General features: G+C 74.5%; 51 protein-coding genes and 1 pseudogene (1 of these 52 cut by a window edge). 36 read left to right on the forward strand and 16 right to left on the reverse strand.

The window, feature by feature from the left end; translation table 11 throughout:
- The 10 genes from ACIQ9P_RS25410 to ACIQ9P_RS25455 all read left to right on the forward strand — a co-directional run.
- The coding region (locus ACIQ9P_RS25410; RefSeq protein WP_402360381.1) for an SDR family NAD(P)-dependent oxidoreductase at window positions 1-4110 on the forward strand (4110 nt) is incomplete at its 5' end.
- A 68-nt stretch (window positions 4111-4178) separates the two neighbouring features.
- Window positions 4179-4949: an SDR family NAD(P)-dependent oxidoreductase gene (locus ACIQ9P_RS25415; RefSeq protein ID WP_402360384.1), complete on the forward strand. Its 771-nt coding sequence runs from the start codon at window positions 4179-4181 to the stop codon at window positions 4947-4949.
- Between the two features lie 90 nt (window positions 4950-5039).
- Window positions 5040-5459, forward strand: a complete 420-nt coding sequence (locus ACIQ9P_RS25420; RefSeq protein ID WP_391382126.1) for an ester cyclase — start codon at window positions 5040-5042, stop codon at window positions 5457-5459.
- A gap of 125 nt (window positions 5460-5584) precedes the next feature.
- Window positions 5585-5995, forward strand: coding sequence for a nuclear transport factor 2 family protein (locus ACIQ9P_RS25425; RefSeq protein WP_402360387.1), 411 nt, complete (start codon window positions 5585-5587; stop codon window positions 5993-5995).
- Window positions 5996-6278: 283 nt separating this feature from the next.
- The gene (locus ACIQ9P_RS25430) at window positions 6279-8534 is read left to right on the forward strand and encodes an Hsp70 family protein (protein ID WP_402360390.1); all 2256 of its coding nucleotides are present in this window, start codon (window positions 6279-6281) and stop codon (window positions 8532-8534) included.
- Window positions 8531-8836, forward strand: a complete 306-nt coding sequence (locus ACIQ9P_RS25435; protein WP_402360393.1) for a hypothetical protein — start codon at window positions 8531-8533, stop codon at window positions 8834-8836. The genes ACIQ9P_RS25430 and ACIQ9P_RS25435 overlap by 4 nt, the downstream gene beginning before the upstream one ends.
- Window positions 8837-8965: 129 nt before the next feature.
- The gene (locus ACIQ9P_RS25440) at window positions 8966-10618 is read left to right on the forward strand and encodes an Hsp70 family protein (protein ID WP_402360395.1); all 1653 of its coding nucleotides are present in this window, start codon (window positions 8966-8968) and stop codon (window positions 10616-10618) included.
- Window positions 10615-11055 (forward strand): hypothetical protein, encoded by a 441-nt coding sequence (locus ACIQ9P_RS25445; RefSeq protein ID WP_402360398.1) that lies wholly within the window; start codon window positions 10615-10617, stop codon window positions 11053-11055. Before ACIQ9P_RS25440 ends, ACIQ9P_RS25445 begins: the two co-directional genes overlap by 4 nt.
- On the forward strand, window positions 11052-13037 hold the full coding sequence (locus ACIQ9P_RS25450) for a dynamin family protein (protein WP_402360401.1): 1986 nt from the start codon (window positions 11052-11054) through the stop codon (window positions 13035-13037). The genes ACIQ9P_RS25445 and ACIQ9P_RS25450 overlap by 4 nt, the downstream gene beginning before the upstream one ends.
- Entirely contained in the window at window positions 13034-14851 is a 1818-nt protein-coding gene (locus ACIQ9P_RS25455; RefSeq protein WP_402360404.1) for a dynamin family protein, read from the forward strand. The genes ACIQ9P_RS25450 and ACIQ9P_RS25455 overlap by 4 nt, the downstream gene beginning before the upstream one ends.
- A 77-nt stretch (window positions 14852-14928) precedes the next feature.
- On the opposite strand, the gene ACIQ9P_RS25460 is transcribed toward ACIQ9P_RS25455, so the two are convergent.
- On the reverse strand, window positions 14929-15531 hold the full coding sequence (locus ACIQ9P_RS25460; RefSeq protein WP_402360407.1) for a hypothetical protein: 603 nt from the start codon (window positions 15529-15531) through the stop codon (window positions 14929-14931).
- Between the two features lie 314 nt (window positions 15532-15845).
- Here ACIQ9P_RS25460 and ACIQ9P_RS25465 point away from each other — a divergent pair, with 314 nt between their 5' ends.
- Genes ACIQ9P_RS25465 through ACIQ9P_RS25485 form a run of 5 tightly spaced genes read left to right on the forward strand, consistent with a single transcriptional unit; the run spans window position 15846 to window position 22103 of the window.
- Window positions 15846-17525 (forward strand): ABC transporter substrate-binding protein, encoded by a 1680-nt coding sequence (locus ACIQ9P_RS25465; protein WP_402360410.1) that lies wholly within the window; start codon window positions 15846-15848, stop codon window positions 17523-17525.
- The gene (locus tag ACIQ9P_RS25470; protein ID WP_402360413.1) at window positions 17522-18517 is read left to right on the forward strand and encodes an ABC transporter permease; all 996 of its coding nucleotides are present in this window, start codon (window positions 17522-17524) and stop codon (window positions 18515-18517) included. Before ACIQ9P_RS25465 ends, ACIQ9P_RS25470 begins: the two co-directional genes overlap by 4 nt.
- A gap of 6 nt (window positions 18518-18523) precedes the next feature.
- Complete coding sequence (locus ACIQ9P_RS25475) at window positions 18524-19417, forward strand: ABC transporter permease (RefSeq protein ID WP_402360416.1); 894 nt, start codon at window positions 18524-18526, stop codon at window positions 19415-19417.
- The gene (locus tag ACIQ9P_RS25480; RefSeq protein WP_402360419.1) at window positions 19414-21234 is read left to right on the forward strand and encodes a dipeptide ABC transporter ATP-binding protein; all 1821 of its coding nucleotides are present in this window, start codon (window positions 19414-19416) and stop codon (window positions 21232-21234) included. The genes ACIQ9P_RS25475 and ACIQ9P_RS25480 overlap by 4 nt, the downstream gene beginning before the upstream one ends.
- Window positions 21231-22103: a metallophosphoesterase family protein gene (locus tag ACIQ9P_RS25485; protein WP_402360422.1), complete on the forward strand. Its 873-nt coding sequence runs from the start codon at window positions 21231-21233 to the stop codon at window positions 22101-22103. The genes ACIQ9P_RS25480 and ACIQ9P_RS25485 overlap by 4 nt, the downstream gene beginning before the upstream one ends.
- A gap of 50 nt (window positions 22104-22153) precedes the next feature.
- Here ACIQ9P_RS25485 and ACIQ9P_RS25490 read toward each other — a convergent pair whose 3' ends face one another.
- The 5 genes from ACIQ9P_RS25490 to ACIQ9P_RS25510 all read right to left on the reverse strand — a co-directional run bounded on the left by ACIQ9P_RS25490 (window position 22154) and on the right by ACIQ9P_RS25510 (window position 24280).
- Window positions 22154-22348: a DUF397 domain-containing protein gene (locus ACIQ9P_RS25490; RefSeq protein WP_402360424.1), complete on the reverse strand. Its 195-nt coding sequence runs from the start codon at window positions 22346-22348 to the stop codon at window positions 22154-22156.
- Window positions 22349-22426: 78 nt separating this feature from the next.
- A complete protein-coding gene (locus ACIQ9P_RS25495; protein WP_402360426.1) occupies window positions 22427-22639 on the reverse strand; it encodes a DUF397 domain-containing protein in 213 nt (70 codons plus the stop codon).
- 230 nt (window positions 22640-22869) lie between these two features.
- On the reverse strand, window positions 22870-23076 hold the full coding sequence (locus tag ACIQ9P_RS25500; RefSeq protein WP_402360429.1) for a DUF397 domain-containing protein: 207 nt from the start codon (window positions 23074-23076) through the stop codon (window positions 22870-22872).
- A 168-nt stretch (window positions 23077-23244) separates the two neighbouring features.
- On the reverse strand, window positions 23245-23457 hold the full coding sequence (locus tag ACIQ9P_RS25505) for a DUF397 domain-containing protein (RefSeq protein WP_402360432.1): 213 nt from the start codon (window positions 23455-23457) through the stop codon (window positions 23245-23247).
- Between the two features lie 10 nt (window positions 23458-23467).
- The gene (locus ACIQ9P_RS25510; protein WP_402360435.1) at window positions 23468-24280 is read right to left on the reverse strand and encodes a Scr1 family TA system antitoxin-like transcriptional regulator; all 813 of its coding nucleotides are present in this window, start codon (window positions 24278-24280) and stop codon (window positions 23468-23470) included.
- Window positions 24281-24416: 136 nt separating this feature from the next.
- Here ACIQ9P_RS25510 and ACIQ9P_RS25515 point away from each other — a divergent pair, with 136 nt between their 5' ends.
- Genes ACIQ9P_RS25515 through ACIQ9P_RS25525 form a run of 3 tightly spaced genes read left to right on the forward strand, consistent with a single transcriptional unit; the run spans window position 24417 to window position 25310 of the window.
- On the forward strand, window positions 24417-24653 hold the full coding sequence (locus tag ACIQ9P_RS25515) for a hypothetical protein (protein ID WP_402360437.1): 237 nt from the start codon (window positions 24417-24419) through the stop codon (window positions 24651-24653).
- Window positions 24650-24853 carry a hypothetical protein gene (locus ACIQ9P_RS25520; RefSeq protein ID WP_402360440.1) on the forward strand — a complete coding sequence of 68 codons (204 nt, stop codon included), beginning with the start codon at window positions 24650-24652 and terminating at the stop codon, window positions 24851-24853. The genes ACIQ9P_RS25515 and ACIQ9P_RS25520 overlap by 4 nt, the downstream gene beginning before the upstream one ends.
- A gap of 19 nt (window positions 24854-24872) precedes the next feature.
- On the forward strand, window positions 24873-25310 hold the full coding sequence (locus ACIQ9P_RS25525; protein ID WP_402360443.1) for an NUDIX domain-containing protein: 438 nt from the start codon (window positions 24873-24875) through the stop codon (window positions 25308-25310).
- A gap of 614 nt (window positions 25311-25924) precedes the next feature.
- On the opposite strand, the pseudogene ACIQ9P_RS25530 reads toward ACIQ9P_RS25525, so the two are convergent.
- Window positions 25925-26136, reverse strand: a pseudogene (locus ACIQ9P_RS25530) (DUF397 domain-containing protein).
- 637 nt (window positions 26137-26773) lie between these two features.
- Between ACIQ9P_RS25530 and ACIQ9P_RS25535 the strand changes: the two are divergent.
- Complete coding sequence (locus ACIQ9P_RS25535) at window positions 26774-27577, forward strand: isocitrate lyase/phosphoenolpyruvate mutase family protein (protein WP_402360445.1); 804 nt, start codon at window positions 26774-26776, stop codon at window positions 27575-27577.
- Between the two features lie 318 nt (window positions 27578-27895).
- A complete protein-coding gene (locus ACIQ9P_RS25540; protein ID WP_402360448.1) occupies window positions 27896-28510 on the forward strand; it encodes a YdeI family protein in 615 nt (204 codons plus the stop codon).
- Between the two features lie 73 nt (window positions 28511-28583).
- Here the strand turns inward: ACIQ9P_RS25540 and ACIQ9P_RS25545 are convergent, their stop codons facing one another.
- Both ACIQ9P_RS25545 and ACIQ9P_RS25550 read right to left on the reverse strand, forming a co-directional pair.
- Window positions 28584-29201 carry a hypothetical protein gene (locus ACIQ9P_RS25545; protein ID WP_402360451.1) on the reverse strand — a complete coding sequence of 206 codons (618 nt, stop codon included), beginning with the start codon at window positions 29199-29201 and terminating at the stop codon, window positions 28584-28586.
- Between the two features lie 416 nt (window positions 29202-29617).
- Window positions 29618-30925 (reverse strand): hypothetical protein, encoded by a 1308-nt coding sequence (locus tag ACIQ9P_RS25550; protein ID WP_402360454.1) that lies wholly within the window; start codon window positions 30923-30925, stop codon window positions 29618-29620.
- 410 nt (window positions 30926-31335) lie between these two features.
- Between ACIQ9P_RS25550 and ACIQ9P_RS25555 the strand changes: the two genes are divergently transcribed.
- The 6 genes from ACIQ9P_RS25555 (at window position 31336) to ACIQ9P_RS25580 (ending at window position 36242) form a co-directional block, all read left to right on the forward strand.
- Entirely contained in the window at window positions 31336-31902 is a 567-nt protein-coding gene (locus tag ACIQ9P_RS25555) for an RNA polymerase sigma factor (protein ID WP_402360456.1), read from the forward strand.
- Window positions 31899-32720: a zf-HC2 domain-containing protein gene (locus tag ACIQ9P_RS25560; protein ID WP_402360458.1), complete on the forward strand. Its 822-nt coding sequence runs from the start codon at window positions 31899-31901 to the stop codon at window positions 32718-32720. The genes ACIQ9P_RS25555 and ACIQ9P_RS25560 overlap by 4 nt, the downstream gene beginning before the upstream one ends.
- Window positions 32721-32792: 72 nt before the next feature.
- Window positions 32793-33602, forward strand: coding sequence for an ATP-binding cassette domain-containing protein (locus tag ACIQ9P_RS25565; RefSeq protein WP_402360461.1), 810 nt, complete (start codon window positions 32793-32795; stop codon window positions 33600-33602).
- The gene (locus ACIQ9P_RS25570) at window positions 33599-35008 is read left to right on the forward strand and encodes a hypothetical protein (protein ID WP_402360464.1); all 1410 of its coding nucleotides are present in this window, start codon (window positions 33599-33601) and stop codon (window positions 35006-35008) included. The genes ACIQ9P_RS25565 and ACIQ9P_RS25570 overlap by 4 nt, the downstream gene beginning before the upstream one ends.
- Window positions 35005-35577, forward strand: coding sequence for a hypothetical protein (locus ACIQ9P_RS25575; RefSeq protein ID WP_402360466.1), 573 nt, complete (start codon window positions 35005-35007; stop codon window positions 35575-35577). The genes ACIQ9P_RS25570 and ACIQ9P_RS25575 overlap by 4 nt, the downstream gene beginning before the upstream one ends.
- A 128-nt stretch (window positions 35578-35705) precedes the next feature.
- On the forward strand, window positions 35706-36242 hold the full coding sequence (locus ACIQ9P_RS25580; RefSeq protein ID WP_402360469.1) for a GNAT family N-acetyltransferase: 537 nt from the start codon (window positions 35706-35708) through the stop codon (window positions 36240-36242).
- A gap of 105 nt (window positions 36243-36347) precedes the next feature.
- On the opposite strand, the gene cpt is transcribed toward ACIQ9P_RS25580, so the two are convergent.
- Window positions 36348-36881 carry a chloramphenicol phosphotransferase CPT gene (gene cpt, locus ACIQ9P_RS25585; RefSeq protein WP_402360472.1) on the reverse strand — a complete coding sequence of 178 codons (534 nt, stop codon included), beginning with the start codon at window positions 36879-36881 and terminating at the stop codon, window positions 36348-36350.
- A gap of 161 nt (window positions 36882-37042) precedes the next feature.
- Between cpt and ACIQ9P_RS25590 the strand changes: the two genes are divergently transcribed.
- Together ACIQ9P_RS25590 and ACIQ9P_RS25595 are read left to right on the forward strand one after the other, a co-directional pair.
- Window positions 37043-37528, forward strand: coding sequence for a hypothetical protein (locus ACIQ9P_RS25590; RefSeq protein ID WP_402360474.1), 486 nt, complete (start codon window positions 37043-37045; stop codon window positions 37526-37528).
- 346 nt (window positions 37529-37874) lie between these two features.
- Window positions 37875-38471 carry a hypothetical protein gene (locus ACIQ9P_RS25595; protein WP_402360477.1) on the forward strand — a complete coding sequence of 199 codons (597 nt, stop codon included), beginning with the start codon at window positions 37875-37877 and terminating at the stop codon, window positions 38469-38471.
- An 83-nt stretch (window positions 38472-38554) separates the two neighbouring features.
- Here ACIQ9P_RS25595 and ACIQ9P_RS25600 read toward each other — a convergent pair whose 3' ends face one another.
- The gene (locus ACIQ9P_RS25600) at window positions 38555-39178 is read right to left on the reverse strand and encodes a hypothetical protein (RefSeq protein WP_402360479.1); all 624 of its coding nucleotides are present in this window, start codon (window positions 39176-39178) and stop codon (window positions 38555-38557) included.
- A gap of 79 nt (window positions 39179-39257) precedes the next feature.
- On the opposite strand from ACIQ9P_RS25600, the gene ACIQ9P_RS25605 reads away from it, so the two are divergent.
- Entirely contained in the window at window positions 39258-39800 is a 543-nt protein-coding gene (locus tag ACIQ9P_RS25605) for an MOSC domain-containing protein (protein ID WP_402360482.1), read from the forward strand.
- A gap of 45 nt (window positions 39801-39845) precedes the next feature.
- On the opposite strand, the gene ACIQ9P_RS25610 is transcribed toward ACIQ9P_RS25605, so the two are convergent.
- Both ACIQ9P_RS25610 and ACIQ9P_RS25615 read right to left on the reverse strand, forming a co-directional pair.
- The gene (locus tag ACIQ9P_RS25610) at window positions 39846-40631 is read right to left on the reverse strand and encodes an ATP-grasp domain-containing protein (protein ID WP_402360484.1); all 786 of its coding nucleotides are present in this window, start codon (window positions 40629-40631) and stop codon (window positions 39846-39848) included.
- A 112-nt stretch (window positions 40632-40743) separates the two neighbouring features.
- Window positions 40744-41475, reverse strand: a complete 732-nt coding sequence (locus tag ACIQ9P_RS25615; RefSeq protein WP_402360487.1) for a MerR family transcriptional regulator — start codon at window positions 41473-41475, stop codon at window positions 40744-40746.
- A 414-nt stretch (window positions 41476-41889) separates the two neighbouring features.
- Here ACIQ9P_RS25615 and ACIQ9P_RS25620 point away from each other — a divergent pair, with 414 nt between their 5' ends.
- Window positions 41890-42690: a siderophore-interacting protein gene (locus ACIQ9P_RS25620; protein WP_402360489.1), complete on the forward strand. Its 801-nt coding sequence runs from the start codon at window positions 41890-41892 to the stop codon at window positions 42688-42690.
- Window positions 42691-42787: 97 nt separating this feature from the next.
- The gene (locus tag ACIQ9P_RS25625; protein WP_402360492.1) at window positions 42788-44008 is read left to right on the forward strand and encodes a PQQ-binding-like beta-propeller repeat protein; all 1221 of its coding nucleotides are present in this window, start codon (window positions 42788-42790) and stop codon (window positions 44006-44008) included.
- A gap of 172 nt (window positions 44009-44180) precedes the next feature.
- On the opposite strand, the gene ACIQ9P_RS25630 is transcribed toward ACIQ9P_RS25625, so the two are convergent.
- The 3 genes from ACIQ9P_RS25630 to ACIQ9P_RS25640 all read right to left on the reverse strand — a co-directional run bounded on the left by ACIQ9P_RS25630 (window position 44181) and on the right by ACIQ9P_RS25640 (window position 46798).
- The gene (locus tag ACIQ9P_RS25630; protein WP_402360495.1) at window positions 44181-45035 is read right to left on the reverse strand and encodes an alpha/beta fold hydrolase; all 855 of its coding nucleotides are present in this window, start codon (window positions 45033-45035) and stop codon (window positions 44181-44183) included.
- Between the two features lie 151 nt (window positions 45036-45186).
- Window positions 45187-45861 (reverse strand): RES family NAD+ phosphorylase, encoded by a 675-nt coding sequence (locus ACIQ9P_RS25635; RefSeq protein ID WP_402360498.1) that lies wholly within the window; start codon window positions 45859-45861, stop codon window positions 45187-45189.
- A 4-nt stretch (window positions 45862-45865) separates the two neighbouring features.
- The gene (locus tag ACIQ9P_RS25640; RefSeq protein ID WP_402360501.1) at window positions 45866-46798 is read right to left on the reverse strand and encodes a hypothetical protein; all 933 of its coding nucleotides are present in this window, start codon (window positions 46796-46798) and stop codon (window positions 45866-45868) included.
- 306 nt (window positions 46799-47104) lie between these two features.
- On the opposite strand from ACIQ9P_RS25640, the gene ACIQ9P_RS25645 reads away from it, so the two are divergent.
- The 5 genes in view from ACIQ9P_RS25645 to ACIQ9P_RS25665 are tightly spaced (at most 29 nt apart) and all read left to right on the forward strand, a layout consistent with a single transcriptional unit that may run on beyond the window.
- A complete protein-coding gene (locus ACIQ9P_RS25645) occupies window positions 47105-48529 on the forward strand; it encodes a hypothetical protein (protein WP_402360504.1) in 1425 nt (474 codons plus the stop codon).
- Window positions 48519-50741, forward strand: a complete 2223-nt coding sequence (locus ACIQ9P_RS25650) for an AAA family ATPase (protein WP_402360507.1) — start codon at window positions 48519-48521, stop codon at window positions 50739-50741. Before ACIQ9P_RS25645 ends, ACIQ9P_RS25650 begins: the two co-directional genes overlap by 11 nt.
- A complete protein-coding gene (locus ACIQ9P_RS25655; RefSeq protein ID WP_402360510.1) occupies window positions 50738-51499 on the forward strand; it encodes a 4Fe-4S cluster-binding domain-containing protein in 762 nt (253 codons plus the stop codon). The genes ACIQ9P_RS25650 and ACIQ9P_RS25655 overlap by 4 nt, the downstream gene beginning before the upstream one ends.
- Complete coding sequence (locus ACIQ9P_RS25660; RefSeq protein WP_402360513.1) at window positions 51487-52152, forward strand: FHA domain-containing protein; 666 nt, start codon at window positions 51487-51489, stop codon at window positions 52150-52152. Before ACIQ9P_RS25655 ends, ACIQ9P_RS25660 begins: the two co-directional genes overlap by 13 nt.
- 29 nt (window positions 52153-52181) lie before the next feature.
- On the forward strand, window positions 52182-55624 hold the 5' portion of the coding sequence (locus ACIQ9P_RS25665) for a hypothetical protein (RefSeq protein ID WP_402360516.1). Its footprint extends 67 nt past the window's final position; the window shows 3443 of its 3510 coding nt (coding positions 1-3443); its start codon is at window positions 52182-52184; the stop codon falls past the right edge of the window.

Below are 55624 nucleotides of genomic sequence, written 5' to 3' on the forward strand. Positions count from 1 at the left end.
TTGGCGGCGGCGCATGTGGCGGGGGTGCTGTCGCTGGAGGACGCGGTGGTGCTGGTGGGTGCGCGTGCGCGGTTGATGCAGGCCCTGCCGGGTGGTGGGGCGATGGTGGCGCTGGAGGCCACCGAGGCCGAGGTGCGGGCGGTTCTGGTGGACGGTGTGGATGTCGCTGCGGTCAACGGGCCGCGTGCGGTGGTGGTTTCGGGTGACGAGACGGCGGTGGAGGCGGTGCGTGAGCACTTCGCGGACCGTCGTACCCGGCGTCTGCGGGTGAGTCACGCGTTCCACTCGGCGCACATGGACGGCATGCTGGAGGAGTTCCTGGCCGTCGCGAGGACGCTGACCTTCCACCGGCCGACGGTCCCCGTGATTTCGAACGTGACCGGGAAGGTCGCGACCGCCGAGGAGATCACCGACCCGGAGTACTGGGTGCGGCAGGTCCGTGGGGCCGTGCGTTTCGCGGACGTGGTCACCACGCTGGCGGCCGAGGGCGCGACGACCTTCGTCGAACTCGGCCCCGACGGCACCCTCACCGGTCTCGTCGAAGGCGTCCTCGACACCGCCGCCGACCCGGCCCTGACCGCCACGGCCGTGCTGCGCCGGAAGCACCCCGAGCAGCGGACGGCGCTGACGGCGCTCGCCCGGATCCACGTCCAGGGCCACCGGGTCGACTGGACCGCCCTGCTGGGCGATGCCCGTCCCTCTGTCGTCCTGCCCACGTACCCGTTCCAGCGCCGCCGCTACTGGCTGGAGCCCGCCGCCCGGACCGGCGACCCCGAGGGCCTCGGCCTGACCCCCACCGGGCACCCGTTGCTCGGCGCGGTGGTCGCCCTGCCCGACGGCGAGGGCGCAGTCCTCACCGGCAGCCTCTCCCTCGCCACCCACCCCTGGCTCGCCGACCACGCCGTCCAGGGGACCGTCATCGTCCCGGGCACCGCCCTGCTGGAGTCGGTGGTCCGGGCGGGCGACGAGGTCGGCGCGAGCACCCTGGACGAGCTGGTGATCGAGGCGCCGTTCGTGCTGCCCGAGCACGGTGCGCTGCATCTGCGGGTGACCGTCGGCGCGCCGGACGCGGCCGGCGCCCGCCGGGTCGCCGTGCACTCGCGGCCTGCCGCCGGGCCGACGGCCGTCGACGACACCTGGACCCGGCACGCCAGCGGCACCCTGCTGGGCGCTCCCGCCGCCGCTCCGGTGGTGAGCCTGGAGCAGTGGCCGCCGGCCGGTGCGCGGGCGCTGGACATCGAGCACCTCTACGAGGACCTCGCCGCCGGGGGCCTCGCCTACGGACCCGCCTTCCGGGGGCTGCGGGCCGCCTGGCAGGACGGCGACACCTTCTTCGCCGAGGTGGCGCTGCCCGAGGCCCAGGCCGGGGAGGCCGCCCGGTACGGCCTGCACCCCGCGCTGCTGGACGCGGCGGTCCACCTCACCGTGCACCAGCGGCTGGTGGACAGCCCGCCCGGGGTGAGCCGGCTGCCGTTCGCCTACAGCGGGGTGCGGCTGCATGCCGCCGGGGCGAGCGCGCTGCGGGTGCGGCTCCGCTACACCGAGCCGGAGGTGCTGGCCGTCGACGTCGCGGACGCCACCGGCGCGCCGGTCGCCTCGGTGGAGGCGCTCCGGGCCCGGCTGGTCTCCGCCGAGCAGCTGGCCCCGGCGGGCGGCGCCGAGCGCGACGCGCTGTTCGCGCTGGACTGGCCGGAGGTGGCGGTCACGGCTGCCGGGGTGCCGTTGGGGGAGGTGCTGCCGATCGACGGGGACGTGACCGAGACCCTGGTCGCGCTCCAGGAGTGGCTGGCCCGGGACACCGGCGCGGGTGACCCGCTGGTCGTCCTGAGTCGCCTCGCGGTGGCGGTCGACGGGTCGGAGACGCCGGACCTGACCGCGGCGCCGGTGTGGGGCCTGGTGCGTTCGGCGCAGTCGGAGCACCCGGGCCGGATCGTGCTGGTCGACACCGACGGTTCGGCGGCCTCGCAGGCCGCCCTCGGCGCGGCGGTGGCCGGTGGCGAGCCTCAACTCGCCCTGCGTGAGGGCCGGGTGCGGGTGCCGCGGCTGGCCCGCGTCGCGGTGCCGGAGGTCGCGGTCTCGGCGCGGGACTGGGATCCGGAGGGCACGGTGCTGATCACCGGCGGCACCGGGACCCTCGGCGCCCTGCTCGCCCGGCACCTGGTGGCCGAGCGCGGGGTGCGTCACCTGCTGCTGCTGTCCCGCCGGGGCGCCGGCGCGCCGGGCGCGGCCGAGCTTCGGGACGAACTCGTCGCCCTCGGCGCGGAGGTGACGATCGAGGCCGCCGACACCGCCGACCGCGAGGCCCTCGCCGCCGCCGTCGCGGCCGTCCCGTCCGCGCACCCGCTGACCGCCGTCGTCCACACCGCCGGCGTGGTCGACGACGGCGTGCTGAGCGCGCTGACCCCCGAGCGGCTGGCCGCGGTCTGGGCCCCCAAGGCCGACGGCGCCCGGCACCTGCACGAGCTGACGCGCGGCCACGACCTGGCGGCGTTCGTGCTCTACTCCTCCGTCGCCGCCGTGCTCGGCGGCCCGGGGCAGGGCAGCTACGCGGCCGCGAACACCTACCTGGACGCCCTCGCCGCCCACCGGCGCGCCATCGGTCTGCCCGCGCAGTCCCTCGCCTGGGGGCAGTGGGCCGAGACCAGCGGCATCACCGGGCACCTGACCGAGGCGGACCTCCGCCGGGCCGCGCGCGCCGGACTCCGGCCGATCCCCACCGAGCGCGGAACGGCCCTGTTCGACGCGGCCGAACGGGTCGGCGCCGGCTTCCTGGCCGCCGTCCCGCTCGACCTGGCCGCCGTCCGGGCGCAGCGCGAGGTGCCGCCGCTGCTGCGCGGGCTGGTCCCGCCCGCCCGGCGCGCCGCGAGCGCGGCGTCCCCGGCCGCCGCGGCGCCGAGCCTGCTGCCCCGGCTGGTGGCGCTGGGCGAGGAGGAGCGGGTGGCGGCGGTCCTGAAGCTGGTCCGTACCGAGGTCGCGGCCGTGCTCGGCAGCGAGCCGGGCGCGGTGCCGCCCGGCAAGGCGTTCAACGACCTGGGCCTGGACTCGCTCAGCGCGGTCGAACTGCGCAACCGGATCACCGCCGCCACCGGCCTGCGGCTGCCGCCGACGGTGACCTTCGACCACCCGGACCCGACCGAACTCTCCGCCCATCTCTCGCGGTTGATCGCCGAATCGGCGAGTGACCCGCTGGCCGCCGCCGCGGCGGCCGAGGGGACCGGCCCCGCCCGGGCCGGAGCGGAGGACGATCCCCGGAACCCGCTGTCCACGCTCTACCGCCGCCTCGCGGCCCGGGGCGGTTTCCCCGAGGCGTCGGCGCTGATCGGCGTCGCCTCGCACCTGCGGGACCGGTTCGACGCGGCGGAGCGGTCCGAGCGGGCCCTCAAGCCGATCCGACTCGCCACCGGGGGCGGCGAGGTGGCCGTCATCGCCTTCCCGGCCCTGAGCGCGATCTCCGGCCCGCACGAGTACGCCCGGCTCGGGCACGCCTTCGAGGGCGAGCGGGACGTCTTCGTCGTCCCCTCGCCGGGCTGGGACCCGTCCGACCGGCTGCCCGACCACCTCGACACCTACCTCGCCATGCAGACCGAGGCCGTGCTCGAACTCCTCGGCGAGGAGCGTCCGTTCGTGATCGTCGGCCGCTCGATGGGCGGCTGTGTGGCGCACGCCGTCACCGAACGGCTGGAGGCGCGCGGTCGCGCGGTCGCGGGGCTGGTCCTGGTCGACTCGTACCCGATGGACAGCGCGGCGCGCGAGGGCATGGGGGAGTGGTGGCTGCACTCGATGCTCGGCGGCATGATCGACCGGATCGAGCAGTACGACATGGTCTGGAGCGACGCCAGCCTCACCGCCATGGGCGGCTACAACAACGTGTTCGCGGGCTGGCGGCCCGCGCCGGTCGCGGCGCCGATCCTGGCCCTGCGGGCCGACACCCCGTTGCGCGGCATGGTCGTCGACACCACCGAGCGCGAGGACTGGCGGGCGTACTGGCCCGTGCCGCACGAGGTCCAGGACATCCCCGGTGACCACTTCACCGTGCTGGAGCACCACACGCCGTCGACCGCGGACGCCGTCCGCCGCTGGATCGACGGGATCGAGCGGCGCACGTCCTGAGCCGCCGAGCCCCCGAGGGTGCCGCGAGAACCGCGGGCACCACCGATCCCCTGAGGAAGGAAACAGGAATGACCCACCCCGTAGTACTGGTCACCGGCGCGGCGTCGGGCATCGGCGAGGCGACGACGAGGCTGTTCGCCGAGCGGGGCCACCGCGTGGTCGCCGTGGACGTCGACAAGGCGGGCCTGGACGCGCTCGCGGACGTCGAAGGCGTCGTGACCCTGGTCGGCGACGTGTCGTCGGAGGAGACCAACGTCCGGGCGGTCGCGCTCGCCCAGGAGCGGTGGGGGCGGCTGGACGCGGCGGTCCTCAACGCCGGGACGGGCGGCGGCGGGCCGCTGGAGGCGCCGGGCGCGGTCGAGCGCTTCGACCGACTGTTCGAAATCAATGTGCGCAGCGTGGTGCTCGGGATCCGCGCCGCCGCACCGGCGCTGCGGGAGGCCGGCGGCGGGGCGATCGTCGCCACCTCCTCCGTGTCCGGCCTGCGCGGCGACCCGGGGACGTGGGCGTACAACGCGACCAAGGCGGCGGTGATCAACCTGGTCCGCGCCACGGCCATCGACTACGCGGCGCAGGGCATCCGGATCAACGCGATCGCGCCCGGCGGCACGGTCACCGGCCTGACCGCCGGGCAGGTCGCCGATCCGGAGTTCTCGGCCTTCATCACCCGCCGGATCCCGGTCCAGCGCTGGGCCGAGGCGCGCGAACAGGCCGAGGTGGTCTGGTTCCTGGCCTCTCCGGCGGCCTCGTACGTCACCGGGGTCACCGTCCCGGTCGACGGCGGGCTGAGCGCCAACGGCGGCATCCTGCTCCCGCCGCCGGCGGCCCCGTCCCGCTGAACCGCGCCGCCCCACGCCCCACGCCCCACCACCACCACCGATTTTTCCGTTCCACCCCGTTTTCCGTCCACCGAAGAGAGCGAGAAACCCATGAGCATCGAGGCGAACAAGGCCCTGGTCGAGCGGTACTACCACGAGCTGGTCACCGGGCAGCGGGTCGAGCTGCTGGAGGAGCTGGTCGCCGAGGACGCCGCCGACGAGACCCGGGTCGGCCCGGGCGGCAGCGGTACCCGCGCGGACTTCGAGGAGCACCTGCGCTGGCTGTGGCAGAACGTCCGCGACGTGAAGGCCACCGTGGAGGACCTGGTGGCCGAGGGGGACCGGGTGATCGCGTTCTGGCGGATCGAGGGCACGCACGTCGGCCCGATCTTCGGCGTCCCGGCCACCGGCCGGTCCTTCGTGGGCCACAGCATCAGCTGGCTGACGGTGCGGGACAACAAGGTCGTCCGCTACAACGTGCTCCCGGACCGTCTGGGCATCGTCCAGCAGCTGGCCCCGGCCACCGTCTGACCCGGCCGCTTCCCCCGGCGGGCCCGGCCGCTTCCGCTTCCCCGCGGCCGGGCCCGCCCCGTTCCACCCGGTCACCACCGCCCGGTCACCACCGCCCAGTCACCACCACCCTCAGGAGCCCGCCCATGACGACCGGCCCGACCCCGGCCGACGCCGAGGAGCTGCGCCAGCTGCTCGCCCGTTTCTCGCACGCCTTCGACAACGCCGACGCACAGGCGCTGGCCGAGGTTTTCGCCGAGGACGGGGTGATCGAACTGACCCGCACCGGCGCGGTGTTCACCGGCCTGGAGAAGATCCGGGTGTTCGCCCGCGACCTCGGCCCGGACCACCCGGACCACCAGACCCTGGACTCGGTGCTCACCGTCGACGAGGACGGCACCGTCCGCGGCCGCAGCCGCTACCTGGCGATCCTGCCGGACGGCAGCGTCCACAACGGCGACTACTTCGACGTGTACACCCGCACCCCGGACGGCTGGCGGATCGCCCACCGCCGCTCCGTCCCCCGCTACCCGCGTCAGCACCACCACCGCGACTGAGACCCCCGGCACCACCACCCGGCGGGCTCGTCCCGCCCCTCGTCGGGCGCACTCGAACGGCGGTCCGAGTGCGCCCGACGATCCCTCCGGTGCTCCCGTCGGAGCCGTCGTCGAAAACCTGACGGAGCATCAACATTCCTCTGTGGACCGTCCATCACGACATCGCATCGGTCTGACGGTGCGGTCGCCGAGTGCCGGAACGGGAAGATCCGCCGCTGCTATCCTCGCCGCGAACCCGGGCCGGTCACCTCACCGCCGGCCGAGTGCGTCCAGGGGGTGGAGCGTGGCCGAGCCGGTGCTCGTGGTGGACTTCGGAACATCGTCGTCGGCGGCAGCCGTGGTGCTGGACCGGGGCGAGCGGCTGGTGAAGGAGCCGTCGAGCGGGCTGCTGTCCTGGCCCTCGGCGGTCTGCGCCGACGGTGACCGGCTGCTCGTCGGCTCGGCGGCCGAGCACCGCAAGCGGGCCGAACCGTCCGCCTACCGGGCCGAGTTCAAACGCGACCTGGGCGAGCGGGCGCCCGTCCCGCTGGGCGGCCGGCAGTACCCGGTGAGTGCCCTGGTGGCCGCCGTGCTGGCGGAGTTCCGCGCCCAGGGGCAGGTCATGATCGGTCGCGGTGTCGATCGGTTGGTGGTGACGGTGCCGGCGTCGTACGGGCCGGTGGATCCGCGGCGGGAGGCGATGCTGGCGGCGGGTGCGGCGGCGGGGTTCCGCAGTGTGGAGCTGTTGGCGGAGCCGGTGGCGGCGGCGCACGCCTCGGTGGCGGGGGAGCCGTTCGCGGCGGGTGAGACGGTGCTGGTGTACGACTTCGGTGGTGGCACCTTCGACACGGCGTTGGTGCGGATCGGTGCGGACGGTGCCTCGCACACGGTGCTGGGGCATGCGGCCCTGGACGACTGCGGCGGCCGCGACATCGACGCCCTGCTCGCCGGGCGGATCCGCGAGCGCGGGCGGGAGTGGCTGGAGCCGCTGCTCGGGGCGGGCGGCGCCGGCGCGCTGCGCGCCCAACTCGAACTCGGCGACTTCGTCCGCCGGATCAAGCACCAGCTCACCGAGTCCGCCCAGGTCGAGGACTACCTGACCCCGCTCGGCCCGGCGAGCCGGGTGGCCCGGGACGAACTGGAGTCGCTGATCGGTCCGTTGCTGGACCGGACGGTGGAGTGCTGTCGCCGGTTGCTGGCGGACTGCGGGGTGCGGCCCCGGGCGGTGGACTCGGTGCTGCTGGTGGGTGGCACCACCCGGGTGCCGGCGGTGCGGGCGCTGTTGGCGGACCGGTTGGGCCGTCCGCTGCGGCTGGTGGAGGACCCGGACCTGGCGGTGGTGCACGGCGCCGCCGCCTGGGCCGCCCGCTCCGCCGACCGCCGACTCGGCCCGCTCCGGCTGCCCACCCACACCCGCCCGCTGGCCTGGGGCTTCCCCGCCGGGACGGCCGAGGTCGTCGGCTGGGCCGTCCCCGCCGCGACCGCCTACGGGGCCGGGGCCGTGCTCGGCTCGCTGCGGCTGCCCGACGGCAGCCTCTGGGAGCTCACCGCGGACGAACCCGGCACGATGGTGCGGCAACTGGTCGCTCCGGGGGCGGCGGTCGGTCCGGGCGAGTGGCTGCTGGCGGTCCGGCCGGACGGCGCGGCGCAGGATCCCGACCCCGGGTCCGGCGCGCACGCCCCGCCGGGATACCCGCCGTCGCCGCCGGGCCGCCCGGCCTGGCCGGGCCGGACCGGGACGGCGATGCTGGCACTGCTGGGAGTGTCCCTCCTCGGCTACGGGCTGCTCGGACTCGTCGACCAGGTGGACCCGGGCCGGTCCGTGTTCCTGCTGGTCGGCCAGGCCGCGCTGGTGGCGCTGGTGGCAGGTCTCACCGCCGCCGGCCGCGGCGTGGCCGGGGCCTGGCGTCCGGCCGCGGCGGCGCTGCCGCTGCTGGTGCTGTGCTGGGTGTGCTGGCAGCTGGAGACGGAATTCGGGAACCGCGAGACGCAGCTGCCGTTCGACGAGAGCCCGACCTTCTACCAGTTCCAGCAGTCGGCGCTGATGCTGCTCGGCACCGGGCTGGTGGCCGCCGCGCTGGCGGTGCGCCGCCGTCGGCGCGCGGAGGAAGCGGTGCCGTGGTGGAGCTGGCTCGGCGGGCTGCAGGGGGCGGTGCTGGCCGGCGGCGCGACCTGGTTCGCGGTCGGCTCGCGCGGTGGCCGTTACGGCGCGCTGGAGATCGGGGACCTGCTGACCGTCACGCTGCCCTGCGTGGCCGGGGCGGTCACCGGCGTCCTGGTCGTGCGCGCCGCCGGCCGCTCCCGGTCGTCCGCCTGGGCGGGGTTCGCGGCCGGTCTCGTCACGGCGGCGCTGATCGCCGCCGGTGCCCACGAACTCGACCACGGCCGGTGGGTCGTGGAGGCCGCCGCCGTGGTGGCCGCCGCCGGAGGCGCGGCGGGTCTCGCCCTGGCGGCCCGGGCCCGGGCCCGGATCGCCGAGCGGGTGGCGGGGCTGCCGGCGGCCAGTTGGTGCGCCCTGCTGTTCGCGGGGCTCGTCGCGGTGAACGGAGTGCTCCTGTGAACCTCGCGGAATCGAGAGGGCCCTGGCTGCTGGGCGAGGGCGGACTGACGGTGCTCGCCGTCGTCGTCCTGGTCACCGCGGCGGTGACGCTCGCGGCGGCGGCCGCCCGGGGCCGGGGCCGCTCGGCCGGGGCCCGCACCGGGCTGGGGCTGGGGGCGGCGGCGGCCCTCGCGGGTGCCGCCGCCCTGACGGTGACGCGGGCGGACGGCCAGTTCCTCGCGATGCTCGGCGTCGTGCTGCCGTTCGGCCTGGCCGCCGGGGCGGTGGGCTGGGCGGTCCGGCTGGCCCGTCACGGTGGCTGAGTGCCGTCGGCCCGCGCCGCCCGGCACGGCCCCGGGGCCCGCGCACTCCCGACGGTCCGGCGCCTTTGAGGGCCTCGCGACGGCCCGACGGTCCGAGCGACCGGAAGATCTCACAGGAAGGGGCGCGGCATGACCGCCGAACCCGTGCTCGTCGTCGACTTCGGTACCTCCTCCTCGGCCGCCGCCGTGGTGCTGGACGGCCGTGAGCGGCCGCTCAAGGAGCCGTCGAGCGGGCTGCTGTCCTGGCCGTCGGCGGTCTGTCTCGCGCCGGACGGGCGGCTGCTCGTCGGCTCGGCGGCGGAGCGCCGCAAGCGGGCCGAACCGGACTCCTTCCGGGCGGAGTTCAAACGCGATCTGGGCGAGCGCGTGCCGGTCGTGCTGGGCGGGCGGGCCTTCACCCCCGTCGCCCTGGTGGCCGCCGTGCTGGGCGAGTTCCGGTCGCAGGCGGGGACCGTGGTGGGTCGCGGTGTCGATCGGTTGGTGGTGACGGTGCCGGCGTCGTACGGGCCGGTGGATCCGCGGCGGGAGGCGATGCTGGCGGCGGGTGCGGCGGCGGGGTTCCGCAGTGTGGAGCTGTTGGCGGAGCCGGTGGCGGCGGCGCACGCCTCGGTGGCGGGGGAGCCGTTCGCGGCGGGTGAGACGGTGCTGGTGTACGACTTCGGTGGTGGCACCTTCGACACGGCGTTGGTGCGGATCGGTGCGGACGGTGCCTCGCACACGGTGCTGGGGCATGCGGCCCTGGACGACTGCGGCGGCCGCGACATCGACGCCCTGCTCGCCGCCGGCGTCGCCGCCGCCGGGCGGGAGTGGCTCGACCCGCTGATGACCGCCGGGGCCACCCGGGCCCGGCTCGAACTCGGCGACTTCGTCCGGCGGATCAAGCACCAGCTGAGCGAAGTCCGGGAGGTCGAGGACTACTTCACCCCGGTGACCCCGGCCAGCCGGGTCGACCGGGACGAACTCGACGCGCTGATCGGTCCGTTGCTGGACCGGACGGTGGAGTGCTGTCGCCGGTTGCTGGCGGACTGCGGGGTGCGGCCCCGGGCGGTGGACTCGGTGCTGCTGGTGGGTGGCACCACCCGGGTGCCGGCGGTGCGGGCGCTGTTGGCGGACCGGTTGGGCCGTCCGCTGCGGCTGGTGGAGGACCCGGACCTGGCGGTGGTGCACGGCGCCGCCGCCTGGGCCGCCCGCTCCGCCGACCGCCGACTGCTGCCCACGCCGACCGAACCGGGCGCCGTCCCGCTCGCCTGGGACCTCGCGGCGCCCGGCGAACTCACCGCCTGGCACCTCCTGCCCGGCGCCGGCTACCCGGCCGGCGCTGCCCTCGGCACCCTGCGCACGCCCGAGGGTGCCCTGGTCGAACTCGCCGCCGCCGCCCCCGGCCGGATCGTCCGCCAGCTCCGCGCCCCCGGGGAGACGGTGGGTGCCGGCGAATGGCTGCTGGCGGTCGAACCGGAGGCGGGACCGGCGCAGGTCGGGGAAACGGCACAGGTCGGGGAAGCGGCGCAGGCCCCGGGGACGCAGCAGCCCGGACCGCGGGCCGTCGGATCGCAGTCGCCCGGATCACAGCCGCCCGCCGCCCGCCCGCCGGACCGGTGGAGCCGTGGCCCTTGGCCGTCGGTCCTGCTGTACGTGTTGGCCACGGTGGCCGGTGTGGTGCTGATGGGCAATGTCGTCGTGGGCCTCGTGCTCGGCCTGCTCGCGCTGGGCCTCCACGCCGTGATCAAACGGACCACGGCCGGGCGGCAGCAGGCCCGGGACACCCACCGGAACGGACGATGAAGGACAACAGGATGTTCGACCCCGACGGCGGCGATCCGCTGCACCTGCCCGACCAGCACGACGCCGTCGAGGGTTTCGCCGAATTCGTGGCGGAGGTGGCCGAGTTCGTCGCGGATCTGGCCGAGGACGTCGCCGGGGCGATCGGCCTCCTCGACGGCCCGGACGAGGACGGCGCGCTCGGTGGGGACGAGCCGTCGGCCGCCGGGGGAGCGGCCCTCGACGGTCCCGCCCCCGGCTCCGTCGACGCCGCGCGGGTCGGCCCGGTCGACCCGGACGCGGACGTCGACCCGACCGACCTCATCCGCGACATCCTGAACGCCGATCCGGAACAACTGGCCTCCATGGAAGAGCAGTTGAACGGCATCGTCGACCCGGACCGGACCGGTTCCCCCGGCCTCCCGCCCGACCTCCCGCCCGACCTCCGAGGATCCGTATGACCTCCTCCGCGCCGCCGCCCTCCGCCCGCGCGCTCGACACGCTGCGCGCCGACACCCTCGCGCTGTACGCGGTGCTGCGCCCGGTCGCCGCCGCCGGTGGCGCCGGTCGTGCGGTGACGGCCGAGCGGCTGGAGGACGCCGAACGGCGGCTGCGCGAGGGGACGTTGACCGTCGTGGTGTGCGGCGAGTTCAAGCGCGGCAAGTCGAGTCTGCTGAACGCCCTGCTGGAGGAGCCCGATCTCTTCCCCCAGGACACCTGGTTCGCCACCAGCCTGGTCACCACCGCCGCCTTCGGCCCGGTCGAACGGGTGGAGGTCACCCTGGACCCGCCGGACGACCGGCCCGACGAGGGGCCCACCCGGCTGGAGATCCCGCGCGGGCGCATCGCCGAGTACGCCACCGAGTCCGGTAACCCGGGCAATCTGAAGCGGGTCCGGCTGATCTCCGTCCACCTGCCGAACCCGCGGCTGGCCTCCGGTCTGGTGCTGGTGGACACCCCGGGCGTGGGGGCCGTCTACCAGGCGCACACCGCCGTGACCACGGGCTTCCTGCCGCAGGCCGACGCGCTGGTGTTCGTCACCGACGTGACCCAGCCGCTGACCGAGAGCGAACTGCGCTTCCTCTCCCGGGCCGCTGCCGCCTCCCGGGCACTGGACGGCACCGACGGACTGCTGTTCGCCCTCACCAAGATCGACACCGTCGGCGACTGGACGGCGATCCACGCCAACACCCTCGCCAAGCTCGCCGCCGCCACCGGCATCGCCCCGCAGGACGTGCCACTGGTGGCGGTCTCCGCCCGCGCCAGACTGGACCACCTGGCGCACGGGGACCCGGAGGACCTGGAGATCAGCAACTTCGAGGAGTTCGAGCGGCTGCTCTGGTCGGCACTCGCCCGGCGCCGGGCCTCGCTGCTGGTCGGCGGCGCCCTGGCCGAACTCGAGGCATCCGCGCGGACCATGCTCGCACCGGTCGAGGCCGAACTGCACGCCCTTCTCGACGAGACCCGAACCCGGCTCGCCGAACTCCGGGCCGACACCGAGGAACGCGAGCGCCGGATCGCCGAACTCGCCTCCTCCGAGGCCCGCTGGCGCCGCGAACTCGTCGACGCCGTCGCCGAACTCGGCCGCGGCCTGGGCGTGCGGGCGCAGCAGGACCTGGACCAGGTCTGGCACCGGTTCCGCACCGAATACCTCTACGACGACGCCATGCTCGCCGACCCGGACCGGCTGGTGGGGCAGTTGGCGGCCGACGCGGCGCTGGTGACGGGGACGGTCGGCGAACTGGCCGGCCTGCGGGCGGCGGAGATCCAGGCCGACTTCGCCCGCCGCAACGGCCTGGAGCTGGACGCCCGCCCGAGCGGGCGGCTGCCGGAGCCGCCGGTGCCGCCGCTGACGGTGACCGGCCGGCTCGGCGAGGACGAGCGGCGGGCCCGCGGCAGCAGCCTGCTGCGCTCGACCACCAGCTTCTCCGGCCTGGGCACGACGGCGGGCGGTCTGGCGGCGGGCGCGGTCGGCGCGATCATCGGGACCCTGGTACTGCCGGGCGCGGGCACGGCGGTCGGTGCGCAGATCGGCTCCTCCATCGGCTCGGTGGTGGGCGCCCTGTTCGGCGGGGTCGCCGGGTACCGGGGTGCCGTCCGGGAGCAGCAGATCGCCGACCGGGCCGCCCGCCGGCAGAGCCTGCGTACCGAGGTGGAGGCGATGCGGGCCGGTCAGTACGCCCATCTCGCCAATGCTGTGAGGGACTTGACGCGCACCCTGGCGGAGTCCGTCCGGGCCGAACTGGAGAGCCGGATCGCCCGTGAGCAGGCCGCCGCGCGGGACACCCTGGCCCGGCTGGAGTCCAGCCGGACCGCGACCCGTGACCAGGCGACCCGGCGGGCCGCCGAACTCGGTCTGGAACGGCGGCCGTTGACCGAGGTGAGGGCGGGGGTGGAGCGGTTGGGCACCCGGCTGGCGGCCCTGCTGGCGGAGGCGCGGTGAGCCCGGCGGGCGGACGCTGGTGGCGGTTCGGCCGCGGCGGCGAGCACCCGCCGGGGCCGCCGCACGCCTCGCCGCCCGGCCTCCCGAACGCCCGGCCCCACGCCCCGCCGGCGCCGGGAGTCGCGGGGCTGCCGGGGGCCCCGGACGGGCCGGGGGCGGACACCGCGCCGACCGGGGCGCCCCGCCTGGCCGCCGCTCCCGAGCCGGCCGTGCGCGAGGCCACCGTTCGCGAGGCGACCGAACGCGCCGTCACCGAGGCCGCCGATCTGCTCGGCCCCCGCCACCGCGCCCCGGCGGCCCTCCTCCCCGCCCTCGACGTGCTCGACGGTCTCCGCGACCTCGCCGCCCGCCCGATGCGGGTCGCCCTGGTGGGCCGGGTCAGCGCCGGCAAGTCCACCCTCGTCAACGCCCTGCTCGGGGCGCACCGGGTGGAGACCGGGACGGAGGAGCTCACCTTCAACGTCAGCCGCCTCACCCACGGGCCGGAGCGCCTGATCACCGTCCACTACAAGGACGGCCGCCCGGCCGACCGCCACCACCCGGACGAACTGCGCGCCCTCACCGCCCGGGTCCACGACGACGGCGACCCCGCCGAACTCGCCAGGCTGGACCGGCTGCGGGCGATCGACCATCTGGTGGTCACCGACCCCAGCCCCTACCTCCGCTCCTTCGACCTGGTGGACACCCCGGGCCTGGACTCGGCGTTCGGCGCCGACTCCGCCAACACCCTCCGCTACCTGGGCCGTTCGCCGGACGAGGTGCGCACGGCGTCGATCGGCCATGCCGGGAGCGCCGACGCCCTGGTGCTGGTGTTCGCCCGCGGCCTCGCCCGGGGCGAGGAGGAGCTGATCGCCGACTTCCGCGGCTCCGGCCTGGGCTCGGCCGGCTCCGGCAGCGCGCTCACCACCGTCGGCGCCCTCACCAAGGTGGAGCTGTACTGGCCCGAGCACCCCGACCCGCTCGCCGAGGGCCGCCGGAACGCGGACCGGGTGATGACCGCCGCCGGCGGCACCCGGCTGATGTACGACCTGCGCCCGCTCTGCAGCCTGGTCGGCGCCGCGGCCTGGCAGCTCACCGAGGCGGACTTCGCCGACCTCGCCGGGCTGGCCGCCGTGGAACCCGCGCTGCTCGCCCGCCGGGCCGCCCGCGGACCCTACTTCACCACCCGCCCCTACCCGGACCTGCCGGTGCCGGCCGACCGCCGCGCGCACCTGTTCGGCCTGCTGGCCGGATACGGGCTCACCCTGGCCTGCGAGCTGATCCGCGACGGCGTCGCCGGTCTTCCCGAGCTGCGCGCCGAACTCGACCGGCGCAGCGGCCTGGCCGACTTCCGCCGGCTGCTCACCGAGCACTTCGGCGCCCGGGCCGACCTGATCAAGCTGCGGGGGATCGTCGACCGCGCCCGCACCCTGCCCGACACCCTGCCGGCGGAACTCCTGCCGCCCGACCGGCCGTCGGCCGCGCGGCTCCGCGCCACCGTCGACCGGGCCGCGGGCCGCTTCGTCGATCTGGAGGTCCAGCAGCACGCCTTCCGTGAGCTGATCGTCCTGCGGGACTGCTACGACGGCAGGCTGACCGGTCTGTCGGAGCCGGAGCTGCGCGAGATCCAGCGGGTGGTGGGCGAGTTCGGCGTCACGACGGCCGCCCGCCTCGGCCTGCCGGAGGGTGCCGACGGCTCCGAGCTGCGTCGCGTCGCGCTGGACCGCCTGGCCCACTGGTCGGCGATGACCGTCGACCCCACCTTCGCCGGGCCCGCCCGCCGCGCCTGCCAGGTCCTGCGCCGCAGCTACGAACGCCTCGCCGCCACTGTCTGACCGGGCGGCCCGTGCCGCCGGGTCGCCGTGCCGCCGGGTCGCCGGGTCGCCCGGCCGTCCGCGCTCGCGGATCCGGCTCAGATGTCGATCCAGAACGCCTCCATCCAGCGGCCCTCGCCGATGCTGCCGATCCACTGGTCGTACGACCACTGGTCGGTGCCCTTCCAACCCACGTTCTGGACGTGGGCGGCGGCCTTCATGCTCTCGCTGTCGCTCTGCAGGTGGATCGCTTCGAGCGCCCGGCCGACGGCGTCGATCTCGACCGCGTCGCCCGACAGCAGGGTGACCTCGGGCAGGGTGCCGATCTCCGCGAAGTGAAGCGCCACGGTGAGGTCCATGTCGCCGACGGTGCCGACCCAGAACCGTACCGAGACGATCGGGTCGTTCCTGCCCTCGGTGCCGGTGAAGCCGGGGCCGTCGCTGCACACCTTGGCGGTCCAGGTGCCGCTGCGGGTGCGCGCCTGGAAACAGATCACCCGGCCCTGGGTCCGGGGGCCGGACGCGATCTGCCCCGTGCCCGCCGTGTCCGTGCCACCGGCCTCCTCCGGGGTCAGCTTCCGGACCGTGTAGCCGGGGCTCGTGGCGGGGGCGGACGGGTCGGCCGCGTGTGCCGCCGGGGCCGCCGTGGCGAATGTCAGGGCGGTGAACGCCGAAACGGTGGTGAGCGTGCGGAGTCTCATGGTCGGTTCCTTGTTCGGCCTTCCGGGAAATACGTTTCGCGTACGTCATGAAAGGTCACGAGACGTGCCTCCGGCACCAGAAAATCAGACACATTTTCGGCCCGCGTGCGGTGCGGCCGCCCGAGAATTGCCGGTTGCTGTGAGAATCGTGGACTTTGCCCCCCGCCGGAGGTCCGGCGCCCGGGCCGCCACCGGCCGGGGCCGCCCGCTAAGGGTGGGCTAGGGGTCCGGTAGGGGTTTGCCACCGACGGCCCGCCGATAGCTTCGCGGTATTCCTCCCCAGCCACCCCTCGTACCCCGACGGAGTCACCAGCATGGCCATCACCGGGCCCCGGCCCCTTCCGCTGCTCGCCGCCCTCACCGCCGGGGCCCTGCTCCTGGCGGGCTGCAGCTCCGGCACCGGCTCCGGCTCCGGTACGGCCGCGACGGCCGGCGGCGTCGGAGCCGACGAGAAGCCGGTCCAGGGCGGCGCGCTGACCTACGCCACCGACGTCGAGCCGATCTCCTTCGACATCCACGTCAGCCAGCAGGACATCACCGGCGCCATCCAGCGCAACGTCTTCGACTCGCTCGTCCACCAGGACGACAAGGGCGAGTTCCAGCCCTGGCTGGCCAAGTCCTGGGAGATCGCGCCGGACCTCAAGAGCTACACCTTCCACCTGCGCGAGGACGTCAAGTTCACCGACGGCACGGTGTTCGACGCCGAGGCGGTGAAGGCCAACTTCGACCGGATCGTCGCCAAGGAGACCAAGTCCCAGTACGCGGCCAGCCTGCTCGGCCCCTACACCGGCACCGAGGTGGTCGACCCGCACACGGTGAAGGTCTCCTTCAGCGAGCCGTTCGCCCCCTTCCTCCAGGCCGCCAGCACCGCCTACCTCGGCTTCTACTCGCCGAAGGCCATCAAGGAGAACGGCACCAAGCTCGGCGCCGGCGGCCCGGCCGACGTCGGCACCGGCCCGTTCGTGTTCACCGGCTACACCAAGGGCCAGAGCGCGGTCTTCACCCGCAACCCGGACTACAACTGGGCGCCGCCGAGCGCCAACCACCAGGGCCCGGCCTACCTGGAGAAGCTCACCATCCGCTTCCTCACCGAGGACTCGGTCCGGGTCGGCGCGCTCAGCAGCGGACAGGTGCAGGTCGCCGAGCCGATCCCGCCGGCCGACGTGCGCACCGTCCAGGGCGACCCGAAGCTGCGCACCATCGCCACCGACGCGCCCGGCGCCAACTACGCGCTGGTGCTCAACACCACCAAGGCGCCGCTGGACGACCCGAAGGTCCGCAAGGCCGTGCAGCGCGGCATCGACCTCGACACGGACATCCAGTCCGTCTACTTCGGCGTCTACAAGCGGGCCTGGAGCCCGATCGCGCCCAGCACGCCCTACTACGACAAGTCGCTGGAGAAGTCCTGGCCGTACGACAGGGCGGCGGCCGAGAAGGCGCTCGACGAGGCGGGCTGGACCGCCCGTGACGGCGAGGGCTACCGCACCAAGGACGGCAAGCGGCTCTCGCTGGAGTGGCCGCTGCCGCCCGCCGAGTACGTGCGCGAGCAGCGCGAGACCCTCGGCCAGGCGATCCAGGCGGACCTGAAGAAGATCGGCGTCGAGGTCACCCGGCCCCGGCAGGACATCGGCACCTACATCGCCAACGTGTACGGCGGCAAGGAGCACATCGCCGACTACAGCTGGGCCCGCTTCGACCCCGACGTGCTGCGGCTCTACTTCCACAGCGCCAGCAAGCCCTCCACCGGCGGCCAGAACGCCACCTTCTACCAGGACGCCCAGCTCGACGAGTGGACCACCACCGGCAAGGGGACGTTCGACAAGGCCGTCCGCCAGGACGTCTACACCAAGACGCAGCAGCGCGCGATCGACCTCGGGCTGATCGTCCCGCTGTACGTGCGCACCGCCGTGGTCGGCACCGCCGCCAAGGTCCGCGGCCTCACCGCCGACCCCAACACCTGGCTCGCCTTCCACGGCGCCTGGGTCGCCAAGTGAGCACCGGAACCACCGGGTTCGCGGAGCCGGCGGTCACGCCGGCACCGGCCCGCGGCGGCGCCCCGCGCCTGCTGCGGGCCGCCGTGCGGCGGCTGCTCGGCGCGGCCGCCGTCCTGCTCGGCGCCGCCACCGTCGCCTTCGCCGCGCTCCAACTGGTCCCCGGGGACCCGGTCACCGTGATGCTCGGCCCCGGCACCGCCGCCACCCCCGAGGTCAAGGCGGCGATCCAGGAGCAGTACGGCCTGGACCGGCCGGTGCCCGTGCAGTACCTCACCTACCTCGGGCACCTGCTCACCGGCGACCTCGGCGAGTCCTACCAGTTGCAGCGCCCGGTCGCCGAGCTGATCGGCGACCAGCTCGGACCGACCGTCCAACTCGGCCTGGCCGCCCTCGGATCGGCCGTGCTGCTGGCCCTGCTGGCCGCCGTCGGCACGGCCGGACGGCGGCCCGCGCTGCGCGCGCTCAGCTCGCTCGCCGAACTGCTCGCCGTCTCCAGCCCCTCGTACTGGATCGGCATCCTGCTGCTCACCGTGTTCTCCTTCCAGTGGCGGATCTTCCCGGTCGCCGGGGACGACGGCCTCGCCGCGCTGGTGCTGCCCGCCGTGACGCTGGCCCTGCCCGTCGCAGGGATGCTCGCCCAGGTGCTGCGGGAGGGACTGGAGACGGCGCTCGGACAGCCGTTCGTACTCACCGCCCGTTCCCGGGGCGTGGGTTCGGCCGCCGTGGTGCTGCGGCACGCGCTGCGGCACGCGGCGGTGCCGGTGGTCACCCTCACCGGCTGGCTGACCGGATCGCTGCTCGGCGGGGCGGTGCTGGTCGAGTCGGTGTTCGGCCGGCCCGGCATCGGCGCGCTGACCCTCCAGGCGACCACCAACAAGGACCTGCCGCTGGTGATCGGGCTGGTCCTGCTCTCCGCGCTGGTCTTCGTGGTGATCTCCACCCTCGTCGACCTGCTCTACCTCGTGATCGACCCACGGCTGAGGACCGACTGAACCGCCATGGCCCACACTACTGTTGACCCAGCCACCGGTCCCGCGGCCGGTCCCGTCCCGGCCCCGGCCGCGCCCGCCGCGCCCGCCCGTCGGCGGCCCCCGCTCACCCTCCTGCTCGCCCTGGCCGGGCTCGCCCTGCTGCTGCTCGCCGCGCTCGCCCCCGGCCTGCTCGGCTCCGCCTCACCCATCGAGACCCACCCGGCGGAGGCGCTCACCCCGCCCGGCGCCGCGCACTGGTTCGGCACCGACCAACTGGGCCGCGACCTGTTCGCCCGCGTCCTGCACGGTGCCCGGCCCTCGCTGCTGCTCGGCCTCGGCGCCACCGTCTTCGCCGTCACCGGCGGCACCCTGCTCGGCCTCGCCGCCGCGCTCGGCGGCCGCTGGGCGGACCGGGTGCTGATGCGCCTCGCCGACGTCCTGCTCTCGCTGCCGCCGATCCTGCTCGCCCTGCTCGCGGTCACCGTGCTCGGCACCGGCTCGCTCAACGTGATGCTCGCCATCGCGATCGCCTTCGTGCCCGGCTACGCCCGGATCGTGCGCGCCGAGACCCTGGTGGTCCGCCGCTCCGGGTACGTGGAGGCGGCGGTCGGACTCGGCCTGCCGCGCCCGCTGCTGATCGTCCGGCACGTGCTGCCGAACGCCGTCGGGCCGATGCTGGTGCTCGCCACCGTCGGCTTCGGCACCGCGCTGATCGCCGCGGCCGGGCTCAGCTTCCTCGGCCTCGGCCCGCAGCCGCCCAGCCCGGAGTGGGGCGCGATGCTCTCGCAGGGGCGGCGCTTCCTCGCCACCGCCTGGTGGGTCGGGGTCTTCCCCGGCGCCGCGATCACCGCGACGGCCCTCGTCGTCAACGTCCTCGGCCGCCGCGCCCAGGCCCGCTTCACCCGGAGGACCGACGCATGACGCGCCCCGCCGCCGCCCCGGACGCCCCTGGCGTCCCTGATCCCTCCCCGCCGCTGCTCACCGTCGAGGGCCTCGACGTGGCCTTCGGCCCGGTGCGCGCCGTCCAGGACGTCTCCTTCTCCCTCGACCGGGGCGAGTGCCTGGCCGTGGTCGGCGAGTCCGGCTCCGGCAAGAGCGTCACCGCCCGCACCCTGGTCGGCCTCACCGGCGCCGGCGGCCGCGTCCCCGCCACCGTCTCCGCCCGGCGCCTGGCCTTCGACGGCCTCGACCTCCGCACCCTCACCGAGGCCCGGTGGCGGGAGCTGCGCGGGCGCCGGATCGGCCTGGTCCTCCAGGACGCCCTGGTCTCGCTCGACCCGCTGCGCACCGTCGGCGCCGAGATCGCCGAACCGCTGCGCGTCCACGGCCTCGCCGCCCGCGCCGAACTCCCGGCCCGGGTCCGCTCCCTGCTCGAACGCACCGGCGTCCCCGAACCGGAACGCCGCGCGGGCCAGTACGCCCACCAGCTCTCGGGCGGCCTGCGCCAGCGCGCCCTGATCGCCTCCGCGCTCGCCGCCGAACCCGATCTGCTGATCGCCGACGAGCCGACCACGGCCCTGGACGTCACCGTCCAGGCCCAGGTCCTCAACCTGCTGGACGAACTCCGCGGCCGGGGCACCGCCCTGCTGCTGATCAGCCACGACCTGTCGGTGGTCGGCCGCCTCGCGGACCGGGTGGCGGTGATGTTCGGCGGCCGGATCGTCGAGACCGGCCCCGCCGAACGCCTGCTCGCCGAACCCCGCCACCCCTACACCCGCGCCCTGCTCGCCGCCGTCCCCGGCGCCCGCACCCGGGGCACCCGGCTCGCCCCGGAACCGGCCGGGCGGCCCGCCGCCGCCCCCGGCGGCTGCCCCTACGCGGCCCGCTGCGCCGCCGCCGACGACACCTGCCGCAGCACCCTGCCGCCGGTCGACGCGCTCGGCGCCCGCTGCTGGCACCCCGCCGCCGCGGCGTCCGTCGTCCCGCTCACCGTCCGCGAGCCTGATCCGGCACCGGCCGCCGCTGTCGACGATCCCACCCCGCTGCTCGATGTCGACGGGATCGGCCGCTCCTTCGCCGGCCGCCCTGTCGTCCGCGACGTCTCCTTCCGGCTGCACTCCGGCGAGACCCTCGGCCTGGTCGGCGAGTCCGGCTCCGGCAAGACCACGACGGCCCGGATCGTGCTCGGCCTGGAACGCCCCGACACCGGCGCCGTCCTCCTCGACGGCCGCCCCTGGAGCGCGCTCACCGAACGGCGCCGCCGGGCGGACCGGCTGCGGATCCAGGCCGTCCAGCAGGACCCGCTCGGCTCCTTCGACCCGCGCTTCACCGTCGAGCGCCTGGTCGCCGAGGCGGTTGCCCGCACCGGCGTCCCGCGCGGCGAGGCGCGCCGGAAGCGGGTCACCGAACTGCTCGACCAGGTCGGTCTGCCGGCCGCTCTGCTGGCCCGCCGCCCGACCGAACTCTCCGGCGGCCAGCGCCAACGCGTCGCCATCGCCCGGGCGCTGGCCCCGGCACCGGCCCTGCTGGTCTGCGACGAACCGGTCTCCGCACTCGACCTCTCGGTGCAGGCACAGATCCTCGACCTGCTCGCCGACCTGCGCCGCGAGCTGGGCCTCGCCCTGCTGTTCATCTCGCACGACCTCGGCGTGGTCCAGCACCTCGCCGACCGGGTCGCGGTGATGAAGGACGGCCGCCTCGTCGAGACGGCCACCGTCGACCGGCTCTTCGCGGAGCCCGAAGACCCCTACACCCGCAGGCTGCTGGCCGCCACCGCCCCGGTCGGGGCGGCCCGGTGAACCTCCTCGCGGTCGCCGACCTGCACGTGAGCCACGCCGGGAACCGTGCCGTGCTCGACGCCCTCCGCCCGGCCACCGACGAGGACTGGCTGATCGTGGCGGGCGACGTCGCCGAACGCTTCGACGAGATCGGCGGGGCGTTGGAACTCCTCGCCGCCCGTTTCGCCCGGGTGATCTGGGCCCCGGGAAACCACGAACTCTGGACCCTCCCGGACGACCCGGTCCAACTGCGCGGCGACGCCCGCTACCGCGCCCTGGTCGAACTCTGCCGGGGAATGGGCGTGTTGACCCCCGAGGATCCGTACGCGCTGTGGCCGGGCCCGGACGGCCCGGTCGCCGTGGCTCCGTTGTTCCTGCTGTACGACTACACGTTCCGCCCGCGCGGCACTACGACCAAGGACGCGGCGCTCGCTGCCGCCCATGCCGCCGGGGTGGTCTGCACCGACGAACTCTTCTTACACGCCGACCCGTTCCCCGATCGGGAGAGCTGGTGCCAGGCGAGAGTGGCGGTCACCGAGCGCCGCCTCGCGGCAATCGACCCGACCGTGCCCACGGTGCTGGTCAACCACTTCCCGCTCCGCCGGGAGGAGACGTATTTGTTGCGCCACCCGGAGTTCGCCCTCTGGTGCGGCACCGAGCAGACGGCCGACTGGCACCGCCGCTTCCGCGCTGCGGCAGTGGTGTACGGCCACCTGCACATTCCGCGTACCGTGCGGGCGGACGGCGTCCCGTTCCACGAGGTGTCGCTCGGGTATCCCCACGAGTGGTCCCGCCGGGGCGGTGTGCCGACTCCGCTGCGCCGCATCCTCCCCGCTCAGGCTCCTGTCCGCACTCAACGCCCGTTGGTCGGCCCCGCCGTGCGGCTGTGACAAGTGTGGGCCCCGACCGGTAGCGCAGTCGGGTGCCCAATATGTTCGGGTCAGGGAGTGTCGAATTCGCCCGCCTGCACGGCGGCGACGAAGGACCGCCAGGCGCCGGAGGGGAAGAGCAGAGAGGGACCCTGGGGGTCCTTGGAGTCGCGGACGGGTATGCGATCGGTGTAACCATCGGCGACCTCGATGCAGTTGCCGCCGTTCTGGCTGTGGGAACTCTTGCGCCAGCTCACAGGGGTCATGCCGCCCACGGTAGCAGCGGTCTTTCAACACCTGGGCCCCGACTGGGAATCCGGTCGAGGCCCAGGAATTGGTTCAGGTCAGGCAGTGCCGAACTCGCCCGCCCGTACGCCAGTGACGAAGGCATTCCAGGCGTCGGCCGGGAAGACGAGGGCCGGGCCGGCGGGGTCCTTGGAGTCACGGACGGGGACGAGGGCGGGGAAGTCGGGGGCGATCTCGACACACGAGCCCCCGTTGTTGCTGTGGGAGGACTTGAACCAGACGGCATCGGACAGGTCTACGGAGCTGTTCATGATGCTCCTTTCATGCCTGACGGATCATCTCGGCAGTGGTTTCACTGCGAGTTGATGGTAATCCCTCTCTGTGGCTCCACCGGGGGCAGTACCGTCTCCCAGTTCCGCATCCTGCCTGCTGGCCCGGCTGCGTGCTGCAAGACTCTTTGCCCTGCACCCACCACATCCAACAGGTGGGCCCCGCACGCACCGGCGGTTTCTAGGGGTCGGGGCCCAACGCGAGCGCGGGTTCAGACGGTGCCGAACTCGCCCGCCCGCACAGCGGTGACGAAGGACCGCCAGGCGTCGGAGGGGAAGAGCAGAGAGGGGCCCTGGGGATCCTTGGAGTCGCGAACGGGCATGACACCGATGTAGCCGTCGGCGACCTCGATGCAACCGCCGCCGCCGTTGCTGTGTGAACTCTTGCGCCACCTGGCGCCTGACAGATCAATGTGCATGGCGCTCAAGTTCCTTCCTTGTCACAGGCTTTCAGCCTGGGGAAGTGCGTCCACCTGGAGTCGATCGTACTTTCTTGCCCAACCCGGACTCCACGGACGGTCGTGCTCATGCCTGGCTCGACACGTGTGCCCCCGACCGGAGTGCGGTCGGGGGCACAGTGTGTTGGATCAGACGGTGCCGAACTCGCCCGCCTGTACGCCAGTGACGAAGGCGCTCCAGGCGTCGGCGGGGAAGACGAGCGCCGGGCCGGCGGGGTCCTTGGAGTCACGGACGGGGACGAGGCCGGGGAAGTCGGGGGCGATCTCGACGCAGGTTCCCCCGTTGTTGCTGTGGGAGGACTTGAACCAGGCGGCGTTGGACAGGTCTACGGGGCCGTTCATGACGTTCCTTTCACGCCTGACGGATCATCTCCAGAGAGGCGGCTTTCGGCAGCGCTTCCACTGTCAGCTGATGGTAGTCCCTTTCCAGGGATCGGGTTGTTTCGCTCTGCCGAACGAGGAACCCCCGCATCTGGCACTCCGAGTAGGCGAGCAGTGAGCGGTCCGCCATGGCCAGCAATGTGACCACCATTGTGAACGGCAGCTCCTCCGCCAGACTGTATGGCGCGATCTGAATGGTGATGTTGGGCCGGGTTGCCAGCTCCTCCAAGCGGCGGAGCTGGCGTCTCATCACCTCGGCTCCTCCCACGAGCCGGTGGAGACAGCCTTCGTCCAGGACAAAGTGGAGCCAAGGGGCGGACCTGCGGTCCAGCAGCTTCTGGCGAGTCAGCAGGAAGCTGAGCCGCTCGTCCGCCTGCTCCTGGGTGATCTTTCCCCGTCGTACAGCGGCGGATGCGAAAGCCTCGGCGTACTCCGGCGATTGCAGGAGCCCAGGGACGACGCCGAGTTCGAAGTGTCGGATCTCGGCGGCCTTGGCCTCCTGGGCTGCGTATTCGGAAAACCCTTCCAGTAATGAAGTGTTGCTGATGTTCCAGAACATCAGCTCCAAGGTCCCGCCCGTATCAAGCGCATCATCGGCCTTGATGGCGAAGAGCTGAGTGGGATTGCGTGTACCTCTTTCGATGGAGGACACGAGGGTGTCGCTGTAGCCGATGATCGCTCCCAGTCCCACCTGGGTGAGCTTCTTCGCCTCGCGTGACCTGCGGAGTTGCACGCCGAAGGCTGCTGCTGGCGATGACGTCGGGTCAAGTTCTGTTCGCCGCATGTTCGATAGCCTTCCGCGACTGAGTCCCACATGGCCGAAGTGTCCAGTGCGAACCCTTCCGATCGTAGCTCCGATCGCCCCACCATGGATACGGGTCGTAGTGATCCCAATGCACAGCGCAACCAGTGGAGCCCCCATGCCCGTCTACACCCCCGCCGTCGGCGAGGTCGTCCGCGACCTCGCGCACCGCGACACCTCCGGCAAGCCCCTCGAAGCCGTCTACATGGACACCCTCGCCGGGCTCGTCTACCTGCGCCACGAGGGCGGCGGCTGCGAGTGGACCACCAAACCCGCCCACGTCCAGGCCCTCCCCGCCCCCCGCTTCCTCACCGTCCAGCACCCCAGCCGGCCCCGCACCGCCGACCCGGCGTGAACCGCTCCACCAAGCTCGTCACCGCCGCGTTCGGCGTCCCCGCCCTCAGTGCCCTGGCCGCCACCCTCGTCTGCTGGCCCATCCGCCACGGACCTCTCGCACCCCGACTCCTCATCTTCGGCCTGATCCTCGCCACCGGCATCAGCGCCGGACTCCCCGCCTGCCTCACCTGGCTCACCCCCGACAAGCCGGACGACTGATCACCCCGGGAGCCCCACCGTGCCGCACCACCACGCCCTGATCCTCAACCGCGACGGCGCCGTCCTCCTGATCGCCACCACCCGCACCCACGGCCTCACCCTCCCCGGCGGCCCCGCCGAGACCGACGAACTCCCCCACCACGCCGCCCGCCGCCACACCGAGACCCAGACCGGCCTCGTCCTCCCCCTCCTGCGCATCCTCGCCACCGACCACACCGACACCCACCCCCAGACCCTCCACCTCGTCCACTGGGGCGGCCGCCTCAACCCCGCCCAGGAATCCACCACCACCCGCCACCGACCCCCGCACACCGTCACCGGCGTCCACTGGATCCACCACACCCGACTCGCCGACGCCATGCACCCCGACCACCACCGCCGCACCGCCCACGCCCTCGACGCCCTCACTCGAGGCACCCACCTCCCCCTCCTCCTCCGCAGCACCCCCGCCGAATAACCCCGGTGAGCCCTGGGGCAGTGGGAAGTCGGAGCCGCCGACTTCCCACTCCGGACCTGTGGCACCCGTGATCGGCATGCAGCAGAGGTAGTTCGCTGCCCTCCTGCGGATTCGGACGGTACCGGGCTCGACATCCGCGCTCGACCGGGAAGACGGTCGGGGACCATCTCCGAACCCACGCCCGCTCGCCCGCCGCTGGTGAACACCCGCCAGTCGTCGGCCGGGAGGGCGCGGGCCGCTGACCACCGCTGCACCACCCGCGCTCCCGACGCCGGTCATCGTCACCTTCGTCGAACAGCTGCACCGACTTGCCCTTACGAGGACCCGGGCGGAAGCAGCTTGAGACTGGGTCTCCCCACTTCGGGGGCCTTCCTCGCGTCCGCTCGGCCAGGGCCTCTGCCGCCCGCCTCTATTGGTTACATCGCGGCGGGTCACCGGGTGGCCCGCCGCAACGGGGTTCGATCGGGGTCCGCTGCCCGGTTCGGGGTCCTTGGGAGAGTGGGAAGTCGGCTCTGTCGAGTTCCCACCCTGGCCCTCAGCATCTGCACTCGGACGCCGTGCTCGACCTGTGTGCCCCGACCGGTTTCCCGGCCGGGGCACACAGGTCGACCAGGTCAGACGGCGCCGAAGTCTCCCACCTGTACGCCGGCGACGAACGACCGCCAGGCGTCGGGGGGAAGAGAAGCACAGAGCCCGCTGGGTCCTTCGAGTCACGGACCGGAACGAGGCCGGGGAAGTCGCCTGCCACCTCCACACACGTGCCCCCGTTGTCGCTGTGGGAGGACTTGAACCAGGCCGCGCCGGACAGGTCTACGGCGCCATCCATGGTGCTGCTCTCAGGCATGACGGATCATCTCCGCAGGGGGACATCGGCAGTGCTTCCACTGTGAGCCGATGGCGGCCCCTCCACAAGGGCCGGATCCTCCGCTCTGTGGGCCTCCCAGAGTCTGGAGAACCGCGACGGCGGCCTGGTCGTCAGTGGCGGAGAAGGAGTCGCACAGGGGCACGCCGCTGAGTTTTTCAGCCGGATCCGACAGTCCTGCCGACGGACCGGCGTCCTCGACGAGCAACCGCATCGGGGACCGGACCTTCGAGGTTCGCCGGGTATCAGCTCTCCGAGAGCGTTGGCGTCTCCCGCCCGCACGCGGCCGGTGATCGTCCCGCCGACCGCCGGAGGAGAAGGGGGTGCGAGTTCGGCGGACCACCGCCGCTGCACCACCTGCGCTCTCGACGCCCTTCCTCTGTCGGTTCCGTCGAGGCCGGCCACCGGGTGCCCACCGCAACGGGGTTCGACCGGAGGTTCGCTGTCTGGCTGGGGTTCTGCCGGACCGGGAAGTCGGCGCCGTCGACTTCCCGGTCCGGCCTGCGGCATCCGCGGTCGGACGCCCGGGGCCCGTGCTGCGGGACGTGGTCGTCCATCTCGCCTTCGTGGTGCAATGCTGCTCATGGCAACACTTCTCGATGTGGCACAGAGGTTCCGTTCCCTGCACGTTCCAGGCACGCCGCTGGTCCTGCCCAATGCGTGGGACGGTGCTTCCGCCCGGACGGTCGCGGACGCGGGTGCCGCCGCGATCGCGACCACGAGTGCCGGGGTCGCCTGGTCGCTCGGGTGCGGCGACGGCGGGCACATGACCCGCGACCAGGCGCTCGGCGCGATCGCGCGGATCACAGCCGTGGTCGACGTCCCGGTCAGCGCCGACATCGAACGCGGCTACGCGACCGATGCGTCCGGCGTGGCCGAGACCGTCCGAGGTGTCCTCGCGGCCGGAGCCGTGGGGGTCAACCTGGAAGACACCCTGCGCCCCGTCTCCGAGCAGGTCGAGCGGATCTCGGCCGCCCGTCGGGCCGCGGACGAGTCCGGCATCCCGCTGTTCATCAACGCCCGCATCGACACGCACCGCCTGCCGCCCGGTGACCGCACGGCCTGGCTGGACGAAACCCTGACCCGCGCCCGCGCCTACGCGACGGCAGGCGCGGACGGCATCTTCGTCCTCGGTGCACCGGACGCCGCGACGGTCGGAGCTCTCGTGAACTCCCAGCCCCTCCCGGTCAACGTTGCGGCAGGCCCCGGCACACTCCCGGTGTCCGAGCTCGCGAAGGCGGGGGCCGCCCGCATCAGCGCGGGATCCTCCATCGCCGAGGCGGCGTACGGCCTGGTCCACCGGGCGGCCCGCGAACTGCTGGAGTCGGGTACGACGACCACGCTGGAGGGCGGATTCGACTACGTCACCCTCAACACGCTGCTCCTCGCCGGGCCCACGGACTGAGGTGCGGTCAAGAGCACAGCCACGGGTGACCGTACGCCCGACCTCGTTGCGGCGCTCGTAGCTCTGCTTGCCGAAGTCCGTGCGTCGGCCTCCGCTGCTGCCGAGCCACCGGCGGTCGGCCCGCCGGTGGCTCGGCAGCAGCCGCATGATCCGCCGGTGAGGGCAAGGGAGTGGGAAGTCGGTGTCGTCGACTTCCCACTCCGGCGCTCCCGCAGCCGTGGTCGGCCGGTAGTCGTCCAGGCCGGGCCGCCGCCGACGCCGCGGGCTCAACAAGTCACGCCGACGGGTCGCGGTACCGGGTTGCGGTACTAACCTGCGGTGGTGACCGGAACCGAGCTGGACGAGTTGATCGTTGCCGACGGCGCGGCGCTGCGCGCGTGGCTGCTGGACAACCACACCGCTTCTCCTGGCGTGTGGCTCGCCCTGACCAGGAAGGGCGGCCGCGCCACCACGCTGACCTGGCAGCAGGCGGTCGACGAGGCGCTGTGCTTCGGGTGGATCGACGGGCAGGCCCGAAAGCGCGACGAGGAGAGTTCGTGGAGGCGGCTCACGCCGCGCCGGCCCCGCAGCGTCTGGTCCCGGCGCAACGTCGCCAACGTGGCCCGGTTGGAGGCGGCCGGCCTGATGCTGCCGGCCGGCCGTGCCGCGGTGGACGCCGCGAAGGCCGACGGGAGGTGGGAGGCCGCCTATGCGCCGTCGTCGGAGGCGGAGGTGCCGGCGGACCTGTTGGCCGCGATCGCCGCCGACCCGGCGGCGCAGGCGATGTTCGAGGTGCTCACCAGGACCAACCGCTTCGCCCTCATCAGCCGGGTCAATGCCGTCAAGCAGGCCGCGACACGCACCCGGAAGATCGCCGAGTGCGTGGCGATGCTGGCCCGGCACGAGACGTTCCACCCGCAGCGAGCCAGGCCGGCGGACCCGTCGATGTACTGATCGGGCGTCCACCCGGAACGGGCCGTCACCATCGACGCGCCACCGTCGTCGTCACGTCGCCGCGACAGCCTGCTCAGTCGTCGAACCACACGACGAGACGCACGTTGTCGTCACCGTGCTGCGCGGCGAGCCCCTTCATGGCGTCCCAGACGGGTTGCCACTGACCGGTCCCGCTGACGGCGTCTCTCCGGCGGATGATGACGGACCTGTAGAGGGTGTCCCCGATGAGCCACTCGGTTCCCTCGGGCCACTCCCGGACCTCTCCCGGCCGGAGACCCACAGCCTTGGCGAAGGCCGGGCTCACGCCGGATTTGCCGGTGAGCCCGAGTCCCTCCGGGGTCCGGCGGAATTCGTGGAGCCTGCGGTCGGGCTTCTCCGCGGGCTCGTCCCAGTCGACCGCCTTCACCTCGGCCCACGTGATCCACGTGATGCTGTGGAAGCCGTTCTCGCCGTACCACTCGATCAGCTGCGCCAACCGCGCGCTCACCGCGGCCGAAGTGTCGGCGGGCAGGCCCCGGGCCGCGGCCAAGGGACGGAAGTTCGCGTAGTTGCGGACCCCGAAGAGGCAGCCGAAGGCGTCGTAGTCACGATCCACGCCCAGCGAGCCGAGGTCGTACGAGGCGTACCAGATCGGCTCCCGACCGTCCTGCGGCGCCCGGTGTTCGAGGTAGCCGCTGATGTCTGTTCCCATGGCAGCCATCCTGCCGACCGCGTCAACAGATTTCGTCCGCCCGGCTCGACGACTGCGCATCCGTGAGCTGCCCGGCCGGGAAGCCGGTAGCGACAATCAGCGCTCTGCGTCGGGTGGGACCCGTCCGAGGGCCCGCCGCTCCCGATTCCGATCGGGGTGGCCAGTCAGGGCTCCTGGGGGAGTGGGACGTCGGCTCCGTCGACTTCCCACTCCGGCCCGCGGCACCCGTGGTCGGCGTGCGGTGAAGGGCGGTTCGCTGCCGTTTCCGACGCTTCCGAAGGGCTCCCCGCCCGTGCGGTTGCGTGGCCCGGCGCGGCCCGGGGGAGTGCGCGGATCCGGCCCCTGCCGGGGCAGGGGCCGGATCGAGGGCTGGACAGTCCGGCAGGTGCGGAACAGCTGGTGCCGATCGGGTCGGGCTACCAGGCACCGGTGATCGGGAGGTCGCCGGGGCTGCCGTAGACGAAGCTGTTGGCGGTGGTGCCGTTGTCGTTGGTGAGGTAGAAGGTGGAGGTGGTGGGGTCGTAGGCGCCGATGCTGGTGGTGCCGTCGGCGTTCCAGTCTCCGGTGACGGGGGTCCAGTTGGGGTTGCCGTACTTGGCGGAGCCGAGGGTGGTGCCGGTGATGGTGCCCTCGTAGTAGGTCTGGGTGTCGGGGTGGTAGACGCCGATGGAGTCGCGGCCGCTGTTGCTCCAGTCGCCGACGAGCGGCTTGTCGCCGGGGCTGCCGTAGGTGACGTTGACGGCGGTGTTGGTGTTGTCGTTGGTGAGGTAGAAGGTGGAGGTGGTGGGGTCGTAGGCGCCGATGGTGTCGCGGCCGTCGCCGTTCCAGTCTCCGGCGAGGGGTATCCAGCCGGGGTTGCCGAAGGTGACGGTCGTGGCGGTGGTGCCGTTGTCGTTGGAGAGGTAGAACTTGCCCGTCGTGGGGTCGTAGGCGCCGACGCTGGAGACCTTGTCGCCGTTCCAGTCTCCGGCGAGCGGCATCCAGCCCGGGTTGCCGTACTTGGCGGAGCCGAGGGTGCCGCCGGCGTTGTTGCCCTCGTAGAAGGTCTGGTTCGCCTGGTGGTACACGCCGACCAGCGACGGCCGACGGACCACGTCGTCGACGATGCTGTTGTTGCGGACCGGCCTGTAGGTGCCGAGGCCGGAGAAGTAGGGGTACGGGATGGTCCGGTGGTGGACGCCCGATCCGGTGAACTCGTAGCCCACGTAGGAGCTCTGGCTGGAGTCGGTCCAGTGGTCGAACATGACGACGTGCCCGTTGGCGCCGGCGGCGTCGTTCAGCAGGGCGTCACCCGGTTTGAGGTCGCCCTTGCCGATCCAGGATGCGACACCGGACGGCACGAAGCTGGTGGTGTCCAGCCCGGGGGTGGCGAGCTTCCAGCCCATCGAGACGTAGCCGGAGCAGTCCGTACGGTAGCCCTGGTAGCTCCCCGTCCAGCTGTAGTCGAGGCCCTTGCCGACCCAGCCGTTGGCCCGGGCGATCGCCTCGGACCGGGTGATCTGCACGGAGGCCGCCAGTGCGGAGGGGGCTCCGGCCACCTGGCCCTTGAACGGGGTGATCGGCCCCTGCCCGGCGCCGCCCTTGTCGTGATGGTCGATCACCGTGGCGCCGGGTTCCGGCGCCGGCGCGGTCTGGGCGTGCACCGGGGCGGCGGCGAGCGTGAGGGCGGTCAGACCGGCGGCGAGGGCGGTCGCGGTGCGCAGAGGCAGGCGGGAGGAAGGCATGACGGTCTCCAGGGCTGTGGTGGCGGGAACTCGGCGAGGTCGCCCGAGGCACGGGCGCCGCTGGTCGGTGCGGCCCGCGGCGGACCTCGGCACCGGAGGCCGCGCCAGGTGTGGCCGATCCTCCGGGTGTTCCGCCGGGGTTCGCAGTCCCTGGCGGCGATCACCAGCCTCGCCCCAACTCGACTCGACCGGAAGCTCGTTCAGTTGGACGGAAGCGGTCCTGGACCATTCCGGTCGGTCATATGCATTCGAATCGTCCGATGCCGAACCGTCGGGACCGAGCTGCCGATCGCGGCGCGGCGGTGTGGTGCCTCCGGTCGGCCCGCGCCGGTGCCCCTCCTCCACTCCCGGGTGTGACCGGGATCACCCCGCGGGGAAAACCCGCAGGCCCGGCCGCCCGTCTAACAGGTGTGAGACGTGTACGGGCGGCAGCAGCGCCGCAGGAACTGGACGAGGAGCAGCTGCTCCGACGGGTGGCCCGGGGGGACCGGGTCGCCTTCGAGGAGTTGTACCGCCGCACGTCGCCGTGGCTGGCGGTGCGGCTTCGGCGGCGCTGCGCCGACGAGCAGATGGTCGCCGAGGTGATGCAGGAGACCTATCTGGCGGTGTGGCGGGCGGCGGGGTCCTTCGCCGGCAGTGGCGCGGGCGGGTCGGCCGTCGGCTGGTTGTGGACGATCGCGGCCCGCCGTCTGGTCGACGCGTTCCGGCGCCGGGCCCACCACGCGGACCCGCCGCCGGCCGCCGCCCCGCACCCGGTGGCGCCCGCCGCCGAGGAGGAGGCGCTGCTGAGCACGGTCGGCGGCGACGTCGGGGACGCGCTCGGCCGCCTCGCTCCCGAGCTCAGGGACGTCCTGCGGGCCATGGTGCTCGACGGACTGTCCGTCCGGGAGACGGCCGTCGTCCTCGGACTGCCGGAAGGCACGGTCAAGACCCGCGCCCGCCGGGCCAGGATCGCGATGCGGGAGGCACTGGCATGACCGTGGAACACCCCTCGGACCGGCTGCTCGCGAGCTATGTGGACGACGGAACGCCCCTCGCCGCCGACGAGCTGTGGGCCGTCGAAGCCCATCTGGAGACCTGTCCGGCCTGCCGGGACCGGCTGTCGGCGGCGGTCGGCACCGGGACGCCGACCGTGGCGGCGCTCACCGCCGCCGTCTGGTCCGAGCTGGAACCGCGGCTGGCCGTGGCCGCCCCCGCGCCCCCGCGCCGCCTCGCGGCCCGGCTGGCCACCTGGACGACGCCCGCCATGGCGCCGTGGCTGGGCATGGTGCTGCTCGTCACCGTGGTCGCGCTGCTGCTGGACCGGGTGAACCCCGAGCCCGGCCCGGACCGGGTCTCGCTGCTGCTGGTTTTGGCCCCCGTGCTGCCGGTCGGCGGTGTCGCGGCCGCCTGGTCGCGCGGCCTCGACCCGGCGTACGAGCTGACCGCCGCCACCCCGCGCGCCGGACTGCCGCTGCTGCTGCGGCGCACCGCCGCCGTGCTCGCCGTGGTGCTCCCCGCACTGCTGCTCGGTGGGTGGGCGACCGGCGTGACGGCGGCGCAGTGGCTGTTGCCCTGCCTGGCGTTCACCTCGACGACCCTCGCGCTCGGCGCGCTGGTCGGGGTGACCCGGGCCGCCGCGGCCGTGGCCGCCGGCTGGCTCGCGCTGGTGGTGGCGCCGACCGTGGCAGCCGGCCGGACCGCCGCCGTCCTGGGGGCGGACGGCCTGCCGCTGTGGGGCCCGGTGCTCGCGGTCGGTGTGGCGGTCGTGGTCGCCCGCCGCCGTGCCTGGACCGCGTCGGGCGAGCACCGCTGACCCGCCCCGCATCACCCCCCCGCCCCCGGCATCACCCCCTCACTCCCTCGTACAGACAGGAGGCCGCGCACCATGCGCGCCGTCACCAGGGCCGAACTGGCCCCCACCACCTACGCCCAGGAGATCCGGGCGACCGGACTCCAGGTCAGGGCCGGTCGCAAACGGCTCGCCGTCGACGGGCTCGACCTGTCTCTCGGCACCGGCGTCCACGGACTGCTCGGCCCCAACGGGGCGGGCAAGACCACCCTCATCCGGGCCCTGGCCACCGTGCTGCGCCCCGCGGGCGGCGAGCTGGAACTGCTCGGCGAGACCGTCGGCGGGCCGGGCGAGTACCGCGCGCTGCGCCGCCGCATCGGCTACCTGCCGCAGCAGTTCGGCTACTACAAGCGGTTCACCGTCCGCGAGTTCGTCGAGTACATGGCCTGGCTGAAGGAGGTCCCGGCGGCGGAGATCCCGGCCGCCACCCAGCGCGCCGTGGAGCGCGTCGGCCTCGCCGACCGCGCGGACGACCGGATGAAGGCCCTGTCGGGCGGCATGGTGCGGCGGGCCGGCATCGCCCAGGCCATCGTCAACGACCCGGCGGTCCTGCTGCTGGACGAACCGACCGTCGGCCTTGATCCGGCGCAGCGGCTGCGCCTGCGCGAACTGCTCCAGGAACTGGGCACGGAAGCCTGCGTGGTGGTCTCCACCCACCTGGTGGAGGACGTCGCCGCGGCCTGCACCGACGTGGTGCTGTTCGCCGAGGGCCGGCTGGTCTTCCACGGCACCCCGGACGGGCTCGCCGCGGCGGGCGGTCCCGAGCACGAGGGCGACAGCCCGCTGGAGCGCGGTTACTCGGCCCTCCTGGTCGACCCGGCGCGACGGACGCGAGGTGCCTGGTGAGCCGCGTGAACCTTCCCGCCCGGTCGGCCCGCCGACTCCTGCGCACCGAACTGCGCCGCTCCGTCGCCCCGTGGGCGGGCGCGGCGATCCTGACGGCCGCGCTCGCGTTCCTGTCCCTCGCCCCCGGGCCGTGGAACACGGGCACCACCCGGTGGACGGCGCAGTGGACCTCGATGGCCCTGTGGACCCGTCATCTGCTGGTCTTCATGTGGCCGCTCGCCCTGGGGCTCGGCGCGCTCCAGGGGCTGCGCGACCACCGCTCGCGGACCGCCGAGCTGATGGCCTCCACGCCCAGGCCGCCCCGGCAGCGGGCGCTCGCCCAGGCGGCCCCGATCGTGCTCGCGCTCGTCACCGGGTACGGGCTGCTCCTCCTCGTGGGCGCGCTGCGGGTGCTCACCGGCGACACCCGGTTCACCTCCGCGGGCTGGCTGCCGATCGCGCTGCTCGGGGCTTTCGCGCTCGCCGCCGGTGCGGTGCTGGGCATGGGCGTCGCGCGGGTCCTGCCGTCCGTGCTCACCCCGCCCGCGCTGGCCGTCGGCGCCTTCCTGCTCACCAGCGTGTTCCGGCCGACCACGGACGCCGCGATCCCGGCCTCCGCCGTGTCCAACCGGCTCTCACTGCTCTCCCCGGTCACGGCGCCGGTCCGCGACACGCTCCTCACCGTGGCCGCTCCCGTCCACCTCGGGCAGGGCCTGTGGTTCCTCGGGGTGGCGCTGACCGGATTCGCGCTGCTCGCCGCCGCCGGTCCGCGTGCCCGGCTGCTCGCCCTCGCCCCGCTGCTGGCGGGCGGCGCCCTCGCCCTGGCCGTGTTCCCGGCCGCCCCCCGGGACACCTATGTGGTCGACCGGGCCGCGGCCGACCTGGTGTGCAACGGGCCGGTGTGCGTGTCGGCGCTGCGGCAGTCGCGGCTCGACGGCCTGAACGGCCCCGGCCGGGAGGCGCTCCGGCTGCTGCGGGACGCGCTCGGCGACGGCGCCCCCGCCACCATCGCCGAGGCCAGGGAGCCGCGCGCCCTCGGTGAGCGGCCGGAACGCATGGCGGGCTCGGTGCTGCTGGACTTCGACGATCCGGTGATCGGCGACGCCATCGACGGGCAGCTGACCAGGGCCCTGGTCGCGCAGGGCATCGCGCCGCTCTGCCGGCCGCGCAGCGCCGTCGAGAGCGGCACCGTGGACGACACCGCCGCCCAGAGTGTCGCCGCGGCCTGGGTGTTCGGGGACCTCCGTCCGCTCGACGGGACCATGCACCGGCCCGGCGACCAGTTGGAGCTGGCCGCCCCCGTCTGGGAGCGGTTCCGCACCCTGCCGGTGGCCGAGCAGCGGCGCCGGATGGCCGCTCTGCACGAGGCCGCGGCCGACTGCACGGGCGACCCGCTCGCCGCACTGACGGGGGTGCCGACGCGATGAGGTGGGTCACGCTGTACGCGCGCTCGCGACAGGTGCCGGCCGCGCTGGCCGCCGTCCTGGCCGGGGCCGTGGCGGTGTCCGTCCTCGCCCGGGCCGTCGGCGGTGCGGACGATCCGAGGCTGTCCGTGCTCGTCCTCGCGGCCGGGGCGACGGCGCTGGCTGTCGGCCTCGCCGGGCCGGACCTCGGGCTGGACCGCACGGCCGCGATCCGTTGGGCGCCCCGCCGGGCGGCGCACCTCCTGGGTGGCGCGGTGCTCACGGTGGCGGTGCTGTCGGCGGCACGGGCGGGGGTCGGTCTGTCGACCGATCTCGCCCTCGTCGTCCGCGACAGCGCGGGGCTGACCGGGCTGGCCGCTCTCGGTGCGGCCTGGTGCGGCCGGTCCTGCGCGTGGCTGCCGCCGTTCGCGGGGCTCGCGCTCTCGTTCGTCCTCCCGCCCGGACGGGGCGCCGTCGCCCAGGTGCTGACCTGGCCGATGCTGCCGCCCGGCACGACCGTCGCCACCTGGTCGGCCGTCGTGGCGGCCGCCGTCGGCACCGCGGTGTACGCGCTGGGCGGGCCTCGGCGCTGACGGCGGGTGCGGCGCCGACGGCGGAGCTCGGCGCTGACGGCGGGCCTCGGCGCTGACGGCGGGTGCGGCCGCGCGGCCGGGACCAAATGGGGTTGCCGTCCGGTGGAAGATCACGTTGGGTGGGCCGTATGACCGATCTGCACACCGACCGTCTCCTGATCCGTCGCTGGCGGGAGGCCGACCTCGCAACCTGGGCGGAGATGAACGTCGACCCCGAGGTCCGGCAACACCTGGGCGAGCCGCTCACCCGGGAGCGGAGCGACGAGAGCGTCGCGCGCTTCGAGGCCGACATCGACCGGCGGGGCTACGGCTGGCTGGCCGTCGAGGTCCGGGAGACGGGCGAGTTCATCGGCTTCGCCGGACTCGACGACGTCGACGAGGAGGTGCCGTTCACCGGGGTGGAGATCGGTTGGCGCCTCGCCCGGTCCGCCTGGGGCCGCGGTTACGCCACCGAGGCCGCCCGCGCCGTCCTGGCCTTCGGCTTCGACACCCTGGGCCTGCCGGAGATCCTGGCCGTCACCACCGCGACCAACGTTCGCTCGCAGGCCGTGATGACCCGGCTCGGCATGACCCGCGATCCGGCCGACGACTTCGACGACCCGACCGCCCCCGAGGGCCCGCTCCGGCCCAACGTGCTCTTCCGCCTCGCCCGGCCCGCCGCCTGACCGGTATCGGGCGGGGCCCCGCGCCGTCGTCCGTGCCGCTCGTCACCATCACCGACCGTGACCCGTGCTGACCGTGACCCGCGCCGTCCGTGACCGTCGCCGCCGTCACCCGAGACGGGCGGCGATGGTCCGCGCGCACTCCATCGCCTCGGCGCGGGTCGTGTCCACCTCCAGGTCGTAGAACACGCCCTCGTGGACGATGTCCGCCTGTGACACGGCCATCCCGGTGACCCGGTCGCCCCGCGCGAGCTCACGGCCCGCCGCGACCGCGCCGTCGCACCTGACCCCGACCCACAGCACCGGCAGCCCGTCCAGCGCCTTCCGCCACCGCTGCTGGGAGGCCGCTCCGCCGAGGAAGACCTCGTCGACGACGACCCGGGCACCCGCCCGCGCCGTCGCGGCGACCCCCTCGACCCACGCCGCCTCCAGGGCCCGGAACTCCGGCCCGACGAGCACCCCGCCGTCCGGGGCGAACTCGATCCCCGCGTCCGACGTCCGCATCGAGGCGGGCATCGCCCGGATCAGGTCGTCGATGCCGAAGGCCAGCCACGGATCCGGCAGCACCGCCTGCAGGCACCGCGCGATCCCGGACTTCCCCGAGCTGGAGCCACCGTTGAGAATGATCGTCCGAGTCGTCATCGCGCCACAGTAAGGTCATCGGGGCAACGGGCGACACGGATTTCCCCGGCCGCGGCTCGGTCGCCGCCCCGATCGCCGCGAAAGCCCGGTGCGGCCCCCGGAGCGCCCCGGCGGGTACAGGTGGGTCCGCCGTCGCCGTTGGGCGGCAGTAGTCTCCCGCCATGGTGGGATCCTGGTACGTCGTCCTCGAAGAGGAGACGGAGCGGTACGCGAGCATCGACGGGCACGGCTACGACCTGTACCGCTGGGACCTGACACGGACCGTGGAGGTCGAGGGCGACCGGGCGGCGGCCGAGACGGCGGCACTCGCTCTCGCCGACAGCTACGTCCCCGAGCGCATCGCCCGGTTCCTGAACCCCGGCGGTCGGCCGGAGCGCAACGTCTACCGGCTGCCGGACGGCACACTGCTGGTCCGCATGAAGCGCTCGTACGACGAGATCCGGTTCCGGATCGGCGTGGGCGAGCTGATCTCCGCGCAGGAGGAGATCGAGGGCGAGCGTCGACCTGAGCGCCCGAATGGCCTCAAGCGCCTCTTCGGTCAGCGCGGCGCCCGGGCAGGTTCGCCGATTCGTCGGCGGACCGAATCGGTGATGATTCCTCGTACGGAACCGAGCGCTTTGGGGCACCGCGTCAGAAACCGGTGGTAATCCGCTCGAAGGGCGGCCCCGTTGGCCATTGTGTCCCGGACGCACGGGTGCGGGGCGATGTTCTCCGCTGGTTCATCCGAGGTTTCCGCGTCCTGGTCCTCGACGACGGTCGTCCGTCGTGCATCCGGAACCCGTTGCCGAGCGGTGGGGTGGGCAGGTCCTCGAACGGCGAGATCCCCGGAGCGACGGTGTCGAGGTCGACGTACGCGATGCGCACGTGTCGGGCTGTGGGGCCCTGCTCGGGTGGCCGAAAGTCTGTCCGAATATCGCATGACGAGAGGCTGTTGGATGCTATTTCATTACGTACACAAAGCAGTTGATCGGAAATCCGAAAGGGGAATTCATCATGCGAATCCGCGCACTGGCCGCCGTCTCGGTGCTTACGGCCTGCACGATCCTCGGCATGGTTCCGGCGGCCCAGGCCGCCGGGCCGTCCGCTCCTGCGGCGAATGCCGAGGTCAAGATCGAGAAGCTGACTCCGGAACTGGGCCGGGCGGTGGACGCGGCGCGCGCGGAGGCGGTCGAGTCCGGTACGGCGAGGTCGTACTACGTGTGCTTCCAGGCGCACACGCGGAGCGGGGTATGGACCAACACGGTGTGCAGCGACGGTCCGGGCTTCACCGGGACCGAGGGCCACAACGACCCGATCGACAGCATCACCTTCACTGTGGGTGGTGGACTGGACTTCCACACGCAGGTGCACTTCGCGGAGGCGGGCAGCACTGCTCCGGTCCACGTGCCTTCGAGCTACCAGGCCACGATCTACAACATCAACGGCTACGCGGTCGAGGCGATTCATCTGTGGAGCAGCAACGCGCGGATGAAGGCCGCCGCCCACGTGCAGAACGTCGGCTGGAAGGGTACGGACCAGTGGTCGTACGACCAGTGGATCGGCAGCATCGACGAGGCCCGCTGGATGGAGGCGTTCTGGATCGACATCTGATCCGGCGGCGGTGAGTGCCGCCGGGGTCGGTGCCGCACCGACGCCGACCCCGGCGGCCACCCGCTCCCCGGGCGCGACGGGGTTCAGGGTCGGTTCTGCCACTGGAACAGCAAGTGGTCGACGCAGAGTTCCTGCCACTCGCCGAAGTAGCGGACCTGCAGACCGGTGACCTGTACCCCGCCGGCCCGTTCGTCCACCCAGTGGAATCCGGCCCCGGTGAGGGCCACCCGGTAGCGGTCGTCCCATTCGTCGCCGTTCACGAACAGTCCGAGCTGCGACACGAACAGCTCACCCGGGTGGTCCGGGTCGTCGAGCTCGTTGTCGTGGAGGATCACGTCGAAGTTGCCGTAGCCCTTGTCGTAGTAGAGGCCGCACGGCATCGGCGCCCACGGGTTCACCCCGAGCGCCGCGAGCGCCGCCCCCGCCCGGCCGAGCCGTTCGGCGGAGTCGACCGGGGCGGGCGGCTCGGTGCACAGCGCCTCCGTCCGCCAGCGCGGGTCGCTGTGCGGGCCGCAGACCGGCGCGTACGCGTGCACGACGGCCGCCCGGACGTTCTCCGCGAGTCCCGGCACCTCCACCCGGGGGCGCCCCAACCGCTCGTACAGGGAGCGCAGTTCGCCGTGGTCGCCCAGCTCCAGTGCGGCCCGCAGCCGCGCCCGGACCGACCGGGGGGCGGCGTCCTGGGGTCTGTTCGTGAAACCGGTCATCGCCCCGCGCCTCCGGACTCTCGACGGGCAGGTCTAGGGTAGGTGGGGATCTTGCTCCCGCACAGGAGGATGCGCACGGATGAGTGGAACGGTCACGGCGGTCAGCAGCAGCGCCGACTACACCTTCACCAAGCCCAACCGGCCGAGCATCACCCTGGTCGCCGGGCTCGGCGTGGCGGGCGACGTGCACGCGGGGGTGACAGTCAAGCATCGTTCGCGGGTGGCGCAGGATCCGACGCAGCCCAACCTGCGGCAAGTGCACCTCATCCACGAGGAGTTGTTCGCCGAGGTGGCCGAGCAGGGGTTCACGGTGGCGCCCGGCGAGCTGGGCGAGAACGTCACCACGCGCGGGATCGACCTGCTCGGCCTGCCGGTGGGCACGCTGCTGCGGATCGGCGCGGAGGCGGTGGTGGAGGTCACCGGGCTGCGCAATCCCTGCCTGCAGATCGACGGCTTCCAGGACGGCCTGCTGAAGCGGGTCGTGGGGCGGGACGAGGACGGCAACATCGTCCGCCGGGCCGGGATCATGGGTGTGGTCCGGGCCGGCGGTGTGATCCGGCCCGGCGACGGGGTCGAGGCCGAACTGCCGCCCGGACCGCACCGCCCGCTCGACCGCGTCTGAGGCTCCCGGGGCACGGAGGCGCACCCCTCGGCGGAGGGCCTCCCGTCAGCGGAGGACTTCCGGCACCGCACGGGCGAACGCGACGTCCCCGGGCGCCAACGCGTCGGCCGGACCGGCGGCCCGGAGCACCACGTCCAGCACCGCTCCCGGGTCGCAGGCGTAACCGCCGCTCGCCCAGGCCGGGTTGGCCTCCACGACCGCCCAGGTGCCGTCGGCGAGGCGGCCGACGTCGACCACGACGGCGCTCGGCAGGCCGCCCGCCGCCAGCGCGTCCGCCGCGAACGCGAGCGCGTCCGGCGGAACCTCCGGCGACACCGCGAGTCCGCCGTTCACGGCGTACCGGCCGGCCGCCCGCACCGCGCCGTCCAGGACGAAGAGGCGGTACTCGACCGCGAACCCGACCACGTCGCTGACCAGCACCGGGGTGTCGTCGTCCAGGGCGTCCGGGCCCGGCAGCCCGCTGCCGTCGGCGTACACCCGGGCCGCGAACAGCTTGTCGGCGGCCGGCTTGAGGAAGGCGGGCCGACGCAGTCGGCGTGCCTCGGCCAGCGGCACGCAGTCCACCCGGCGGGCCGACAGCTCGGTCGGCAGGGTGGCGAGCCAGTCCACCGGTGGCTCCAGTGGTGCGACACCGAGCACCCCCGCCGCCACGTCGGCGAACAGCGGCCCGCCGTACAGGTGCGCGGGCCGCAGCCCGGCGAGCTCCGCCGGGACGTCCCAGCGGACGGCGGTGTGCGCCCGCAGCCCGCGCCGCCGGGCGTGGGTGAGCAGGTGCAGACCGGTCTCGTTGATCCGGGGCGCGAGCAGCAGAAGCGGTGTCATGGCACGCATGGTGGCCCACCGGCGGCGGCTCCGGCCAGCTGATTTCCCACCCCGCCGGGCCCGCTCGCGCCCACCGCGCGGGGCGGTCCGGTCACGCCGGTGCCGGTGTGACCGGGTCCGTTCAGGCGCGGGCCGCCGTCAGATAGGCGTCCAGATGGGCGGCGGCGCTCAGCATGGCCAGTCCGCGGGCGGTGAGCCGCCGCTGCCAGTCGGCCAGCGCGGCGGCGAGCGCGCCGGTCCCGCCCGCCGTACGGATCTGGCCGACGACGGCGGCGATGTGGGGGAGCCGGTAGCCGCCGCGCCGCAGCAGGTGGGCGAGTTCGGCGTCGCGGACGTCGGCCGGGTGGAAGGCACGGTGGCCGGTCGCGCGGTCACGGGCGGGTAGCAGGACGCCGGCGGCCTCCCAGGTGCGGAGAGTGGCCGGGGTGAGGCGGAGGCGGTGTGCCAGTTCGCCGATGCTGAGCGGGAAGGGGCCGACGTCGTTCCCGGTCCCCGGGTCGCGCCCGGATCCGGGTCCGTCGGTCTCCGCGAGGTGCTCCACCGCCCCACGCACCGAGGCGAGGGTCTCCCGGTCGCGGAGCAGTTGGGCGTGGCCGTGGTCCAGCGCGGTCAGGGCGTCGTCGGTCCGGCCGCTGTGGACGGCGTTCATGACCGCCCCGGCGGTCGCGTGCCCGTGGGCGCGGACGAGCGCGAGGAAGGTGCGCAGCGCCGCCGCGTGCGACTCGGTGTAGATCCGGTACCCGGTGGGCGTCCGTTCGGCGACCGGAAGGAAGCCGTCCTGCTCGTAGTTGCGGACGGCCTGCGCCGAGAGGCCGTGCTCGCGGCCCAGGTCGACCGGGCGCAGTCTCTTCATCGGTTCTGATGGCACTTTGAAACTTTACAGCTGAATCCTCGGGCGGAGAGCGGCAAAGTTTCAACGGGCACATCAAAGATACGCTTGAGGTGGTCAGGACGGGGGAGCGGCGAGGGGGAGTGGCGGAGATGACCTGGAACGGCGCCGACCGCATCGTGGCCGCACTGGTCGGCGGGGAGGACTACCTCTTCGTCGCCGGGGGCGGCGGCCGTCCCGTCGCGCCGACGGCGCGCTCCTGCGCCCCGCCGATGCCCCCTCGCGCCTCGGCGACACCTCGTCACTCCGTCGAACCCGCGCGGACGGACGGGGGCGAACGGCCTCTCGGATAGGTTAGCCTTACCTAAATTCAGGTGAGAGGAGACGGCCCTGACCAGCACCAGCGCCCCCGCGCGATTCCTGCTCTTCCCGCTCCAGGTGGTCCGGACCGTGCGGGTCACCCGGCACATGGTCCGCATCACCCTGGGCGGCCCCAGCCTCGCCGGGTTCGTCAACGGCGGGCTCGACCAGCGCGTGAAGCTCCTCCTGCCGCTCCCCGGGCAGAGCGAGCCCCTCATGCCGGAGGGTGAGGACGACTTCGCCTGGTACCAGCACTGGCGCACGATGGACCCCGCCGTCCGCCCGGTGCTGCGCACCTACACCGTCCGCGCGCAGCGCCGCGACCCCGACGAGATCGACATCGACATCGCCGTCAACGGTGACCACGGGCCCGGCTCCCGGTGGGCCGAGACGGCGGCGCCCGGCGACCGGGTGGTCGTCTGCGGACCGGCGGTCGAGGAGGCGGGCGGCGTCGAGTTCCGCCTGCCCGACGGTGCGGACTGGGTGCTGCTGGCGGGGGACGAGTCCACCCTGCCCGCCGTCGCCGCGATCCTCGACGAGCTGCCCGCCGGTCTGCCGGTCCGGGTGTTCGCCGAGGTCGAGGGGGAGACGGAGCACGACTACCTCCCCGCCGCCCGGCCCGGCACCACGATCACCTGGCTGCACCGGGGCGCCCCGGGCACCCCCGCGCTCCCCGCCGCCGTCCGCGCCGCCGCGCTGCCCTCCGGCACGCCGTACGCGTGGATCGCGGGGGAGGCGGCGGCCGTCCGCGAGCTCCGCCGTCACCTGGTCGGCGAGCGCGGCTACGACCGGCGCGCCGTCTGCTTCATGGGGTACTGGCGCCTCGGCCGCACCGAGGACCAGCGCGCCGACGAACCGGCGGAGTCCGACGCCGACTGACCCCCGGCACTCGGCGCCGCGCGTCCGGGGGGCCTCGGCCCTCCGGACGTGTTGCCCGAAAGGGCCGACCTCCCCGCCGACGGGAACCATCCGGTCGGTGCACGAAGTCCTCCCGAAGGTGACCTCCGACGTGACCTCCGGCAAGACCCCTGACCTGCACCCGGCCGAGCCCGTGCCCCCCGCCGGCGCCCGGCCCGCGATCCACCGCCGCCGCCTGCTGCTCAGCACCGTGGGCGGCCTCGCCGCCCTCGCGGTCCCGGCCGGCGCCCGCTTGTGGGCGGACCGGGTGCCCGTCCGCGGCCCCCGGCTCTGGAGCACGGCCGACACCGGCGGGCGGATGGCCCTTCCCGCAGGCCCGCGCGAAAGCCTCTACGTGTCGGGGTACGACGGCACCGTCCGGGCCCACGAGCCGCGCACCGGCGCCGTCCGCTGGAGCCGGGCGGTGACCGCGGCCGACGATGCCGAACCCCCGGGCGGCTGGCCGCTCGCCGCCGGCAGCGGCACGCTCTGCGTGAACTCGGCGACCGCCGTCCGGGCCCTCGACGCGGCGTCGGGGCAGGTGCGCTGGGAGCTGTCGGTGCCCGACTGGCGGGACCTGCCGGCGGAGCAGGGCATCGTGATGGCCGGCGACAGCGTCCTGACGGGGTACGGGAACGCCCTGCGCTGCCACGACCTGGCCACCGGCGAGGTCCGCTGGAGCACTCCGGCGAACGTCTCGCCGCTGCCGCTCGTGGTCGGCGACACCGTCTACGTACCCGGCCGGACGGGCGGGCTGTTCGCCTTCGACGTGCGGAGCGGCGCGCGGCGCTGGGCCCAGGACGCCGTCGGGCCGGTCGGTTTCGCGCCGACCGGGCACCGGGGCGTCCTCCACGCGGTGAGCAACGACCCCGCGACCGGCGCTTCGACCGTCCACGCCCTGGACGCGGCCTCGGGCCGCCCGCTGTGGCAGCGGGCACAGCGCCACGGTCTCGGCGGACTCGCGGTGGCCGACGGGACGGTGTGCTTCCTGAGCAACACCGGCCTGACCGCCCTGGACGCCCGCACGGGCGACACCCGTTGGACGGCTGTCGTCCCCAGTGGCCTGGGTCGGGGCATGAGTTCGGTGGCGGCGGCGGGCGGCGTGGTCTACGTGGCCACGAACGACGAGCGTCTCTTCGCCCACGACCTGGCCACGGGCCGGCTGAACTGGCGCGACGAACCGGACCGCCTCGCGGCCGACACCGAGTACACCCACATCGCCCTGGCAGCCGTCGGCCTCGCGCTCTTCCGGTCCGGCCGCACCGGCGTCCGGGCCCTCGGCACCCTCCCGGCCGCCTGACGGCGCGACCCGCCCGCTCTTGGCCTGCCCCGCGCGTGCACGGGGCAGGCTGCCGCCCGTCCGAGGTCGAGGGCACGCATGGGGTCGACCCACTTGTGCGGTAGTGACGTCGCCGGGCAGTGGTCCTCGGCCGGCGACCGCTGCCCGGTCCGATCGCTGTCCGGCCCGACCGCTACCCGGCGGAGGACTCCAGGAAGAAGCCCGCCACCACCGGGGCGACGGTGGCGGGGTCGGTCTCGGGCCCGAAGTGGTCCAGCTTCGGGAAGAGCCGCAGCCGGGAGCCCGGCAGGACCTCGTGCACGGCCGCCGCCGCACGACCCGCCCCGGTGCTCCCGGCCTCCTTGCCCGCCATCAGCAGCACGGGCCGGTCGAGCCGCCCGTACTCCCGGAAGGCGCTGTCCCGGGCGGCGATCTCGGCGTGTTCGCGGATCGCGGCCGCCAGCAGGGCGTGCTTCTGCAGCCGCTCGGGCTTCCTGAGGGCGAGCGGGAGGATCAGCCGCAGCAGCCAGCGCGGCGCCTTGCCGCTGGTCCCGGGATTGACGCCGCGGACGAAGGTAAGGAACGCCTCGGCCGGCTGCCCGGCGTCGAGTTCGCGGCGGCACCGCTCGGCCCAGTCGAAGGGGATGGATCCGTCGACGGACACCCCGGGCTCGTAGACGGCGATCCGCTCGAAGGCGGAGCCGGTCAGCGCGGCCTCCAGGGTCAGGAAACCGCCGAAGCTGTGGCCGAACACGAACCGCGCCCCGGTGGCCGCGCGGACGGCCTCGATGTCCGCGCACTCGGCGGCCGCGCTGTAGGCGTCACCCTGGGGGCCGCTCGTCCCCCGCCCCCGTCGCTCGACGGTGTGCACCGTGAAGCGGTCCGCCAACTCCGCCGCCAGACCGTCGAAGTCGGCTGCGAGCGCGAACGCCCCGGGCACCAGCAGGAGCCCGGGGCCGGAGCCGGTGGTGCGGTAGCCGATGGTGGTGCCGTCGGCGGAACGCACCGAGGCCGTGGTGGTGCCCGCTGTTGTGACGTGCGTGGCCATTCTGTCTCCCCCTGGTGGAACGATCACGTGGATCCGTGCACAGTACGCGGCCGCCGGGGAGCGGGGAACGCCGTTCCGAGTGGTGGGAAGAGCCTGCCCGGAGCGTGTGAACGCGCCCGCCGAACGAAGAACGACCGTCCGCCGGATCCGGCTACGAGCCCTGCCGTCGCGGCGGCTCGACGCGGGTGCGGGCCGGGGCGAGCAACTGGTTGAGCAGGGCGGCGCCCTCGGCGGTGTCCAGGGCGACGGGGGCGGGGCCGACCGGCTTGATCAGGGTGGTGGCGTCGTCGTGCTCGTAGAGGATGCAGGAGCTGCCGCCCAGGTCGCGCTTGGACGGCCAGCGCAGGCCGAGCGCCTCCGGGGCCAGGCCGCGGATCCAGGCGGCCCAGCGGCGGGTGTGCGGGTAGGCGTCCGGGGTGGAGTGGATCAGCCACTCGTCCTGGTGGACGGCCGCGAGCTGGTCCAGTGTCATCAGGCCGACGAGCGGGATGTCGCAGGTGGTCTCGACCCGCGACAGCACCCGGCCCCGCACCGCGACGCGGCGGATCCGGCGCCAGCCGCGCTCGTCGAAGGGGATGCCCCGGACCAGCGTCTCCATCACGGCGGTGCGCTCCGAGAATCCCGCGTACAGGTAGGGCAGATGGCTGCCGTCGCCCTGGTAGGAGCAGAACCGGCCGCCCTCGTAGTGGGTGTCGGACGGGTTCGGGTTGAACGAGGTCGCGGCGTAGGCGGCCGCGTGCACCCGGTGGAGCACGGTGCCCGCGGGCAGCACGTCGAGGTGAGGGGTGGCGCGCACGGTCGGGGCGGGGACCTTCACGTCGGGCATCCGGTCACCACTCCGCGGTCTCGGCGCGGGCGGCGGCGAGCAGGCCGTGCTCGCCGGAGGTGCCCAGCAGGTGGGCGGGGACGGCGTCCAGCCAGGCGTTGGCCCCGAGCCACCAGTCGGCCACGCCCCACGGGTCGTCGTCGGCGTCGAGCAGGCGGTTGACGGCGACCACGACCGGCAGCGGCCGCCCGGAGGCGCCGTCGAACTGGAACGACGGCAGCCGGACGGTGCCCTGGCGGTCGGTCAGCCGGATCAGGTCGGGATCGGTGGGGTCGTGCCCGCCGGCCCGGTAGTCGGCGGCGCTGACGGAGTCCGCGGCGAGCAGCCAGTCGTCGGCGTCCTCGGGCGGGGCGGGCAGGGCGTCGGCCCCGGCAGGCGCCTTGAGCCGGGGGGGCCGGTGCTCGTCGTCCCAGCGGTGGTGGATGTCGACCGAATCCAGGTGGAGCAGATCGTCGTGGTCGACGGCGGAGTGGTGCGAGCCCGTGCCGTGCCACTGGTCGTGGGTGCCCTCCAGTAGCGGGTGCTCGGTGGAGGAGTGCTGGTCGCCATCGAACCGGGAGGCGTCGCCGGCGCGTCCGATCCGGTACGTGCGGCGGGGCTCCTCCGGTGGCGCGGGCGCGGGCGCGGGTTCGGGTGCGGTGGCCGGGCCCGCCGTCCCGCGGAGCAGGGCGAGCGCCCCCAGCACGGCCCCGAGGTCGGTCGGTCCGGTGCGTCCGACTTGTGAGTAGCGGACCGAGTCCGCCAGGGGCACACGGACCGGGTGGCCGTCGGGGAGGGCCGCGAGTACCAGCCGGGCGATCCTCCGGGCGGTCCGTTCCGGGTCGGCGGACGATGCGTCGAGCATAGCCACGACGGCCGCTCTGGCGGTCTCGTCCAGATGTTCCCGGACCTCGTCCCAGTGCTCGCGCAGGATGTCGAGGACCTCGCTCAGCGCCATCGCCCCTCGCCTCCGCCCTGGTGTCCGCGCCCTCCGGCCGAGCGCCAATGTAGCGCGAAAGCGGCGCGCGCGGGCGGTGATCCCGGATTGGCAAAGGCGGAACGCCCCTGGCCGATCTGGGGCATGATGGGGCCTCAGTAGCACGTCGGGGGTGGTGCCGGTTCGCGCGCGGTCGAAGATGTCGCGTACACGACCCGCATCGGCCCCGGTGGCGCGTGCGGGGGTTGCGCAGGGTGGAACCGGACCGGTGCCGAGCATCCCGGACGGTGCGCGCCCAGGTCATGACTCGCGCTCGGAAGGCGGCCGGTGAGCAGTTCCGCGGGATACGGGTGGTCCTATGTCGACCAGGAGGCCGCGCGCCGACGGCAGTTGCGCGCCCGCCTCGCCGCCGAGGCGCAACGGGCCGAGAACCTGCGGCGGGCCGAGGCCCGGCGGGCGGAGCTGCGGGCCCGGCTGGGCGAGCTGAACGAGCAGGCCCAGGGGCTGCGTGGCGAGGCCGGGCAGCTGCGGCGCGCGTACCGCACGGCCCGGGTCACGGTGGAGACGGTGACGGTCGGGGCCGGGGCGGACGAGGCCGAGCTGGCGCGGGCCGTCGAGCGGGCCCGGACGGCGAACGCCAGGGCCGCCCAGGAGCTGGCCGAGGCGGTGCAGGACGTGTGGTCGGCCGTGCTGCCGGCGGTCGCGGCCGAACCGGAGCGCCCGCGCCCGACCCGGGCCGACGCGCGCCGCGGCGCCGCGGAGGCGAAGGCCGCTGCCGAGGCCGCCGTCGAGCAGGCCCGGGCCGAGCAGGCCGACCGGGTCGAGCGGGTCCGGGCCGGCGCGCTCGCCGAGGCCCAGGCGGTGCTCGACCGCGATGTTCCCCGTTGCGACCCGGCCGACCTGGAACGGGTGGCGGGCCTGGTGGGCACGCTTGGGTCGGCCGCCACCGTGCCCGAGGTCCGGGCCACGCTCACCGACCTCGCCGCCCTGGTCCAGCACTCGGTGGGCCGCCGCGCCCGCGACGAGGAACGGGCCGAACTGCGCGCCGCCCTGGCCGAGCTGGTGCGCGAGGCGGAGCCGGCCGAGCGCGACCGGCTGCTCGCCGACCTCGCCGCCGCCGAGGACCCGGCCTTCCTGCGGCCCGCCGTGGAGGCCGCCGTCGCGCGGGCCGACGCCCGCCGCAACCGGGTGCCGGTCGCGGCGGCGCTGGCCGAGGTGCTGCGCGAGCGGGACTACCTGGTCGGCGAGGACTTCGAGGACCTGCTCGCCACCGAGGGCGAGGTGGTGGTGCCGTTCGGCGACCCGGATCCGGAGCGGGCCGGACAGCCCGGGGACGGCCGGGCCGAGGACGGCCGGGCCGAGGACGGTGGCGCGCCGCCGGCCGCGGGGTACGGGCTGCGCCTGGTGCTGGCCCCGGACCGGGCGACCCTCTCCACGGCGGTGGTCCGCCGGGAGGACACCGCGACCGGCGACGCCGGGCAGGACGAGGAGCAGGACGAGAGCGTCCAGCAGTGGTTCTGCGAGGAGCAGTTGCCCTCGATCGAGGAGGGCGTGCGCCTCCAAGGAGTGCGGTTGGAGCGGACGTCCGCGATGGCGCCGGGGGCGATGGCCGCGGGTCTCGTCCCCGGCGGGGCGTGGCCGCAGCCGCCGTCCGCAGCCACCCCGCGCCGCCGCGGTGGCCGGACGAAGCGGTCCGGCACCAGTACGACCGCCGCCGTCCGCAAGCCGCAGGAGCGCGGCCGTGAGCGCTGAGCAGTGGGGGGCCGGGCCGGCCGGCCCGCGCAAGGACGCGCCGCCGCCCGGATCCGGCGCCCCCCGCGACAGCACCGGCGCCCCCCGCGACAGCGCCCAGGCTCCTCCGGACGGCACCGGCGCCCCCCGCGACAGGGCCGAGGCCACCCGTGGCAGCGCCGACGCCCGCCCCGCGACGCCCAGTTGGATCCGCGAGCTGGACATGGCGCTCACCGTCCACCCGCAGGTGCTGCTGACCGGGAACGTCCGTGACCAGTACCTGCTGCCCGACGACCACGCGGCGGGCAGCAGTGCCACCCTCGCGCCGTACAGCCTCGGCGAGGTGATCGAATCGCTCTGCGCCGCCCGGGGTTTCGGCGCGCTCGCCTTCCTCGACCAGGTGCACGAGCGGATCACCCTGCTGCGGCTGAGCGCGACCGCCCAGCAAGTACCGGCCGTGCTGCGGGAGTTCGCGGAGCGGGACGAGAAGTGGCGGCGCGGCCGGGACACTGAGGGCAGTGACGGCGCCGACGACGAGGACGAGCCGGAGATGCTGGACCGGCTGCGCGACGCGATGGTGGGCGTCGTCCACCACCCCGGCCCGCCGATCGGACTGGTCGTCCCCTACTCCGGCCGGCTCGGCTCGCCGCAGGCGCCCGTCGCCGGGGAGGCCGCCCGGTTGTTCGCGGCCGCCGAGGAACTGGGGCACACCGCCCGGCCGGTGCAGGGCGCCAGCGCCGTCACGCCGTACAACACGGTGTTCTGGGTGGTGGAACGGCAGGAGGAACTGCCCCGGGAGTTCGCGGTCGGCAGCCGGGCGGTGCGGGTGATCAGTGTCCCGCAGCCGCCGCACGACCAGCGGCTCGCGGCCGCCAGGCACGTGGTCGGCGGGCTGGCCCGATACCAGGCCGCCACCGGCGGACCGGCCCTCACCGCGGCCGAGACCGCGACGGCGGCCAAGGCGCTCGCCGACTCATCGCACGGCATGGGCAGTTCGGAGGTGATGGCGATCGGCCGGATGGCCCTGGACCGGAACCTGCCGGTGCAGCGGCTGGACGAAGCGGCCCGGCTCTACCGGATCGGCGTGCTCGACAACCCGTGGGCCACCTCCGAACTGCGCGAACGCATCGCCACGGGCGAGGAGTTCCTCAACGGCAAGGTGATCGGCCAGCCGTACGCGGTGCGCCGCACCCTGGAGATCTTCATGCGCTCGGCGGCCGGACTCAACGGCGCGCAGGCGTCCAGCTCGCCGACCCGGCCGCGCGGCACCCTGTTCCTGTCCGGCCCGACCGGTGTCGGCAAGACCGAACTCGCCAAGGGCGTGGCCGAGATGATTCTCGGCAAGGACGCCCGGCCGATCCGCTTCGACATGAGCGAGTTCGCCGAGGAGCACGCCCGGGACCGGTTGATCGGCGCCCCGCCCGGATTCGTCGGCCACGACGCCGGTGGTGAACTCACCAACGCCGTCCGGGCGAACCCGATGAGCGTGCTGCTCTTCGACGAGATCGACAAGGCGAACCCCCGGCTGTTCGACCTCTTCCTCCAGATCCTGGAGGACGGCCGGCTCACCGACGGCCGGGGCGCCACCGTCTACTTCACCGAGTGCGTGCTGATCTTCACCTCGAACCTCGGCGTCGCGGCCTCCGTGGAGGGCGAGCCGCCGAAGGGCGGGACGGGCGTCGGCGACACGGACGGCGGCGCCGGTGAAGCGGACGGCGGCGCCGCTACCGGTGCCACCGGCGGGGCCGGGAGCGGCGGCGCCTCCGCCGCCGCTCCCCGCGCCGGCCGGCGTCAACTGAGCCGCCACGACGATCCGACGATCGTCCGCCGGAGCCTGCGGGAAGCCTTCGACACCTTCTTCAACGACCGCATCAAGCGGCCCGAGCTGCGCAACCGCTTCGGTGACAACTTCATCCCGATGGACTTCATGCAGGAGAAGTGGGTGCCGCAGATCCTCGACAAGGCCATCGCCTCCGTGGCGGCCCGCGTCCTGGAGACCCACGGCGCCGAGCTGACCCTCGCCGACGACGCGTGGGAGGTGCTGCGGGTCGAGGCGACCAGGCGGCTGGACCACGGTGGCCGAGGAGTGCTGACCGCCGTCGAGTCGGCGCTGGTCAACCCGCTCGCCAGGGAGGTCTTCCGGACCCCGCCCCGGCGGGGCGAGCGGCTCCGGGTGGCCGCGATCGAGGGCGACGGTGACGGCGAGGGCTACCGGCTGGAGGTCGAGCGGTGACAGTGCCGAGCCCGAACGGCGCGACCCCGGGCGGTGCCGTCGCGGGCACCGCCGTCGCCCCGGGCACCGCGGCCGTGGACGGTGCGGTCGCTGGCCGTGCCGTCGCGGCCCTCGTCGGGCAGGTCTACCGGCCGGTGACCGCGCTCGGACCCGGCCGTCGGCTCGGCGTCTGGTTCCAGGGCTGCACCCTGGCCTGCCCCGGTTGCATGTCCCGGCACACCTGGGAGGCCACCGGTGGGCGGGAGTTGACCGTCGAGCGGTTCACCGCACTGTGGCGGTCCGCCCTCGACGACGGCCTCGACGGCCTCACCGTCAGCGGCGGCGAACCGCTGGAGCAACCGGCGGCCCTCGCCGCGCTGCTCGCCGCCGCCGACGCCGAGCGCCGCCGGTCCGGCCGCCCGGCCGACCTGCTGGTGTACACCGGCTGGGAACCGGAGGAACTGGCCGCCGACCCGGCCACCGCCGCGGCGCTTGACGGCGCGGACGCGGTGATCACCGGCCGCTACCGGGCCGGGCAGCCCACCCGGCTCGCCTGGCGCGGCTCGGCCAACCAGCGGTTGACCACCCGCACGGCGCTCGGCCGGGAACGCTACGCGCCCTACCTGGAGCACCGGCCGGAGCGGCCCGAACTCCAGGTGCGGGTGAGCGAGGGCGAGGTCCGGGTGATCGGGGTGCCGCGCCCCGGCGACCTCGGCCGGATCGAACGGGACCTGGTCCGACGCGGCGTGACCCTCCGGGAGACCTCGTGGCGACCGTGATCTACCGCTGCCCGGTGGGAGCGCCGGGGGAGTGCCCGACCTCCGCCACCCGGGGGTACTGCCAGGTGCACATGTTCCAGCAACTGGAACGCCACGACCCGGCCGAGGACGCCCCGCAGACCGACGCCCCGCCGACGGACGCCCGCCCGACCGACGCCCCGCCGGTCGGGGCCGCGGCTCCCTCGGCTCCCGGTCCGGCCACCGACCCGGAGGCCGCGACCCGTCCGGCACGCCCGGCCGAGCCGCAGCGCCCGCCCGGTCCGAGCCCGCGCCGGGGGCAGGAGCAGCCGCAGCAGCCGCGACCCGCCCGGGCGCCGGTGCTCCGGCTGGCCCTGATCGTGGCCGGGGTCCTGCTGCCCGTCCGCGCCGAACACCGGCGCGGGGGCGGCGGACTGGCGATCGGCCGCGACGAGCCCGACTGCGCGGCGATCCCCGGCCTGGCCGGTCTCGACCAGCTCTCCCGGCACCACGCCCGGCTGCGCTGGATCGACGGCGCGCTGTACGTCGAGGACCTGCGGTCGACCAACGGCACCTTCGTCGACGGCCGCCGGATCGAGCGGGCGACCCGGATCGGACCGGGGTGCCGACTTCGGTTCGCACTGGACCTGGACGTCCAGGTGGTCGAGATCGACGAGTTCGGCGCGCCCCGGTGAGCCGGGGCCGTGAGGAGGAGAACGGCGCGATGGCCGACACACCACCGGAACCGGGCCCGCCCACCCGCGTACAGCGGCCCGGCCGGGCCAAGCGCCAAGGGCCGAGCCAGGAGCAGAGCCAGGGTCAGGAGCAGCGCCAGGGGCAGGACCGGGGACCGACGGCGGACGCGCCCGGTGACGGCCCCGGCGCACCCGCCGAGAGCCCGCGCACCCGGCTCCAACGCGGTCCCGGCACTCCGCCGCCCGGTGGCGGCCCCGGCACCCCCGCCGAGAGCCCGCGCACCCGTGTCCAGCGCGGCCCGGGCACCGCCCCCGGCCCGGGCACCGACCCCGGCACGGCGAGCCCCCGCACCCGGGTCCAGCGCCCCGCCGGGCCCGTCGCCGGCGGTACCGTCCCCGGCCCGCGCACCCGGGTCCAGCGCCCGGGCGGCCCGGTCCCGCCCAGGACGCCCGCCGAACCGTCGCCCGCCACCACCGGCCCCGGCAGTACCGCCACACCGCCCCCCGGCCCCGCCGATCCCACCGCCGAGTTCCCCGCGGCCCTCACCGACCGCTACCGGCCCGTCGGCCGGGTCGGCTCCGGCAGCGAGGGCACCGTCTGGCACGTCCACCGCGTCGACAGTCGCGCCGCCGGTGGAGCCACCGGCCGCGCCGAGAGCCGCGCCGAAAGCCGCGCCGACGCCGCCGTGAAGGTCGGCAACCCGGGCGTGCGGGCGGACACCGAACTCCTCGCCCACCTCGGCAGCGACCCGCTCTTCCGCCGCCACGTCCCCGAGATCCTCGGCCACGACCGGGTCGAGCACGCCGGCGCGCTCTGCGACTGGCTGGCCATGGAGTACCTCCCCGTCACCCTCGCCGACCACGTCGCCGCCCTGCGCGCGCAGGGCCGCCTCACCCGCCGGGGCGAGACCGAGCGGATCATCCGCGAACTGGTCGACCTGCTGGAGTTCTGGCAGGTGAGGATCAAGCGCAACCCGGTCGACTTCAAGCCCGCCAACATCCTGGTCCGCCAGGGCGGCCGGAACGGCGGCACCGCGACCGAGTTCGTGGTGGCCGACTTCGGCGGCGTGGCCAAGCTCACCGCCAGCCGCCGGTTCTCCGTCGACATGCAGGTCACCGTCGCCTACATGGCCCCGGAACAGCTCGCCGGCAGCAACGACCCGGCCGGTCCGTGGTGGGCGCTCGGCACCATCCTCTACGAGGTGTTCACCGGTGCCAGCCGCTACCGGCGCGCGGACGGCGGCCTGGTCAGCGACGAGGCGCTGCAGTTCCGGCTGGTGATGGACGACGAGGTGGACCTCACCGCCGTCACCGACGAACGCCGCCGGCTGCTGCTCCAGGGCCTCTTCACCAAGGACCCGGCCGACCGCTGGACGGCGCCGCAGGTCCGGGCCTGGCTGAACGGCGAGAGCCCGGAGGTGGTCCGCAGCCGCGTCGTCCCGCCACCGCCCGGACCGACCCCGCCGCCCGGGCCCAGGCACCGTCCGATCGCCTTCCGGGGCGAGGACTTCCACGAACCGGCGGCCCTGGCGGGGGCGCTGCTCCAGCGCTCCGCGGACGCGGCGGCCTGGTTGGTGAGCGGTGGCGCCCGGCGGCTGCGCGACTGGCTCCGGGACGAGGTCAAGGACACCGTCCTCGACCTGCACTACCTCAAGGACGTCGAACGCGGCACCTCCGCCGAGAAGTCGGCGGCGGTCTCCCGGGCCGTGCTCGCCCTCGGCGCCGCGTTCACCCCCGAGGCGGTCCCGTACGTGCGGGACCGCAGGGTGGACGCGGCGGGGCTGGTGGAGCTGGCGGGGCAGCCGGACGCGCCGGCCGTGGTCGACGATCTGGTCGCGGCCGGGCTGCTCGGGCTCGCCGCCCGCTTCCACTGCGGCCACCCGGCCTGTCCGGAGGGGGCCTGCGCCAGGCTGCTCGGGCTCACCGAACTCGCCGCCGTGCTGGGCCGGGTCGAGCGCGAGGCCCGCACCCTCGGCGGCCGCAACGGCAACGCCACCGGCCGCAACGGCAACAACAGCGGCTCCGACGGCAACGCGACCGGCCGGAACGGGAATGCCACCGGCCGCAACGGCAACCACGGGAACAACGGCAACCACGGCAACCACGGGAACAACGGCGAGGGCGGCGGCCTCACCGCCGCCGAACGCAAGGCCGCCCGCCGCTGGATCCTCCTGCTCACCCTCCAACCGGACGGCCAGCGGCGCGCCCTGGTCCGACGGCTCTCCGCCCTGCCGGGGCCGCTGGACGTCCTGCCCGCCCCGGTCCACACGACCGCCACCCTCGTCGCCGACGGGGCGGGCGCGCTGACGGCGCGGGCGCGCGGCGGCCGGGACCGGTTCCGCCGCACCTGGTCGGACCTGCGCCGCCGGGCGCTCACCGCCGACCCGGCGACGCTCGACGGTCGGGGCGTGCTCGCGGCGGCCGCCGTGCTCCAGGTGCGGAGCGTCCGTTCCGGCGGCGCGCGGCGCGGCCGCAACCGCGGGGCGTGGAAGGCGGACCTGCGCGCCTGGTGGAGCGGCGCGCGGAGCGCGCTGCCCCGACGCGCGGTCGCGGGCGTGCTGCTGTTCCTCTGCCTCGCCATCACCCTCTGGGCGGGCGCGGTCTGGCGGATCTCCGTCGACTTCGGCGCGGCCTCGGGTGTGGCGCCCGGTGGCGCGTTCGGCGGTCCGCTGCGGACGGCCGGGGAGGCCGCGGCCCGCGCGACGGCCGGCCAGCTCGGCGCCGTCCTGGTCGCCGCCGCCGCGGTGGCCGCGTTCCCGGCCCGGATCGGACGCCGGATCCTGTTCCTCGCCGTCGCCGCCTCCTTCGCCGTCGGCTATCTGCGCCTCGGGCCGCCGATGACCGTGCTCAAGCCCCCGCAGTCGGTGATCGACCGCGTGGTGATGTTCGAGGGCGGGACGGCGAGCTGGGCGGGTGTGTGCGCGACGGCGGCCGTCGTCCTGGCGCTGGTCGTCAACGGCCGCTCGGTGCGCTGGCTGCTCACCCCGGCCCACGAGGCCGCGCAGCGGGCGGCCGGCGACCGCCGCAACCTCACCACCCGCCGTCGCGCCCGGGCCACCGGTACCGGCACGGCCCGGGGCTGGCGGCCGGGCCGCGACGGCTACCGGGACCGGCTGCTGTTCTGGCTCGGGGGGACGCTGGTGCTGACCCTGCTGCTCTGGGCGGCGGTCGAAGTCCGGCTGGCGGTGGTCCACCGCGACCAGCACCCGACCCCGGAGTCCTGGGGCACCGGCCAGGTCGGCGCGGCCTACCAGGCCGACTACCTGCTTCTGCTGGCCTTCCTCGTCCTCGTCGCCGCGGCCGCCGTCCCGCGCGCGGCCCGGCGCCTGCTGGCCACCGCCGCGGTCGGCACGGTGGCGCTCGGTGCCTGGCCCCCGCCGCTCGGCCCGCTGGAGGCGCTGCGCATCCCCGTCCTGGGCCCGTGGTTCCGCTCGCTCGCCGAGGTCTGGGGCCACGCGGCCTTCTGGGCGGC

It is taken from the genome of Kitasatospora sp. NPDC094019, from assembly GCF_044764505.1.
Classification (GTDB): Bacteria; Actinomycetota; Actinomycetes; order Streptomycetales; family Streptomycetaceae; genus Kitasatospora.

What these genes read in the sequence shown, in the direction of transcription:
- ACIQ9P_RS25415 (WP_402360384.1), top strand. Translation starts at nt 4,179, where the DNA reads ATGACCCACCCCGTAGTACTGGTCACCGGCGCGGCGTCGGGCATCGGC.
- ACIQ9P_RS25420 (WP_391382126.1), top strand. Translation starts at nt 5,040, where the DNA reads ATGAGCATCGAGGCGAACAAGGCCCTGGTCGAGCGGTACTACCACGAG.
- ACIQ9P_RS25425 (WP_402360387.1), top strand. Translation starts at nt 5,585, where the DNA reads ATGACGACCGGCCCGACCCCGGCCGACGCCGAGGAGCTGCGCCAGCTG.
- ACIQ9P_RS25440 (WP_402360395.1), top strand. Translation starts at nt 8,966, where the DNA reads ATGACCGCCGAACCCGTGCTCGTCGTCGACTTCGGTACCTCCTCCTCG.
- ACIQ9P_RS25445 (WP_402360398.1), top strand. Translation starts at nt 10,615, where the DNA reads ATGAAGGACAACAGGATGTTCGACCCCGACGGCGGCGATCCGCTGCAC.
- ACIQ9P_RS25450 (WP_402360401.1), top strand. Translation starts at nt 11,052, where the DNA reads ATGACCTCCTCCGCGCCGCCGCCCTCCGCCCGCGCGCTCGACACGCTG.
- ACIQ9P_RS25460 (WP_402360407.1), bottom strand. Translation starts at nt 15,531, where the DNA reads ATGAGACTCCGCACGCTCACCACCGTTTCGGCGTTCACCGCCCTGACA.
- ACIQ9P_RS25465 (WP_402360410.1), top strand. Translation starts at nt 15,846, where the DNA reads ATGGCCATCACCGGGCCCCGGCCCCTTCCGCTGCTCGCCGCCCTCACC.
- ACIQ9P_RS25475 (WP_402360416.1), top strand. Translation starts at nt 18,524, where the DNA reads ATGGCCCACACTACTGTTGACCCAGCCACCGGTCCCGCGGCCGGTCCC.
- ACIQ9P_RS25480 (WP_402360419.1), top strand. Translation starts at nt 19,414, where the DNA reads ATGACGCGCCCCGCCGCCGCCCCGGACGCCCCTGGCGTCCCTGATCCC.
- ACIQ9P_RS25490 (WP_402360424.1), bottom strand. Translation starts at nt 22,348, where the DNA reads ATGACCCCTGTGAGCTGGCGCAAGAGTTCCCACAGCCAGAACGGCGGC.
- ACIQ9P_RS25495 (WP_402360426.1), bottom strand. Translation starts at nt 22,639, where the DNA reads ATGAACAGCTCCGTAGACCTGTCCGATGCCGTCTGGTTCAAGTCCTCC.
- ACIQ9P_RS25500 (WP_402360429.1), bottom strand. Translation starts at nt 23,076, where the DNA reads ATGCACATTGATCTGTCAGGCGCCAGGTGGCGCAAGAGTTCACACAGC.
- ACIQ9P_RS25505 (WP_402360432.1), bottom strand. Translation starts at nt 23,457, where the DNA reads ATGAACGGCCCCGTAGACCTGTCCAACGCCGCCTGGTTCAAGTCCTCC.
- ACIQ9P_RS25510 (WP_402360435.1), bottom strand. Translation starts at nt 24,280, where the DNA reads ATGCGGCGAACAGAACTTGACCCGACGTCATCGCCAGCAGCAGCCTTC.
- ACIQ9P_RS25515 (WP_402360437.1), top strand. Translation starts at nt 24,417, where the DNA reads ATGCCCGTCTACACCCCCGCCGTCGGCGAGGTCGTCCGCGACCTCGCG.
- ACIQ9P_RS25545 (WP_402360451.1), bottom strand. Translation starts at nt 29,201, where the DNA reads ATGGGAACAGACATCAGCGGCTACCTCGAACACCGGGCGCCGCAGGAC.
- ACIQ9P_RS25550 (WP_402360454.1), bottom strand. Translation starts at nt 30,925, where the DNA reads ATGCCTTCCTCCCGCCTGCCTCTGCGCACCGCGACCGCCCTCGCCGCC.
- ACIQ9P_RS25560 (WP_402360458.1), top strand. Translation starts at nt 31,899, where the DNA reads ATGACCGTGGAACACCCCTCGGACCGGCTGCTCGCGAGCTATGTGGAC.
- ACIQ9P_RS25565 (WP_402360461.1), top strand. Translation starts at nt 32,793, where the DNA reads ATGCGCGCCGTCACCAGGGCCGAACTGGCCCCCACCACCTACGCCCAG.
- ACIQ9P_RS25575 (WP_402360466.1), top strand. Translation starts at nt 35,005, where the DNA reads ATGAGGTGGGTCACGCTGTACGCGCGCTCGCGACAGGTGCCGGCCGCG.
- ACIQ9P_RS25580 (WP_402360469.1), top strand. Translation starts at nt 35,706, where the DNA reads ATGACCGATCTGCACACCGACCGTCTCCTGATCCGTCGCTGGCGGGAG.
- cpt (WP_402360472.1), bottom strand. Translation starts at nt 36,881, where the DNA reads ATGACGACTCGGACGATCATTCTCAACGGTGGCTCCAGCTCGGGGAAG.
- ACIQ9P_RS25590 (WP_402360474.1), top strand. Translation starts at nt 37,043, where the DNA reads ATGGTGGGATCCTGGTACGTCGTCCTCGAAGAGGAGACGGAGCGGTAC.
- ACIQ9P_RS25595 (WP_402360477.1), top strand. Translation starts at nt 37,875, where the DNA reads ATGCGAATCCGCGCACTGGCCGCCGTCTCGGTGCTTACGGCCTGCACG.
- ACIQ9P_RS25600 (WP_402360479.1), bottom strand. Translation starts at nt 39,178, where the DNA reads ATGACCGGTTTCACGAACAGACCCCAGGACGCCGCCCCCCGGTCGGTC.
- ACIQ9P_RS25605 (WP_402360482.1), top strand. Translation starts at nt 39,258, where the DNA reads ATGAGTGGAACGGTCACGGCGGTCAGCAGCAGCGCCGACTACACCTTC.
- ACIQ9P_RS25610 (WP_402360484.1), bottom strand. Translation starts at nt 40,631, where the DNA reads ATGCGTGCCATGACACCGCTTCTGCTGCTCGCGCCCCGGATCAACGAG.
- ACIQ9P_RS25615 (WP_402360487.1), bottom strand. Translation starts at nt 41,475, where the DNA reads ATGAAGAGACTGCGCCCGGTCGACCTGGGCCGCGAGCACGGCCTCTCG.
- ACIQ9P_RS25630 (WP_402360495.1), bottom strand. Translation starts at nt 45,035, where the DNA reads ATGGCCACGCACGTCACAACAGCGGGCACCACCACGGCCTCGGTGCGT.
- ACIQ9P_RS25635 (WP_402360498.1), bottom strand. Translation starts at nt 45,861, where the DNA reads ATGCCCGACGTGAAGGTCCCCGCCCCGACCGTGCGCGCCACCCCTCAC.
- ACIQ9P_RS25640 (WP_402360501.1), bottom strand. Translation starts at nt 46,798, where the DNA reads ATGGCGCTGAGCGAGGTCCTCGACATCCTGCGCGAGCACTGGGACGAG.